This window comes from Streptomyces sp. HUAS MG56, from assembly GCF_058673395.1.
In genome coordinates this window covers 6,605,033-6,662,041 of sequence record NZ_CM178722.1, presented here as the reverse complement: position 1 = coordinate 6,662,041, position 57,009 = coordinate 6,605,033, and the positions used below count along the sequence as shown (strand labels likewise).

Here is a 57,009-nt window from a genome sequence, read left to right as displayed (position 1 = left end):
CGCCGCCACGCCCACTCCCCCGGAACGGCCGCCCAGGACCCCGGACTCTCCCTCGTGATCCTCACCCCCCGGGACGACGTGGGCGTGCACGCACCCGACCCGGTCGCCGCCGAGCCGCTCATGGCCTGCGGAACCCCGCATCTGTACGCCGGTGTCGTGGAGGGCACGGGAATCGTCGGCCCGCTCGTCCTGCCCGGGGAGACCGGCTGCGCCCACTGCCTGCACTTCGAGCGCTCCGACCGGGATCCGGCCTGGCCCCGGCTGATCGCCCAGTGGCGCTCCGCACCGGCCCGCCGGATCGGGGCCTGCGATCTGACACTGGCCACGGCGGTCGCCGGACTGGCCGCGGCACACGCGCTGGCCTTCCTCGACGGACACCCGCCCGCCTCCGCCGGCGCCCGCTGGGAGGTGTCGCTGCCCGGCCTGCACTGGTCCGCGCGGCCCGTCCGCCCGCATCCGGCATGCGGCTGCGCCGCCGCGGAGAAGGGTACGGAGAAAACCAGGGGGGAGCACTCCTCAACCGAAGGGAAGCCGCGCGCGACAATGGCGGTGCAACGGCTGTCGACGGAGCGACGACGCGAAGCGGGCGCGGCGCGGCCGACTGGGACTTGGAGGGCGCATGTCTGATCTTCCCCGGAAGGCGGTCACCAGAACCGCCAAGCTCGCCGCGCTCCCGCTCGGCTTCGCCGGCCGGGCGACCTGGGGGCTGGGCAAACGGATCGTGGGCGAGTCCGCGGAGATCGTCGGCAGGGAGCTGCAACAGCGCACGGCGGAGCAGCTGTTCAAGGTGCTCGGCGAGCTGAAGGGCGGCGCGATGAAGTTCGGGCAGGCCCTGTCCGTCTTCGAGTCCGCGCTGCCGGAGGAGGTCGCCGGCCCCTACCGCGCGGCCCTGACCAAGCTCCAGGAGGCGGCCCCGCCGATGCCGACCCGCACGGTGCACGCCGTGCTGGAGGAGCGGCTGGGCCCGGACTGGCGGGAACTGTTCGAGGAGTTCGAGGACAAGCCGGCCGCCGCGGCCTCCATCGGTCAGGTGCACCGGGCGGTGTGGCACGACGGCCGCGAGGTGGCCGTCAAGGTCCAGTACCCCGGCGCCGGCGAGGCCCTGGTCTCCGACCTGGGCCAACTGAGCCGCTTCGCCCGCCTGTTGGGCCCTCTCATCCCCGGCATGGACATCAAACCGCTCATCGCGGAGCTGAAGGACCGTGTCTCCGAGGAACTGGACTACGCGTTGGAGGCCCAGGCCCAGGCCGTGCACGCGGAGGAGTTCGCCGACGACCCGGACGTGGTGGTCCCGGCGGTGGTGCACCAGTGCGAACAGGTCCTGGTCACGGAGTGGATCGACGGGATCCCCCTGTCGGAGATCATCACGGACGGCACCGAGCAGCAGCGCGACCGGGCCGGGCAGCTCCTGGCCCGCTTCCTGTTCTCGGGCCCGGCCCGCACCGGCCTGCTGCACGCGGACCCGCATCCGGGCAACTTCCGTCTGCTGCCCGGCGGCCCCAGCGGCGAGGACGACTGGCGCCTCGGCGTCCTCGACTTCGGCACGGTCGACCGGCTGCCCGGCGGCCTGCCCACACCGATCGGCGTCTCGCTCCGGCTGACCCTGGACGGCGACGCCGAGACGGTCTACGAACTCCTCTGCGAGGAAGGCTTCGTGAAGGAGTCCATAGAGCTGGACCCCGACGCCGTGCTCGACTACCTGCTGCCGATCATCGAACCCGCCCGCGTCGATTCCTTCACGTTCACCCGCACCTGGATGCGCAGCCAGGCCGCCCGCATCGCCGACCCCCGCTCCCCGGCCTACCAACTGGGCAAGCGCCTCAACCTGCCGCCGTCCTACCTGCTGATCCACCGGGTGACCCTGAGCACCATCGGCGTCCTGTGCCAGCTGGGCGCGACAGTACGGCTGCGCGAGGAACTGGAGGAATGGCTGCCGGGGTTCGTCGAGGAGGACGTGCCGGACGAGGACCTGCCCGAGGAGGAACCGGCGGCGGAGGCCTGATCCGGCATGCGCTGAAGACGGGGGACGGGGGAGAGGGGAGGGTGGGGGGAGGGGAGGGGAGGGGAGGGCCCCAAGGGAGAGGCTCACCACCAGGAGGAATCCAGCCGCCCCTCGATCGCTCTGAGGTTCTCCCGGGAGCAGGCGTCGCAGAAGTACCGGCGGGTACCGCTCTCCACGGAGCAGGTCCAGGTGGCCGGCGGGGGGCCGTCGGCCGGGGCGCCGCAGCGGGCGCACACGAGCACGCGGTACTCCGGAGTGGAGCCGCCCTGATCACCGTCTCCGGGAGGACTCTTCACCTGGTGACGATAACTCCGCACCGGCCGATCGTCGTGCACAACGCACCGCGGGGGCCGGTCCGTTCGGCCGGACCGGCCCCCGCGTGGAAGTCTTCGCCTCCCCGGGCCGGGGAGGCCACCGCTTCTCAGGTGTGATCGTTACTGCATGACGGCCATGGCGAGCGCACGGCGGGCGCGGAGCGAGGCACGCTCGGCCCGGCGCTGCATCCGCTGGGCGACCACCAGGCGCAGAGCCCGGCGCTCTCTCCCGGCGTCGTCGAGGCGCTCGTGCATATGCGCACGAGCCAGGGCTTCTTGCATGAGTTGCATCTCACGGTTCCTGTTCTGGCGCGCTTCGGTCGCGCCGGTGGTGGTGAAGTCTGTGGTCGCGGAGCCTGCGGGCTCGCTGGTGGACGGCTTCATCGGGGCCTGCTTCTTGGGGTCGTGCGTGAGGGGGCGATCGATCGTTCCTGCGGTGTTCATGCCGTGACCGGGTTCTTCCGCGGGCGACCACGCGGCCGCTTCCGGGCGACGACGACACCCTGGACGAACAGCTCGCCGCCCCAGACGCCCCAGGGCTCACGCCGCTCCTTGGCGCCGGCGAGGCAGGCCTCGATCAGCGGGCAGGTGCGGCACAGGGACTTGGCGTACTCGACGTCCGCCGGCGACTCGGCGAAGAAGACCTCCGGGTCGTAGGAGCGGCAGGGAACGGGTACGCCGAGGTTCTCGATGGCGTCGTCGAGCGCGGTGAGCGCGGTGAGGGGGATCAAGGTGGAGTCCTCCGTGAGGCCGGGCGGGGGGATCGTTTGCGAAGGCGGTACGGACGGGGCGTGCGCTTCGAGTTGCACGGTTGGTCTTCCTCGTCTGGTCGTTCCGGCCGGTTGACCGGGTGTCGGCTGGTACCGGGTTCTTTTCTGCCCGAGGCCCCTTCGGCTCCGTTCTCCCGCTTGAGGGAAAACAGAAGGGCCGCGGATCCCGGATGGGGTTCCGCGGCCCTGAAGGCGCCGGCCTGATCGGCGATCAGGCTGGATCACTCCAGGGTTTAGGCCCGCGGGAGGCCCACATCTGGTGGTGCTGCGTCGTCTGCTTCCGGAATCCGGCACCGGCTGCCGCAAAGGCATAGGCATGTGCCTTTGCCGCTACCGCTTCCAGTGCCTTGGTCGGTCGCTCATTGCGCTCGCGGGTGGAAAGACCCTTGAGAGCAAGGGAGGACGCCGGACGGGCGGCACGGATGCCGGACAGACCGGTGCCCTGGTTCGAGGCGCCGAGCATGCACGTGGAGACGGTCGAGCGATCGGTCAGTTTGGCCGTGCTGGTGGTGCTGGTGTTGATGCTGATCACTGGACTCGCCTCCTCTCGGCGTCTTGGGGACTGGGGTGAGCCAGTCCGTTCGGATATGCAAGTACATCACGGAGGCGGGCCTTCGAGAAGGCCGCGGCTTCCGTGCCTAGAACCTATGGGGATTGCCGGGGCATGCGCAAACTATTTTTTCGACGAGTTCGTATCAGTCGTCCCTGTCGCCTTCGTTGATGTCCTGACCTGCGCAGATGGCCAGAACTTCGTCCCCGTAGCTGCGTAGCTTGCGGCTGAGGACGCCGGGGATGCGGGAGAGTTCGGCGGAGTTCTCCGGCCGTGCCTCGGCGATGGCCACGAGGGTGCGGTCGGTGAAGACGCAGAAGTCCGGCTGTCCGCTGCGCTCGGCCTGGACCGTCCGCCACTCGCGGAGGCGTTCGTAGAGGCCCTCGTCCATGTCCGAGGGGCACTCCTCGCAGCGCATCAGCTTCATCTCGCCCGCGTCGGTGAGCGTCCGCCCGCAGACCCGGCAGCGCGCGGGGCTGCGCTGGGCGCGCCGGGGTACGGCGGGGATGTCGCGGCCGGTGCCGCGTTCGACGCCGGCGCCGGTTGCGGTGCCGGCGCGGCCGGCCGTGGGGGTGGTGCCGGGGCGCAGGCCGTCGAGGAAGCGGCTGGCTCTGCGGTTGGGGCGCCCGCCCGGCGAGCGGGACAGGGCCCAGGAGACGTGGAGCCGTTCCCGCGCGCGGGTGACGCCGACGTAGAGGAGCCGACGTTCCTCCTCGATCTGTTCGTCGGTCTTGGCGTAGGTGATGGGCAGCATGCCTTCGGCGACGCCGACCAGGAAGACGACGTCCCATTCCAGCCCCTTGGCGGCGTGCAGGGACGCGAGGGTGACGCCCTGGACGGTGGGGGCGTGCTGGGCGTTCGCCCGCTCGTCCAGTTCGGCCACGAAGTCGGCGAGGGTGGCTTTCGGGTTGCCCGCCGCGAGGTCGTGGGCGAGGTTGACGAGGGCGGCCAGGGACTCCCAGCGCTCTCTGACGGCGCCGGAGCCGGCCGGGGGCTCGCTGGTCCAGCCTTCGCCGGAGAGCACGGCACGCACCTGGGAGGGCAGGTCGACGGCGTCGTCCAGGAGGGAGTCGTTGCCGCCGAAGCGGGCCGCGCCGCGCAGGGCGATGCCGGCCTTGCGGATCTCGGGGCGGTCGAAGAAGCGCTCGGCGCCGCGCAGTTGGTAGGGCACGCCGGCGTCGGCGAGGGCCTGCTCGTAGGTCTCGGACTGGGCGTTCGTACGGAACAGGACGGCGATCTCGGCGGCCGGGACGCCGACGTCGATCAGCTCGCGGATGCGGTGGGCGGCGCCCTCGGCCTCGGCGGGCTCGTCGGTGTATTCGGTGTGGACGGGTTCGGGGCCGGGGGCGCGCTGGGAGACCAGTTCCAGCCGGTGGTCGGCGGCGCGGCCGTGGGCCTGGGCGAGCAGGCCGTTGGCGAGGCGGACGACCTGGGGCGAGGAGCGGTAGTCACGGACCAGCTTCACGACGGTGGCGCCCGGGTGCTTGGTCCGGAAGTCCAGGAGGTGGTCCGGGGTTGCTCCCGTGAACGAGTAGATGGTCTGGCTGGCGTCGCCGACCACGCACAGGTTGTCCCGGTCGCCGAGCCACAGCTCCAGCAGCCGCTGCTGGAGCGGGCTGACGTCCTGGTATTCGTCGACGACGAAGTGCTGGTACTGCGCGCGGACCTGTTCGGCGATGTCGTGCCGGTCCTGGAGGATGGCGACGGTCAGCAGCAGGACGTCTTCGAAGTCGATCACCGCGCGGTCGCGTTTGAGGTTCTCGTAGGCCGCGTAGAGGTGTGCGATCTCGGCGGGCGCGCGGGGGGCCTCGCGGCCGGCCTTCGCGGCCGCGTACGGGTAGTCGGCGGGGACGGTCTGGGTGACCTTGGACCATTCGATCTCGGCGGTCACGTCGCGCAGTTCGCCGCGGTCGAGCCGGGTGCCGCAGGCGGCGGCCGCGTCGGCGACGAGTTGGATCTTGCGGTCGACCAGCCGGGGCATGCCGCCACCGATCGCTTTCGGCCAGAAGTACTGGAGCTGGCGCAGCGCTGCGGAGTGGAAGGTGCGGGCCTGGACGCCGTGGGCGCCGAGCTGGCGCAGCCGGCCGCGCATCTCACCGGCGGCGCGGTTGGTGAAGGTGACGGCGAGCACGGTGGAGGGTTGCAGGATGCCGGCGCGCACCCCGTAGGCGATGCGGTGGGTGATCGCCCGGGTTTTGCCCGTGCCCGCTCCGGCCAGGACGCACACCGGGCCGCGCAGGGCGGTGGCCACCGCGCGCTGCTCGGGGTCGAGCCCTTCGAGCACCGCGTCGGCAGAGTCCGGTACCTGCGGGAAGAGGGGGGAGTGCGTTGCTGCTGTCACACCGCAATGCTGCCAGGTCGCCCGGGGCTGCCGTGGCGGTTGTCCACAGGCGGGCACCCTTTGTCGTACTAATGCGGCAGGCGCCACAGCGGCCTGTGGACAACCGGGTGAGATGGGGCATACCCCGGGCGGGAATGGCGGGCCTTTCCCGTACGTTCTCCAGCGGACGACGTTTTCCGAGCTGCCTGAGGAGCGCGAGAGACATGCAGGGCACTGTGACGATGTACAGCACGACTTGGTGTGGCTACTGCCAGCGGCTGAAGAAGCAGCTGGAGCGGGAGGGCATCGCCTACACCGAGATCAACATCGAGCAGGACCCGGAGTCCGCGGCGTTCGTGGAGAAGGCGAACGGCGGCAACCAGACGGTCCCGACCGTGCTCTTCGGCGACGGCAGCACGCTGACGAACCCGTCGCTGGCCCAGGTGAAGCAGAAGATCGGCGCGTGAGGTTCCGCGGGTTCTCCGCGGTGACCACGGCAGGGCGGCCTCTGAGAGTCAGGGGCCGCCCTGCCGCGTCTTGTCCCAGACCGCGATGTAGCGCCACAGCAGCCGGCGCCGGTAGCGGCAGCCGGGCAGCAGGCGGCGGGCGGCCGCGCGGACCTCGCTCCAGTGCATGGGCGGGTCTTCCATGGGCATCGCCGCCGGGCTGCGCTTGCCGCCGTGCACGCGCGCGTGGGCGAGGCTGGCAGGCAGTCCGCAGGCGCTGATCGCCCGGTCGAGCGGGGTCTCGTTGCGGGCCAGCCCGACGACGACGAGTCGGCCGCCGGGCGCGACCAGCCGGGTCAGGGCACCGATGGCGTCGTCGAACCGGGTGTGGTGCACGACCGCGACCGCGCTGACGAACGCGTAGGCGCCCTGGGGCAGCGCGGCGCTGTCCAGGTAGTCGGCCTGTACGAAGGTGACGTTCCCGGGCTGTCGGGCGCGGGCCTGCCGGATCATCTCCGGCGAGCGGTCCACGCCTGTCACCGTCCGGGCGCGGGTGGCGAGCTTGCGCGCCAGGAGGCCGTCTCCGCAGCCCACGTCCAGGGCCGTGCGGCAGCCGTCGGGGACGGCTGCCAGCACGGCCCGGTGGTAGTGGACGTTGTGGTTCCAGTACGGATCGCCGGCCACCGGGAGGCGGCCTCAGACGAAGCTGCGGGTCGGCAGTGGCTTGCCGTACCACATCTCGATGAGGCGGGCCGCGATGGAGATGCCGTAGGGCGGCATGACCTCGCCGGACTCGAAGGCGTCGTGCAGCTCCTCGCGGGAGAACCAGCGGGCCTCGTGGATCTCGTCCCCGTCGACGTCGATGTCGATGGACGTGGCGTGGGCCATGAAGCCGAGCATCAGGCTGGAGGGGAAGGGCCAGGGCTGGCTGGCCACGTACTCCACGGAGCCGATGGTGACGCCGACTTCCTCGGACACCTCGCGGCGCACCGCCTGCTCGATGGACTCGCCGGGCTCGACGAAGCCGGCGAGTGTGGAGAATCGGCCCTCGGGCCAGTGGACCTGGCGGCCGAGCAGGATGCGGTCGTCCGCGTCGGTCACGGCCATGATCACGGCCGGGTCGGTGCGCGGGTAGTGCTCGGCGCCGCAGGCCTGGCAGCGGCGGATGTGGCCGGCGGCGGCGATCACCGTGCGCTCGCCGCAGCGGGAGCAGAAGCGGTGGGTGCGCTGCCAGTTCTCCAGGCCGACGGCGTGCACCATGAGTCCGGCGTCGCGCGGCGACAGGAGCAGGCCGGCCTCGCGCAGGCCGGCGGGGCGTGCCGACTGGTCGATGCGGCCGGGCAGGGCGTCCTTCTGGAGTGCGAAGTAGCTGACGCCGTCCTCGTCGATGCCGAGGAAGTAGCGGTGGGCCTCGGTGAGCGGGGCCTCGAAGGACGGTGTCATGACGAGTTCGGTCCGGCCGTCCGGGGTCTCGTCGATGAGCACCTGGCCGCCGGAGACCACGAAGCAACGGGTCGTGGGGTGGCTCCACGCCGCCGCGAGCCAGGCTTCGTCGAGCCGGTGGTGGGCGGCGCGGTCGATGCCGCTCGGGGCGGTCAGCGAGATGGGTCGGTCGGCTGTGTCGTCGGTCCAGGTGGTCACGGGTGCTTCCAACTCCCCCAGTACAGCGGTTCGTTCGGCGGGCGGTTCGGCGGGACGTACGGTGCGGTCAGGGCGTGGGTCGCCAGTTCTCGGCCAGGTCACCCCACAGGTAGGCGCTGGTCTCGACGCCCTTGAGGAGGAGGTCGAGCTCGACCTTCTCGTCGGGGGCGTGCCAGCCGTCGGAGGGGACGGAGATGCCCAGGAAGAGCACGGGGGCGCCGAGGACTTCCTGGAGGTCGGCGGCGGGCCCGGAGCCGCCCTCGCGCGTGAAGCGGACCGGTGTCTCGAAGGCGCGGCTCATGGCGCGCACCACGGATTGCAGGGCGGGGTGGTCGAGCGGGGTCAGGCACGGGCGCGTGGCCGAGCCGAAGTCGATCTCCCAGCGGATTCCGGCGGGCACCTGCTCGGCTGCCCAGGAGTGCACGGCCTTCTCGATGTGCTCGGGCTCCTGGCCCGCGACCATCCGGAACGACAGCTTCACCATGGCCGCGGACGGGATGATCGTCTTGCTGCCCGGGCCCTGGTAGCCACCGCCGATGCCGTTGACCTCGGCCGTCGGGCGGGCCCAGATCCGCTCCAGGGTGGTGTGCCCGGCCTCGCCGTGGGTGGCGCGGGACCTGGCGGTGTGCAGCCAGCGCTCCTCGTCGAAGGGCAGCAGGGCGAACAGCTCGCGCTCGCGGTCGGTCAGCTCGACGACGCCGTCGTAGAAGCCGGGGATCGCCACGCGTGCGTGCTCGTCGTGCAGCGCGGCGACCAGGCGCGCGAGCGCGGTCGCCGGGTTGGGTACGGCGCCGCCGAAGGAGCCGGAGTGGATGTCCTGGTCGGGGCCGTACAGGCGGATCTCGCACTCGGCGAGGCCGCGCATGCCCGTGCACACGGTCGGGGTGTCCTCGGACCACATGCCGGTGTCGGAGACGATCACGGCGTCGGCGGTGAGCCGCCCGGCGCGCTGTTCCACCAGGGCTCGGAAGTGCGGGGAGCCGGACTCCTCCTCGCCCTCGATGAGCAGCTTCAGGTTGACCGCGGGGGCGGTGCGGCCGGTGGCGGCGAGGTGGGCGCGGACGCCGAGTGTGTGGAAGAACACCTGGCCCTTGTCGTCGGCGGCACCGCGCGCGTAGAGCCGGTTTCCGCGGACGACCGGTTCGAAGGGGTCGCTGTCCCAGCCGTCCTCGCGGGCGGCGGGCTGCACGTCGTGGTGGCCGTAGACGAGCACGGTGGGGGCCTCGGGGTCGCCCGAGGGCCACTCGGCGAAGACGGCCGGGGCGCCGGGGGTCGGCCAGACCTCGACGGTCGGGAAGCCGGTCTCCCCGAGTTTCGCGGCGAGCCAGTCGGCGCTGCGCCGTACATCGGGCGCGTGGTGGGGCTGGGCCGACACGGAGGGGATGCGCAGCCATGCGGCGAGGTCGTCGAGGAAGGCGGCGCGGTGTTGCTCGATGTACGTGCGGACGGCGCTGTCCGGGGTCTGGCTCATGCTCACGAGCCTATCGGCCCGCACCGACATCCTCGGCGGGCGGTTCGTCACACTCGATCCGGCTCCCGGTCCGCCTCCCCCGCGGCCGTGCGGCCTGCTTCCTGGTCGCCCGTGAGCAGCCGCTCCAGCGCGGCCCGGTCCGGCAGGCCCGCGGGGCGTACGACCTCGCCGCTGCGCACGTACAGGAAGGCGGCCGTGACCGACTCGGGCGGCACGCCCTGCTGCTCGGCCCAGGCCAGCCGGTACACGGCGAGCTGGAGCGGGTCCGCCGCGCGGGTGCGGCTGGTCTTCCAGTCGACGATCTCGTACGTCGCCTCGTCGCCGTCGCCGTTCTTGTAGACGGCGTCGATCCGGCCGCGTACGACGCGGCCGGCCAGGGTGAACTGGAAGGGGGCCTCGACGCGGTACGGGGTGCGCCGGGCGTAGGCGCTGCGTTCGAAGGCCTCCTTCAGGGCCTGGAGGTCCTGTTCGTCGGCGATCTCGGCGTCGCTGCCGGGCAGCTCGTCCGGTTCGAGCAGGGGCAGTGTCAGCTCTTCGAAGCGGGCCTCCACCCAGGCGTGGAACCTGGTGCCCCGGCGCGCGGCCGGTTGCGGGGGGCGCGGCATGGGGCGCGCGAGCTCCTGCGCGAGCCCGTCGGGGTCCTCGGCCAGGAGCATCAGCTGGGACGCGGTCAGTGTGACGGGCAGGGGGACGTCCGTGACGGTCCTGCGGGCGCGCAGCAGCTCGCCGGTGAGCGCGTCCAGGTCACGGTCCCAGGAGGCGACGGCGCGGGCCTCCTCCGGGGTGAGGCGCGGGTGCGGCTCGGCGGGGCGGGGGTGGTGCGGCGGGGCGGGTGCCTGGTGGGGGACGGCGGGCCGGGCGGTGTCCCGGGTGCCCGGGCCGGCGGGGTCGTCCGTGCCCTCCAGGGGTGCGGAATCCGGTGGGACGTCCGTGTCGTACGGCGGCTCCTCGTCGCCGAAGGGGTCCGCGTCGTAGTCGCCGAAGGGGGTCTCGTCGTAGTCGTGGGGGAGGTCCGCCTCGTGCTCGTCGTACGGCTCGTCCGCGTAGGGGTCCCCGTCCGGGGGCGTGGGCCACTGCGGGTCGTCGAAGGCGGCGGGGTCGTGGGCGGCCGACGGGCGGCCGGTGTCCCGGACGGTGAGGGCGTCCAGGTGGGCGAGGACGGTCTCGGCGGCCGCGCGGCGGCGGGTCAGGGCGGCGTCGTCCAGCGGGAGCGGCCACGCCTGGTCGGCACTCGCCGCGTGCAGGGCCGGGTTCTGCTCGTCCTCGGCGGGCTCGTCCGCCCACTGCTCGATCTCGCCGTGTCCGGCGGCGCAGTGGTCGTACAGGGCCTGGAGGAAGCCGGACGGGCCGCGCGGCTTCTTCTGGCTGGGGCCCCACCAGTGGCCGGAGCCGAGCAGGAGGGAGCGGGGGCGGGTGAAGGTGACGTAGCCGAGGCGGAGCTCCTCGGTGTGCTGGTGGTCCTTCATGGCCTCGTGGAAGGCCTTCATGCCGCGCGAGTCCCAGCTGTCCGCGTCGGGCAGGGTGTCGGCGTCGCCGCGCAGGGCGTGCGGCACCACCTTGGCCTGCGCCGTCCACTTCTCGCGGCCCTGGGCGCTCGGGAACGTGCCCTCGACCAGTCCCGGGACGGCCACGACGTCCCACTCCAGGCCCTTGGACTTGTGGGCGGTGAGCACCTTGACGGTGTTCTCGCCGCCGGGCAGGGCGTTGTCGAGGCCTTTCTCGTACTGCGCGGCGGTGCGCAGGAAGCCGAGGAAGGCGAGCAGGGTCGCCTCGCCGTCGCTGGCCGCGAAGGAGGCGGCGATGTCGAGGAAGTTGGACAGGGTCTCGCGGCGGCGGGCGGCCAGGGCGTGCGGTGACGCCGACAGCTCCACCTCCAGGCCGGTGACGGCAAGGACGCGGTGCAGGACGTCCATCAGCGGGTCGGACAGGGAGCGGCGCAGGTCGCGCAGCTCGGCCGCGAGGCGGGCGAAGCGCACGCGCGCGTCCGCGGAGAACGGCAGCGCGTCGTCGGGGCCGTCGTCGAAGGCGCCCTCCGCCGGCGTCTCCAGGAAGGTGTCGAGGGCGTCGGCGAGCGATATCACCTCGGACGGGTCGACCCCCTCGACGGCCGCGGCGAGCCGGCGGTCCGGGTCGTCGGTGTCGCCGACGCGCGCGTGGGCGACCAGCAGCCGGGCGCGTCGGCCCAGCAGGGCGAGGTCGCGGGGGCCGATGCGCCAGCGCGGGCCGGTCAGCAGGCGCACCAGGGAGGCGTTGGCGCCGGGGTCCTGGAGCACCTCGCAGACGGCGACGAGGTCGGCGACCTCGGGCAGGTGCAGCAGTCCGGACAGGCCGACGACCTCGACGGGGATGCCGCGGGCCACGAGCGCGCCCTGGATCTCGGCGAAGTCGGTCGCCGTACGGCACAGGACGGCGATCTCGCCGGGAGCGGTGTCCGTGCGCACGAGGTGGGCGATCGAGTCGGCGAGCCAGTCGATCTCCTCGGCATGGGTGCGCAGCAGGGCGCAGCGGACCGTGCCGTCGCGCTCCGCGCCGGGGGCGGGGCGCAGGGCCTCCACACCCGCGTGCATGGCGCGCAGGGGCTCGGCGAGGCCGTTGGCGAGGTCGAGGAGGCGGCCGCCGCTGCGGCGGTTCTCGCTGAGCGCCTGCCGGGTCGCGGGGCGGCCGTCGGCCCGGGCGAAGTGCGCGGGGAAGTCGTCGAGGTTGGCGACGGAGGCGCCGCGCCAGCCGTAGATGGCCTGGCAGGGGTCGCCGACCGCGGTGACCGGGTGACCGGTGCCGCCGCCGAACAGGCCCGCCAGCAGGACGCGCTGGGCCACGGAGGTGTCCTGGTACTCGTCCAGGAGCACCACGCGGAACTCCTCGCGCAGGAGGCGGCCCACCTCGGGCACGCGCGCGAGGCGGGCCGACAGGGCGATCTGGTCGCCGAAGTCGAGCAGGTCGCGTGCGCGTTTGGCGGCCCGGTAGCGCTGCACGAGGTCGGCGAGTTCCCGGCGGGCGGCGGCGGTCTCGGGGACCTTGCGCAGGTCGGCGTTGGTGAGCTTGGCGCTGCGCAGGGTGTGGAGCAGGCCGGCGTCCCAGGCGCGCAGTTCCTCGGGGTCGACGAGGTGTTCGGCGAGTTCGGAGTCGAGGGCGAGCAGGTCGCTGACGAGGTCGGCGAAGGAGCGGGTCAGAGCGGGGTAGGGGCCGGGGGCCTCGCGCAGCACGCGCGCGGCGAGCTGGTAGCGGGTGGCGTCGGCGAGCAGCCGGGAGGCGGGCTCCAGGCCGATGCGCAGGCCGTGGTCGGTCAGCAGCCGGCCGGCGAAGGCGTGGTACGTCGAGATCACCGGCTCGCCCGGCGGGTTGTCCGGATCGATGACGTCGGGGTCGGTGACGCCGGCCCTGACCAGTGCCTTGCGGACGCGTTCGGCCAGCTCGCCGGCGGCCTTGTTGGTGAAGGTCAGGCCGAGGACCTGTTCGGGGGCGACCTGTCCGGTGCCGACCAGCCAGACCACGCGCGCGGCCATCACGGTGGTCTTGCCCGACCCGGCTCCGGCCACGATCACCTGCGGGGCGGGCGGCGCGGTGATGCAGGCCGTCTGCTCCGGGGTGAACGGGATGCCGAGGAGCTCCTTGAGCTGTTCGGGATCGGTGATAGGGGCGGGCATGTCGGAAAAGGCTAGCGGCGCGCACTGACAGTCGAGCGCGGATCAGCCCTGCGGGGCGAAAGAGACGCAGGTCAGCGCAGGTGGTGCCGTCCGTCACTCCCGCCCCGGCCAGGCTCACTCGACCACGTGACGCCCCTCGGGCCGGGCGCTGCACGAGGCGCGGAACGCGCAGTGCGTGCAGTGCTGGCCGGTGCTCGGCGCGAACCGCTCGTCGAGGACCTTTCCGGCGGCGGTGGCCAGCAGCTCGCCGACCCACTCCCCCGACAGCGGCTCCTGGCTCTGCGTCCTCGGCAGGCTGTCGCCGCCGTCGCGCTTGGCGGCGCCCTGCCTCAGGTGCACCAGTTCGGCGCCGCCCGGTTCGGGACGTACGCCGTCGAAGGCCTCGTCGGCGGCGCCTTCGCGCACGGCGAGCTGGTAGACGGCGAGCTGGGGGTGGCGGGCCACCTCGGCGGCGCTGGGCGCCTGTTTGCCGGTCTTGAAGTCCACCACGTACGCGCGTCCCTCGCCGTCCGCCTCCACGCGGTCCATCTGGCCGCGGATGCGGACCTCGTAGTCGCCCGCTCGGAGGGTGACGTCGAAGTCCTGCTCGCTCGCCACGGGGGTGCGGCCGGTGCGGTCCAGGACGTGCCAGTTCAGGAAGCGTTCGAGCGCCACGCGCGCGTTGTCCTTCTCCTGCCTCGACTTCCACGGCGCGTCGAAGGCGAGCGCGTTCCACACCGAGTCCAGGCGCTCCATGAGGACGTCGAGGTCGGCCGGGGTACGGCCGGAGGCGACCTCGTCGGCGAGGACGTGGACGACGTTCCCGAAGCCCTGGGCGGTGGTGGCGGGCGTGTCGGCCTTCACCTCGCGCCCCAGGAACCACTGGAGCGCGCAGGTGTTGGCGAGCTGGTCGAGGGCGCTGCCGGAGAGCACGACCGGCTGGTCGCGGTGGCGCAGCGGCACCTTGCTCTCCGTCGGGTCGTACATGCCCCACCAGCGGTAGGGGTGCGCGGAGGGCACCAGAGGGCGGCCGTCCTCGTCGGCGAGGGCGGCGAGGCGGGCCAGGCGGTGGGCGGCGGCCTCCCGCAGCGGGGCGGACGCGCGCGGGTCGACGGTGGTGGCGCGCAGTTCGGCGACGAGCGCGGCGACGGACAGCGGGCGACGCGGCCGGCCGGTGACGTCCCGGGGCTCGACGCCGAGTTCGGCCAGGAACCGGGACGGCTGGTCGCCGTCGTCGGCCGGTGTCTTCACGGCGGTCACGACCAGACGCTCACGCGCACGCGTGGCGGCGACGTAGAACAGCCGGCGCTCCTCGGCGAGCAGGGCGCCCGGCGTCAGCGGTTCGGCGAGTCCGTCGCGGCCGATGCGGTCGGCCTCCAGGAGGGAGCCGCGGCGGCGCAGGTCGGGCCACAGGCCCTCCTGGACACCGGCGACGACGACCAGGCGCCACTCCAGGCCCTTGGCGCGGTGAGCGGTCATCAGGCGGACGGCGTCGGGGCGCACGGCGCGGCGCGCGAGCGTGTCGGCGGCGATGTCCTCGGCCTCGATCTCCTCCAGGAAGTTCAGCGTGCCACGCCCCCCGGTGCGCTCCTCCGCGCGCGCGGCGGTGGCGAACAGCGCGCACACGGCGTCCAGGTCGCGGTCGGCGTTGCGGCCGGCCGCTCCGCCGCGCCGGGCGGCCCGTTCCAGGCGGGCGGGCCAGGGCGTGCCCGCCCACAGGTCCCACAGCGCCTCCTCGGCCGTACCGCCGCCCGCGAGGCGCTCGCGGGCCTTGCGCAGCAGCGCGCCGAGGCGCTGCGCCCCGCGCGCGTACGCCGGGTCGTGCACGGCCAGGCGCTCGGGCTCGGCGAGCGCCCGCGCGAGAAGCTCGTCGGAAGGCGGCGGGAGCGCGTTGCCGGCCGCGCGCTCCTCCTCGCGCAGCGCGCGCCCGAGCCGGCGCAGATCGGCCGCGTCCATGCCGGCGAGGGGGGAGGTGAGCAGGGTGAGAGCGGTTTCGGTGTCGAGCCAGGAGGTGTCCGCGGTCGGCGCACCCATGTCCTCGCCGCCTTCGACGCCTTCGGTGGCGGCGTCTGAGGCGGCTTCTTCGGTGACTTCCTCGGTGGCCTCGCGGTGGCCGGCCTCCGCCGCGGCCACAGCGCGCAGTGCCGTCAGCAGGGGTGCCACCGCCGGCTCGTGCCGCAGGGGCAGATCGTCGCCGTCGATGTCCAGCGGTACGCCGGCCGCGGTCAGGGCGCGGCGGAGCGTCGGGAGGCGGGATCCGGCCCGGACGAGGACGGCCATGTCGCTCCAGCGGACGCCGTCCTCCAGGTGCGCGCGGCGCAGGACGTCCGCGATGTTGTCCATTTCCGTACCGGCCGTGGGGTACGTGTAGACCTCGACGCGGCCCCCGTCCCGTACGGCGGCCGGTTCGCGGTGGGCGCGCACCTTGTCGGCGGCCAGCCGGGTCAGCGGCATGCGCTGGGTGATCAGACGGGTGGCGGCCAGCAGGGTGGCGCCGAAGCGGCGGGAGGTGCGCAGCACCTCGACGGGGGCGGGGCGGCCGTCCACGCGCGCGAAGGCCGCCGGGAAGTCGAGGATGCCGTTCACGTCGGCACCCCGGAAGGCGTAGATCGACTGGTCGGGGTCGCCGAAGGCGACCAGGGTGCGTCCGCCGCCGGCCAGGGCGTGCAGGAGCCGTACCTGGGCGGGGTCGGTGTCCTGGTACTCGTCCACGTACACGGCGTCGTACCGGGCGGCGAGCCGCGTGGCGTTCTCGGGGCGCCCGGCGAGCAGGACCGCGCGGTGGACCAGTTCCGCGTAGTCGATCACGCCCTGCATGTCGAGCACGTCCAGGTACTCGGCGAGGAACGCGGCCGCCGCGCGCCAGTCGGGGCGGCCGATACGGCGGGCGAAGGCGTCCAGGGCGTCGGGGCCGAGGCCCAGCTCACGGCTGCGGGCGAGGACGGCGCGGACCTCGTCGGCGAAGCCGCGCGTGGTCAGGCAGGCGCGCAGTTCGTCGGGCCAGCGCACGTGCGTGAGCCCGAGCCGCTCCAGATCGGGCTGTCCGGCGAGCAGCTCCCGCACGGCGACGTCCTGCTCGGGGCCGGAGAGCAGGCGCAGCGGCTCGGCGAACAGCTCGCCGTCCTGGTGGCCGCGCACCAGGGCGTAGCAGTACGAGTGGAACGTGGTGGCCCGGGGCGCGCGGGCGGCGCCCATGCGCAGGGCCATGCGGTCGCGCAGCTCGACGGCGGCCTTGCGGCTGAACGTCAGCACCAGGATGCGTTCCGGGTCCGCGCCGCGGGCGATCCGCGCGGCGACGGACTCGACCAGGGTGGTGGTCTTGCCGGTGCCCGGGCCGGCGAGGACGAGCAGCGGTCCGCAGCGGTGGTCAACCACGGCACGCTGGGCCGCGTCCAGACGAGGGGGATCCGCAGCGGCGGGAGGGGTACGGACCAACCGGTAAGCGCCACGGCTCCCCTGCCGCACCTGGGGGTGCGGCAGGCGTCCGGTGGAGGAAGAGGAGCTCACGTGGCTGGCCGGTCCTGGTGGTCGTGCTGATGGGCGGGCGGTCACGCGCGCGAGGCGGCGACCACGGTGTGCGGGGGACGGGTGCAGCCGACGCTACGCCGCCACGCCGGACGGAAGCAGGGCTTCCGCTTCATCCCTCGCGGCGCTCGCGCCACGCGCGTCCCACACCTCACGAACGTACGTCATGCCACGGACGTCCCCCCTGTCCCCCGTACGGGCCACAGGCTCTCCCCTGGGGCGTCCGATGGCGGAAGCTGTCAGGTGTGACCCTCAGCGTCCGCCCCGCCGTCCCACCGGGCCCGCCGCATGTCGAGCCGCGGCAGATGCCCCTCGGTGCTTCTGCCCGCCTCTCTCAGCGGCGTGCCCTCCGCGCGGTAGTGGCCGAGGGCACGCAGCTCGTGTCCCGGCAGCAGCACGCCGTCGGCACGGACGACGCGCCACCACGGCACCGCGCCTCCGTAGAGGGACATCACCCGGCCGACCTGGCGTGGTCCTCCCTCCTCGAGCCACTCGGCGACATCGCCGTACGTCATCACGCGGCCCGGCGGGATCCGCTCGGCGACCTCAAGGACCCGCTCGGCGTACTCCGGCAGTGCGTCCGCGTACCCCTCGCGGGTGTCCTCGGCAGGGCTCTGCTCGCTCATTCGCCCCATCCTGCCGCACTGCACCGACAGCGCGGCGCGGACGGCGGGAACGGCCCTCTCGCCCCTGGACGGCGCTTCGGGCAGACTGTGCGCCCGCGCATCCGCACCCTGATGCCCCCGCGGGTCGGTGGGGCATGCCACCATCGTGCGGGCGGTGACCGGTGATACGAGACCAAGAAGAGACCATGAAACAGCAGGGCGTGCACCCCGAAGGCGGGGCGGGCACCCCTGACGCCGCCGCGCGCCCAGGCGCCGCCGGCGCGGGCAAGAGCGACGGCACACACCAGGAAGACACCGGTCCACGCACGGACGACGCCACGCGTGCGCGTGGGAAGGACGCCGCGGCCCGAAAGGGCGACGGCACGCAGGCGCGCGGAGACGACCATCACGACAGCGAGGGGGCGCACGTCCTGGAGAACACGCCCCCCGACCACGGTCCGGGCGCCGACGGCGAACAGCACGCCGACGAGGTGGAGGGTGACGAACCGCTGCTTCCCGCGCGCGTGCACCGCCCGTCCGACCTCATGCGGCTGCTGGTCGGCGTGCTGGCCATCGCGGTGCTGCTCGCGATCGCCGCGTTCGCGCACGGCACCACCTCGGGCCTCGAACAGGACATCAACAAGGGCACCGGGCAGGCTCCCGACCTGCTGATCAGGTTCGCGGGGCTGGCGTCCAGCATCGCGATCCTGCTGGTCCCGGTCGCCTTCGCGATCGAGCGGCTGATCAAACGCGACGGACTGCGCATCGCCGACGGCGTCCTCGCCGCCGTCCTCGCCCACGGAGTGACCCTCGCGACCGACCTGTGGGTCGCGAGAGGCGCCCCGAACTCGATCCAGGAGGCGCTCACCCAGCCCTCGCCGGGCGATCTGCACGTCCTGACCGACCCCGTGCACGGCTATCTGGCACCCGTCATCGCCTACATGACGGCCGTCGGCATGTCCCGCAGACCCCGATGGCGCTCGGTGCTGTGGATCGTCCTGCTGCTCGACGCGTTCTCGATGCTGGTCACCGGCTACACGACACCGTTCTCGATCATCCTGACGGTGCTGATCGGCTGGACCGTCGCCTACGGCACGCTCTACGCGGTCGGCTCCCCCAACGTCCGCCCCACCGGCCAGACCCTGATGGCGGGCCTGAGGCACGTCGGCTTCCACCCCGTCGCCGCGGCCCGCGAGGAGGCCGTGGAGAGCGAGAACGGCGACCGCGGCCGGCGCTACTTCGTCACCCTGGAGGACGGCCCGCCGCTGGACGTCACGGTCGTCGACCGGGAACAGCAGGCCCAGGGCTTCTTCTACCGGGTGTGGCGCAATCTGACCCTGCGCGGTTTCGCCACCCGTTCCAGCCTCCAGTCACTGCGGCAGGCGCTGGAGCAGGAGGCCCTGCTGGCGTACGCGGCGATCGCGGCCGGCGCCAACGCGCCCAAGCTGATCGCCACCTCCGAACTCGGCCCCGACGCCGTCATGCTCGTCTACGAGCACACCGGCGGGCGCACACTCGACTCGCTGACCGACGCGGAGATCACCGACGACCTGCTGCGCCACACCTGGCACCAGGTGCAGGCGCTGCAGTCCCGGCGCATCGCGCACCGCAGGCTCGCAGGTGACGCGGTTCTGGTGGATCGTTCCGGCACGGTGATCCTCACCGAACTGCGCGGCGGCGAGATCGCGGCCGGCGAACTGCTCCTGCGCATGGACGTGGCCCAGCTGGTCACCACCCTCGCTCTGCGGGCGGGCGCCGAGCGGGCGGTGGCCTCGGCGGTCGGGGTGCTCGGCCCGGACGCGGTCGCCGACTGTCTGCCCCTGCTCCAGCCGATCGCCCTGACGCGCTCCACGCGCGCGACGCTGCGCAAACTGGCCCGGGAGCGCGCCCAGCGCGAGCGCGACGCCGTGCTGGAGGCATCCCGGCAGACCAGGCAGGCCCGGCCGGAGGAAGCCGGGGAAGACGGCACCAAGGCCCTCGAAAAGGCCGACAAGAAGGCCGCACGCGCGCAGGCGCGGGCCGAGAAGCGGGCCATCGACGAGGCGCTCGAAGAAGCGCGTGAAGAGGATCTGCTCACGCAGATCCGTCATGAGGTGCTGCGGATCAGGCCGCAGGCACCGGTGGAGCCGGCCCGGCTGGAGCGGGTGCGGCCGCGCACCCTGATCAGTTTCATCGCGGGCGCCATCGGCGCGTACTTCCTGCTGACGCAGCTCACACACATCGAGTTCGGGCCGCTCGTCGCGGGCGCCCAGTGGGGCTGGGTCGCGGCGGCCGTGCTGTTCGCGGCGCTCAGTTACGTCGCGGCGGCGATGCAGTTGCTCGGGTTCGTGCCGGAGCGTGTGCCCTTCCTGCGAGCCGTGGCGGCCCAGGTGGCCGGCTCCTTCGTGAAGATCGTGGCACCGGCGGCGGTCGGCGGTGTGGCCCTCAACACGCGGTATCTCCAGCGCGCGGGGATCCGGCCGGGGCTCGCGGTGGCGAGCGTGGGCGCGTCGCAGCTGGCCGGGCTCGGCGCCCACATCCTGATGCTGCTGTCCTTCGGCTATCTCACCGGCACCGAGAAGACGCCGTCCCTGTCGCCGTCCCGCACGGTCATCGCGGGGCTGCTGACGGTGGCGGTGCTGGTACTGGTGGTGACGTCGGTGCCGTTCCTGCGGAAATTCGTCGTCACGCGCGTGAGGTCGCTGTTCGCGGGCGTCGTGCCCCGCATGCTCGACGTGCTCCAGCGGCCGCAGAAGCTGATCACCGGCATCGGCGGCATCCTGCTGCTGACGTTCTGCTTCGTGATGTGCCTGGACGCCTCCATCCGGGCGTTCGGCGGCAGTACGGCCTCGCTCAGCATCGCCAGCGTCGCCGTGGTCTTCCTCGCCGGCAACGCGCTCGGTTCCGCCGCGCCCACCCCGGGCGGCGTGGGCGCCGTGGAGGCGACCCTCACGGTCGGTCTGATCGCCGTCGGACTGCCCAAGGAGGTCGCCGCCCCGGCGGTCCTGCTGTACCGCCTGCTGACGCTGTGGCTGCCGGTGCTGCCGGGCTGGCTGGCGTTCAACCACCTGAGCCGCAAGGGATCCTTGTAAGGGAGCGGGGTGCGGGTACCTCGTACGGCCCGCGTCCCGCGCGCATGGGCGTACCCGCCCCCAGGATGGGTACATGGCGAACCCCTCCCGGCTGCGCTGCGCCGCCCTGACCACCACCGCCGTGTTGCTGGCCGCATCGCTGGCAGGATGCGGCGACGGCGCCGAGGACGGGGATCTCACGGCGCAGAAGCTGCACTGGAAGGACTGCCCGGCTCCGTCCGAGGCCGAGGGCGGCGGCAGCGCCCCGTCCCCACTGCCGAGCGGCGCCACATGGCAGTGTGCCACCATGCGGGCGCCCCTGGACTGGGGCAAGCCGAAGGGCGACACGATCAGCATCGCCCTGATCCGCGCCAGGGCGAGCGGCCCGGAGAGCAAGCGGATCGGCTCGCTCGTGTTCAACTTCGGCGGCCCCGGCGGCAGCGGGGTCAGCACGCTGCCCGCGTTCGGCTCGGACTACGACGTCCTGCGCACCCGCTACGACCTGGTGAGCTTCGACCCGCGCGGGGTCGGCCGCAGCGCGCCGGTGAAGTGCGAGAGCAACGCCCAGCTGGACGTGTTCTTCCAGCAGGACTCGACGCCCGACAACAATGCCGAGCGCGCCCAGTTGGTGAACCGCACCAAGCAGTTCAACGCGGAATGCGAGAAGAACTCCAGGAAGGTCCTGCCGCACGTGGCGACCACCGACGCGGCCCGCGACATGGACCTGATGCGCCAGGTCCTCGGCGACGACAAGCTGCACTACTTCGGCATCTCCTACGGCACCGAACTCGGCGGCGTGTACGCCCACTTGTTCCCCAGGAACGTCGGCCGGGCCGTCTTCGACGGCGTCGTCGACCCCACGCAGAACCCCGAACAGAGCGCGCTAGGACAGGCCGAGGGCTTCCAGCTCGCGCTCGACAACTTCGCCGAGGACTGCACGTCGAAGTCCACGCAGTGCCCGATCGGCGACACCCCGGAGGACGTGAAGAACCGCATCGCGAAGCTCCTCAACGACCTGGAGAAGAACCCGATCTCCGGCGACCCGCCGCGCCGGCTCACCCAGACCGCCGCGACGAACGGCATCGCACAGTCCCTGTACTCCAAGGACTTCTGGGAGTACCTGACCGAGGGCCTGGAGGCGGCCTACGAGGGCGACGGCAGGATCCTCATGCTGCTGTCCGACTCGATGAACGGCCGCAGTGAGAACGGCGAGTACAGCAACATCACCGCGGCCAACACCGCGATCAACTGCGCCGACGAGAAGCCGCGGTACAGCGCGGACTTCGTCCAGCAGAGGCTGCCCGAATTCCGCGCCGCCTCCCCGCTGTTCGGGGACTTCCTGGCCTGGGGCATGATCAGCTGCACCGACTGGGCCGTGCCCGGCGCCGCCGACCATCCCGACGTCAGCGCGCACGGGTCGGCGCCCATCCTCGTCGTCGGCAACACCGGCGACCCGGCCACCCCGTACGAGGGCGCCAGGAAGATGGCCGAGGCGCTCGGCAGTGGCGTCGCCGTCGAGCTGACGTACAAGGGCCAGGGGCACGGTGCGTACGACAGCAAGGACAAGTGTGTGCAGAGCAAGGTGAACGACTACCTGCTGAACGGGGCGGTGCCGAAGGCCGGGGCGGTCTGCTCCTGACGTTTCCGGCTGCTCCGTCACTTCTCGGCCCGCTGGGTGATGGCCGCCTCGGTGCGGTCTCCCAGGAACTCGTACCAACGGCGTTCGAGGCAGACGTAGCGCACGTCCGCTTCGACGAGGCTGAGGAAACCCGACACCGTCTCGGTGAGGCGTTGTTGCAGCCCCGGGTCGGCCAGCGTTCCGTCTTCGGCGAAGGCCTGGTAGCTGTTGGCCAGGCTGAACATGTCCGGGTAGACGCGGGTGCCCAGGTGCTCCAGCGGAACCCTCAGGGCCCACAGCCCGCGGTTGCCGCCGACCAGCGACGGCGAGGCGGAGACGAGCAGCGCGTGCTTGGTCTTGAACGGCTGCGGCCGGACACGCGAGACCCAGTCGATCGCGTTCTTCAGCACTCCCGGCACGGACGCGTTGTACTCCGGCGAGGAGATGACGAAGGCGTCGCTCTGTTCGAGCCGGTCGCGCAGGGCGAGGGCGCCGTGCGGCAGCCCCTCACCGGCCTCCGTGTCGCCGTCGTACAGGGGCATGTCGAAGTCGTGCATGGCGGCGAGGTCGACGGCGGCACCGGTGTCGGAGAGGAGCCGGGCCACGAGGGAGGCGAGGCGGGCGTTGGTCGAATCGCCCCGCAGAGCCGCGCCGAAGACCAGGAAGCGCAGCGGGCCGGGAAGCGTGTCCGTGGGCATGGGTCCGTCCTTCCGTCGCGGGCAAGCGCCTCCAGGCGAGCGCCCCACCGACCAGTGTGGTTCCCCGGCCGACGTCACGCGACAGGGCCGGGAACCGACGGGCCCGAGCCGGCCGGGACGATGGCCGACGCCGACCGGCAACGACGGAAGCCCACGGCATCCGAGCTGGTCAGAGCCGTGGGCTTCGTCCGTCCCACCGGTCAGCGGGGCTGTCGGTCAGTAGACCGGCTTGTTCGGTTCGATCTGGTTGACCCAGCCGATGACGCCGCCGCCCACGTGGACGGCGTCGGCGAAGCCCGCGGACTTCAGCACGGCGAGGACTTCCGCACTGCGGACACCCGTCTTGCAGTGCAGGACGATCTTCTTGTCCTGCGGGAGATCCTGCAGGGCGGCGCCCATGAGGAACTCGTTCTTGGGGATCAGCTTGGCGCCCGGGATGGAGACGATCTCGTACTCGTTCGGCTCGCGGACGTCGATGATCTCGATGTTCTCGCCGTCGTCGATCCACTCCTTGAGCTGCTTCGGAGTGATCGTCGAGCCGGCGGCCGCCTCCTGGGCCTCCTCGGACACGACACCGCAGAAGGCCTCGTAGTCGATGAGCTCGGTGACGGTCGGGTTCTCGCCGCAGACCGCGCAGTTCGGGTCCTTGCGGACCTTGACCTGACGGTACGTCATCTCCAGGGCGTCGTAGATCATCAGGCGGCCGACCAGGGGCTCGCCGATGCCCGCGAGGAGCTTGATGGCCTCGTTGACCTGGATGGAGCCGATGGACGCGCACAGCACGCCCAGGACGCCGCCCTCGGCGCAGGAGGGGACCATGCCGGGGGGCGGGGGCTCCGGGTAGAGGCAGCGGTAGCAGGGGCCGTGCTCGGACCAGAAGACGGAGGCCTGACCGTCGAAGCGGTAGATCGAGCCCCACACGTACGGCTTGTTCAGCAGTACGCACGCGTCGTTGACGAGGTAGCGGGTCGCGAAGTTGTCCGTGCCGTCGACGATCAGGTCGTACTGGCTGAAGATGTCCATCACGTTCTCGGCTTCGAGCCGCTCTTCGTGAAGGATCACGTTCACGTACGGGTTGATGCCCTTGACGCTGTCACGGGCGGACTCGGCCTTGGAGCGGCCGATGTCGGACTGGCTGTGGATGATCTGGCGCTGCAGGTTCGACTCGTCGACCTCGTCGAACTCCACGATGCCCAAGGTGCCCACACCCGCGGCGGCCAGGTACATCAGCGCGGGCGAGCCCAGGCCGCCGGCGCCGACACACAGCACCTTGGCGTTCTTCAGCCGCTTCTGCCCGTCCATGCCCACGTCGGGGATGATCAGGTGGCGGGAGTACCGGCGGACCTCGTCTACGGTGAGCTCAGCGGCTGGCTCAACCAGGGGTGGCAACGACACGGGGACTCCGTTGGTCGGTCAAACAGTACGGTTGTTCTCCCCGTAACACTGCCACGGCCTTTTTCATTCCGAGACACCTGTTCCGATACGCGAGACGATGTCGTCCCAGTAGCCGGGCATCGCCTCCCACGGATCGGTGCGGCCGCCGCGGTCCGTGCGGTCGGTGAAGTAGATCGTCGCGGCCCCCTGCCAGCGGGCGATGCGCAGCGCCTCGTCCAGGTGGCCCAGGGGGACGCTGTGCACGAAGTGGCAGAAGCGGTCCGGCGGATAGTCGGCGGTCCACTCGGCGGCCTGCGACCAGCGGTAGTCGGACCAGGGGCCGGAGAAGGTCACCAACTGGTCGGCGTTCTCCGCGTAGCCGGGGTACGGGTGGCGGCGGTGACCGAGGACGATGTGGGCGGTGTCACTGATCGCCCGCAGCGTGGTGACCGCCCGTCGGACCTCGGGGAGCGCCGCGCGCTCGCTGGGGCAGCGGTCGAGCAGGAAGCCGTCGACGCGGTACCAGTCGAGGTGGCGGTGCGCGTCGCCGAGCAGGTCGGCGAACGAACGGGTGCCGTAGGTGAGGTCCAGATGGCCGAGGACGCGGACCCCGGCGCCCCGGAGCCGGCCCGCGGCTTCCAGGCAGTGCGGGTCGGGGCGGGTACCCGGCCCCGCGGAGACGTTGAGGACCACCCAGTCCAGCGGGATGCCCGGCCGGGCGAGCTCGGCCCACTGGGCGGGAGCGACCAGCGGATGGGCGTACCCCGGCACGCCGAGGGCGGTGCGCACGCCGGTGCTCGCGGCGCCCGCCGCGGTCGTGGTCAGATGCGGCATGCCGCCTCCATCCAGATGTCGGCCAGGGATTCTTCGAGATTGATGCGGGGGCGCCAGCCGAGCCGGTCCCGCGCGGTGCGCACGTCGGCCTGCTGCCAGCTGCCGCAGCCGTCCGGGTACGGGTAGGCGACCGGAGCCGCGTGGTCGGAGTCGGCACGGGGATGGCCGATGGGACCGCGCAACGGGCCGGGCGGGGCGTCGAGTTCGTGCAGCGCACCGCCGTACCCGGCGACCCGGGCGAGGACCCCGGCGGCGTCGCGGAGGCGGATGGCGCGCCCGGAGCCGATGTTGATGACGCCCTGCGCGGCGGAGAGCGAGGCGGCGTGCACGGCGCGCGCGACGTCGCGGACGTCGACGAAGTCGCGCTGGACGCCGAGCCCGCCGAGTTTGAGCTCGCCGTCTCCGGACTGCATGGCGCGGCGCATGGCCTCGGCGAGCCGGCCCAGCGGGGAGCCGGCCGGGGTGCCGGGGCCGGCCGGGGAGAAGACGCGCAGTACGACGGCGTCCAGGCCCGAGCCGAGGACCAGTTCGGTCGCGGCGAGCTTGCTGACGCCGTACGGGCCGCCGGGGCGGGGTACGGCGTCCTCGGCCGTGGAGGAGCCGGGCTGGCTGGGGCCGTACTCCGAGCCGCAGCCGATCTGCACCAGCCGGGCGCCGCACCCGCTGCGCCGCAGGGCCTCGCAGACGGTGGCGACGGCGACGGTGTTGTGCCGGGTGAGTTCGCGGGCGCCGCCGCGGGTGGCGCCGGCGCAGTTGACGACGACACCGGGGTGGACCGCGTCGAGGAAGCGGGTGAGCGCGCCCGGGCTGCCGGTGGCGAGGTCGAAGCGGACGTCGGCGTCGTCGCCGCGGCCGAGCGCGGTGAGCTGGACGGCCGGGTCGGCGAGCAGGCGGTCGGCGACGAAGCGGCCGATGTAGCCGTTGGCTCCGATCAGCAGGACCCTCATCGGGCGCCTCCCGGGGTGTGCGCGCCGGTGGTACCGGCCGTGGCGATGGCACCGGTCGCCGCGGGCGCTCCGGCGGTTCCGGGGGCCCCGGACGCTCCGGACGCTCCGGGTCGGGAGGTGGTCATCTGGTCTTCTCCTTCGAAGGGGTGGCGCGGGTGCCCGCGGCGGTGGGCCGTGGCGGAAGGTGCAGTCGGGGGCTCACTCGGGAGCCCCCGTGGGCGCGTGGGCCGAGGCCCGTGTGAGGGTGCGGCCGGCGTGGAACAGCAGGGCCAGGGCCGCGGCGCCGCAGGCGAGGGCCGGGACGGCGGCCGGGCCGCAGGCGTTCACGAGGGCCCGGACCGGGGCCGCCAGGACGGCGCAGCCGGGCAGCCGGCCGGCCAGCGGCAGGGCGAGGGCCGCTGCCTCGGCCGCGGCGGCGACGCCCAGCGCGAGGGCCGGGGCGCGTCGGTGACGGTGTACGGCGAGCAGGCGGGCGAGCAGCAGCAGGGCACCCAGGGTGAGGGCCTGCGCGTAGGCCGCGGGCTGGCGCAGGACCGTGCCGCACAGCAGGAGCAGCGCGGTGAGCACGCCGAGGAAGAGCGTGAACGTGCCGAACAGCAGGGGCCGGGCGGTGGCCGTGAAGTCCTCCAGGCCCCGGCTGCCGGCCAGCCTGCGGCGGGCGCCCGCGCCGAGCAGGTGGGCGCACCAGGCCGCCGGGGCGCACGCCAGCGTGAGGGCCAGGGCGGGTGCCACGGCCGTGGGCCAGGGGGCGTCCGGGGCGCCGGTCGGGAGGGTGTCGGGGCCGCCGGTCAGGACGGCGCCCAGCAGCCCGTCGCCGAAGAGGACGTACCCGAGCAGCCAGACGGTCCACGCGCGCGTGGCGCTCGTCGTGTGCCACGCGCGTGTGCCGGGCGGCCCCGCGAGCGGGCCGCGGCGCAGTACGGCGCGCGCGGCGAGGCAGAGGGCGAGGAGCCCGGCGACGGCGACGAGGAGACGCGGGTGCCCGTGGGTGAGGCGCAGTCCGGCCGTGGTGGCCGCGCCCAGGGCGCCCGGAAGCAGGGTGAGCAGCACCCAGTCGGCGCGGACGCGGGGTACGGGCAGGGGTGCGGCTCCGGGTGCCGCCTCGCCGCTGCTGCGCGGCACGCGTGCGTACAGTTCCTCGGCCAGCGAGAAGACGTCTCGGTGCCGGAAGCGGGCGGCGGTCCGGTCGGTGATGCCGTGTGCCTCCAGCCCGGCGGCGATCTCCAGCGGGTCCACGGCCCGCTCGCACAGCTCACGGTGCCGGTGCAGCAGGGCCTTCACCGGGTCGGCGGCGCCGCGCCGGGGCGCCGGGCGCACCGTCGAGGCGGCGGATGCGCTCGCGGAGGACGCGGGCACGGAGGGCACGGGCGCACGCGTGGGCTCCGACGTCGTGGGCACGCGCGTGGAGGCCGGCGGCTCCTCCGGTGACGTCCTCGCGCTCCCGGGCCACTCCCCCGCCCCCGAGTCCCATGGTTCCGCGCCGCTCGGCATGCCGGGCAGGTCCGTGCCGCTCGGCCCCTCGCCACTCGGCCCGCCCCCGCCGCCGTAGCCGTAGCCGTCGTCCTGTAGGTCGATCACGCCCATCCCGCCCCCTCCGCAGCCGCCAGTGGTGTCGCGCGTACCGGCGCGGTCGTGGCCCAGCCGGGGGTGGTCCGGGGCAGGACGCGGGCGGTGGGGCCGGTCCAGCGGCCGGGGACGTGGGACTCGGCGGGGGCGGCGAACGGCAGTGGCTCGCCGGACGCGTCGAGGACGACCCGGCGCACGGGGCAGTGCGAAACGATCTGCAGGTAAATGCCGTGAAATGCCGCGATGTTCTGCTCGACGGTGAACAGTTCGAGCGCGCGGGCGCGCGCGGCGGCGCCGAGGCGCACACGGCGTTCGGGGTCGTGCAGCAGTGCCACGCACGCTTCGGCGAGCGCCCGCGGATTGCGCGGGGGCACGACGAGCCCCGTGCCGCCGATGACCTCGACCACCGCGCCGACGTCCGTGGACACCGTGGCCCGGGCGCAGAGCATGGCCTCCACGAGGCTGATGGGGAAGCCCTCGACCACGCTGGACAGCACGACGACCGCGCCGGCGGCGTACGCGTCGGGCAGGGTCGGGGCCTCGGGACCGCCGATCTCCTCGAAGGAGACCGGGTTGTCGCCGACGGCGTGCGCGCCCTCGGCCTCGTCCGGGAAGAGCTGGGCGGCGAGCGCCCGGCAGTGCCCGAGGTAGGCCGCGCCCTCGGGCCCGCAGGGCGCCCCGACGATCCTGAGCCGCGCCTTGGGCTCCTCCTTGCGGACCTCGGCGAAGGCGTGCAGCAGCGAGATCAGGTCCTTGGCCGGTTCGACGCGCCCGACCCAGACCAGGGTGTCCGGATCGGCGCGGTCGGCGGCCTCGCCGACCTCCGCGAAGCGGGTGGCGTCCATGCCGGGGTGGACCGTGCGGATCCTGGCCCGGTCGGCGCCGCACCGTTCCTGCCAGCGGCGGGCGTGGGCGTTGCCGGGGGTGAGGATCTCGGCGCGCCGGTAGACCTCGGCGGCGAGCCGGCCGTGGAAGGCGCCGAGGAGCGCGCGTACGGCGGGGGCGGCGGCGTCGGGGCCGAGGCCGAGGTAGTGCGAGCGGAGCTGCACGCCGTACTCCGTGACGAGCAGCGGTACGCCGCAGAAGTGCCGGGCGAGCAGGCCGGGCAGGGCGGCGGGGCCGCCGGCGGTGGCGTGGCAGAGGTCGGCCGCGCCGAGACCGTCGTCGCCGTACCAGTCGAGGGTGAGGGGGCGCAGGGCGCGTTCGAGGTGCGCGGTGACGGTGAGCAGATCGGGAACGCGCGCCTCGCGCGCCGTGCGCAGGGCGCCGGGGGCGCGGCAGGCGCGTTCCAGGGCGCGTACGGCGGTGTCGGAGCGCAGGGCCCCGACCAGGCCGCCCTCCTCGCGGGCGAGTTCGGCGAGCCCGTACAGCGCGCTGCCGAAACGGTCCGCTAGATCGGCGGACGTGTCCGCGGATTCACCGGACCCGGCCCCGGACGGGCCGTCGGGTCCCGGGGCGGCTCCGGCGCACACGGCGCCGACCAGTTCCCCGTAGCACTCGGCGAAGCGCCGACGCGCGCGCCGCCCGTGGGTGGCCCCGTCGTCGGCCGTCCACAGCGGCGCCGTACGCACCCGGCTCACCTGCGGCGGGAGCGGGACCCAGCCCTCGTCCTCCTGCTGCCGGCTGCGGCTGAGCGCGTAGAGGTCGAACTCGTGCTGTTCGAGCCCGCGTACGAGCCGGTCGCACCAGAGTCCGGCGTCACCGCTCACATACGGATAGCCACCCTCCGTAACCAGTCCGATGCGCACGTGTGCACCCCCGATCTCCCGTCTCGGGAGCCGCCGTTGTCCCGGCGGCTCGCAGCGGGACGAACGTAAGCGGACAAGGCGGTGGCGCGACGGACGGTTGTCCATCGCGCCACCAAAAGGGGTGAACGGTCGTAACTTTCGCGTGCGGGTAGCGTTCTGTCGCGCTAAGGACTCAGTGCGTCATCACCCGTGCACAAAACGTTACGCCACGGCCGGTTCGCGGCGGGCCGCGCGCCGCTGGGCCGCCAGTTCCGGGTCGAGCGCGGGTACGGCCGCCAGGAGCTGCCGGGTGTACGGCTCGCGCGGGTTGTCGTACACCTCGTCGGCGGGCCCGTACTCGACGACCCTGCCGCGGCGCATGACCGCGACCCGGTCGCTGACCTGCCGTACGACGGCGAGGTCGTGCGCGATGAAGACCAGCGCGAGGCCGAGTTCCCGCTGCAACGCGCCGAGCAGCTCGACCACCTGGGCCTGCGTGGTCACGTCGAGCGCGGAGACGGGCTCGTCGCAGACGATGACGCGCGGGTCGGCGGCGAGCGCCCGGGCGATGCCGATGCGCTGACGCTGGCCGCCGCTGAACTCGTGCGGGTAGCGGTCGTAGTGCGCCCTTTCGAGCCCCACGCGCTCCAGCAGTTCCGCCACGCGCCCCCGGATGCGATCCTCATCCCTCCCCCGCTCTCGGCTTCGCTCGAACGGGGGGACCCCCACGCCACGCGCGCGGAGCGGGTCGGCGATGGACTCGCCCACGCTGCGGCGGGGGTTGAGCGAGGAGACCGGATCCTGGAAGACCATCTGGACGGCCGGGTTCACCGTGGTGTGCGGGCGGCCCTCGTAGCGGATCGCGCCGGCGGTCGGCTCCAGCAGCCCTACCAGCATCCGGCCGAGCGTCGTCTTGCCGCTGCCGCTCTCGCCGACCACGCCGAGGGTCTCGCCGCGGCGCACCGTCACCGAGACGTCGTCCACGGCCGCCTGTGCCCGCTTGCCGCGCCCGAACTCGCGCCGCAGCCCGGTGGCCTCCAGCACGACCTCGTCGGTGGCCTCGGAGCCGGTGCGGCGCGCGCCCACGCGCGGGACGGCGTCGAGCAGTTCGCGCGTGTACGCCTGGGCGGGCGCCGCGAGGACGGTGCCGACGGGACCGTCCTCGACGGCCCGGCCGCGGCGCATGACGAGGATGTCGTCCACGCTCTCGGCGGCGACGCCCACGTCGTGCGTGACGAGCAGCAGGCCCATGCCGGTCTCCTCGCGCAGCGTGTGCAGCAGGTCGAGGATCTGGGCCTGGACGGTGACGTCGAGGGCCGTGGTCGGCTCGTCGGCGATCAGCAGGTCCGGCTCGCAGGCGAGGGCCATGGCGATCAGGGCGCGCTGGCGCATGCCTCCGCTGAACTCGTGCGGACGGGACCGGGACCGGCGTGCCGCGTCCGGAATTCCCACCCGCTCCAGCACCTCGACGGCACGCGCGCGTGCGGCGCGTCGCGACACGCGCGTGTGCACGCGGTAAACCTCGGCGATCTGGTCGCCGATGGCGTAGTACGGGTCGAGCGAGGACAGCGGGTCCTGGAAGACCATGGCGGCCTTCGCCCCGCGCAGCCGCCGCAACTCCTCGTCCGTGGCCTCCTGTACGTCCGTGCCGGCCACGCGGACCGACCCCGCGACCCGCGCCCCGGTGCCCCGGTGCAGGCCCAGCAGGGCGCCCGCGACCGTGGACTTGCCGGAGCCGGACTCGCCGACGAGGGCCAGCGCGGCGCCCTTCGCCAGGCTGAAGGAGAGCCCGTCCACGGCCCGCAGCGAGCCGAACTCGACGGTCAGGTCCGTCACTTCCACCAGGCTCATGCGAGCACCACCCGTCGGTCGGCCACCGCGTACAGCACGTCCGCGACGGCATTGGCGAGCACCACGAAGAAACCGACGACCAGGACCATGCCGACGACCACCGGCAGGTCCACGACCTTCACCGCGTGCACCAGTTCCTGGCCGATGCCGGGCAGGCCGAACAGGGTCTCGGTGAGGACGGCGCCGCCGACGGCCGAGCCGAACGTCACCGCGTTGAGCGCGATGACGGACGCGGTCGCGCCGCGCAGCGCGTGCCGGGCGATCACCGACCGCTCGCCGACGCCGTACGCACGAAACGTGCGGATGTGGTCCTCGGCCAGCGTCTCCAGCATCGCCGCCCGGGTCAGCCGGGCGAATCCCGCCGCCTCGATGAGGGCGAGGGAGAGCCAGGGCAGCACCAGGTTCCACGCCCACTGCTCCGGGTCGTCGGTGAAGTTCACGTACTCCGGGAAGGGCAGCAGCTGGAGCTGGCCGCAGACGACGACCATCAGCACCAGGCCGATGACGAACACGGGCGTGGCCGTGCCCGCCAGCGTGAGCGCGGTCAGGACGCGCTCGCTGAGCCGGCCGCGCCGCCAGGCGGAGAGCACGCCGGTGCCGACGCCGAGCAGCAGCCAGATCACCATCGCGCCGAGCACCAGCGAGAAGCTGACCGGCAGCCTGGTCAGGATGATGTCGGTGACCTGCTGGTCGTTCTGGTACGACTCCCCGAGGCAGGGCGCCGCGCAGTGCTCCACGCCCGTGCCGGTCGAGAAGTCCTGGCCCGCGAGGATGCCCTGGAGGAAGTGCCAGTAGCGCACGTACAGCGGGTCGTCGAGGCGCAGTTGCTGGGCCACCTGGTGGACCTGCTCCGGGGAGCAGCGCGGGCCGCAGGTGATCTGGGCGACGTTGCCGGGGGTGACGTAGAAGACGACGTAGATGATCACCGAGAGCGCGAACAGGGTGACCACGGCGCCGATGACGCGGCGCAGGACGAATCCGGTGAGGCCGTTCATGCCCGGTCCTCCTTCTGCGCGGCGGCCGCGTTCGCCGTGTCCGGCGCCGGTACGGCCTTGTCCGCGCGGGCCTCCCGCTTGCGGCCGGTGCCGATGCTCAGGCGCGAGGCCGCACGCGGGTCGAGGGCGACGCGCACGCCGTCGCCGAGGGCGGTCAGCGCGACCACGGTCACGAACAGGGCGGCGGCGGGCAGCAGCAGGTACTGCGGCGCGGCCTGGTACCAGACGTCGGCGGAGGTGAGCATCTGTCCCCAGGACGGCGTCGGCGGCTTCACGCCGACACCGAGGAAGGACAGGGCCGCCTCGGCGCCGATGTTCAGCGGGATCAGCAGCGCGGCGTACGTGATGACGGGCGCGGCGAGCCCCGGGAGGAGTTCGCGCACGGCCGTGCGCCGGGTGCTCCAGCCGCTGAGCCGGGACGCGGCGACGTAGTCGAGGTTCTTCAGGGTGAGGGTCTGGGCACGCACCATCTTCGCCGTGGTGCTCCAGCCGGAGACCAGGGAGATGACCAGCGCGACGAGGACGGGCCGCGGGAAGCCGTTCGGGACGATGGCGAGCAGCGCGAGCGCCATGATCATCAGCGGCATCGATACGAAGATGTCGGTGATCCGGCTCAGGACCAGGTCGACCCAGCGGTTGCCGAGGCCGGAGGCCACCCCCATGGCGACGCCGAGGACGACCTGGAGCACCGTGGCGGCCAGCGCGACGCCGAGGGACACCTGCGCCCCGTAGACGAGCCGGGCGAACATGTCGCGTCCGGTCTGCGGTTCGACGCCCAGCCAGTGGTCGGCGCTGATGCCGCCGAAGGAGCCGATGGGCACGCCTCCGCGCGCGGAGTCGATCAGGGACGGGTGGTACGTGGTGGGGTCCTGGCCCTCCAGGGCGGTGAGCAGCGGCGCGGCGAGCGCGACCAGGACGAGCAGCGCGACGACGGCCGCCGCGACCAGGGCGGCGCGCTGCGCTCGCAGCCGCAGCCAGAACTGACGGGCCCCCGAGGCCGTCGGGACGGACGTGTCCGTCCCGACGGCCTCGGCGGCGACAAGTGCCTCGCTCACGGCGCTACTTCACCGCGACCTGGGAGATGTCGAGGACGCCGGTCCAGTCGCTGATGACGATGTTCTTGACGTCCTTGCCGTACAGGCGCTTGTAGACCGGGTGGAACAGCGGCACGACGAGGGCCTGCTCGCCGATCTTCTGGTCCAGTGCACCCCATCGCTTGGCGGCCGCGTCAAGGTCGGTCAACTTGTTGATCGCGTCAATCTCGTCATTGACCGACGTGTCATTGAGCAGGCCCGTGTTGAAGTTCGCGCCGTCCTTGACGATCTGCCGGCCGTCGAAGATCGGGGCGAGGAAGGGACCGCCGGAGGGCCAGTCGGCACCCCAGTGGGCGAGGAAGAAGCCGGGCTCGGTCTTCACGCTGTGGATCGTGTCCCGGTAGTCGTTGTCCTCCCGGCCCTGCAGCTTGACCGTGATGCCGGCCTTCTTGAGCGCGTCCTGGATCGCGGTCGCGATCTCCGGGCTGGTCTCGAAGTCCTTGGCGTTGGAGTGGGTCAGCGTGATGGTGAGGCCGTTCTTGTAACCGGCCTGCGCGAGCAGTTCCCTGGCCTTGGCCGGGTTGCCGGACGCGCCCGCCGGGAACGGGTCGTACGGCGTGTAGCCGAAGGACTTCTGGTCGGGCAGGAAGGTGGTCGCGGACTCGGCCAGGGCGCTGCCACCGGCCGCGTTGACGACCGAGGAGCGGTCGACGGCGTACGCGATCGCCTGGCGCACCTTGGGGTTGTCGAACGGCTTCACGGTCGGGTTGAACGCGATGTAGTTCGTGTAGCCGAAGTGGCCGGTGCCCACGCGCGCGGCGAGGTCCTTGTCGCCGCTGACCCGGGCCAGTTCGGCCGGGCCGAGGTTGGTGTCCGTGGTGACCGCGGCCGTGTCCGCCCCTTGGGACGCGGACAGCCGCTGGTTGATCACCGAGGAGTCGAGGCCGGAGCGGACGTCGATGGTGTCCGGGTAGGCCTTGCGCTGGTCGTCGACGGCCGTCGACCAGTACGTGTTGCGTTCGAGGAGGACGTGCTCGCCGTCGTTCTCGTTCTTGACGACCTTGTACGGGCCGGACGAGACCGGGTGCTCCTCGTACTTGGTGCCGGTGTCCTTGCCCTTCGGCACCGGCGCGAACTGCGTCTGCGTGGCGAGGAACGGGAACTCGCCCTCGGGCTTGGCCAGATGGAAGACGATGGTCCGCGCGTCAGGCGTCTCGATCGCGGAGAGCCCCTTCTTGTCCTTGTACGGCCCCTGGTAGTCGGCCGCGCCGACCAGCCAGTCCCGCAGGTAGGGGGCGCCGCCGGACAGCTCGGGGGCGAAGGAGCGCTCGATGCCGTACTTGATGTCGGCCGAGGTGATCGGCGTGCCGTCCTCGTACTTCAGGCCCGTCTTCAGCGTGTACGTCCACACCGTCGCGTCCTTGCTGGGGCGCCCGGTGTCGGTGGCGAGGTCGGGGACGACCTTGGCACCGGCCTGGCCGTTCGCGCGGTTGCGGGTGGTGAGCGTGCGGAAGACCAGGGAGGGGACGTTGCCGCCGCCGGAGGTGTAGAGGCGGGCGGGGTCGAAGTCGGTCTGCGGCTGGGAGTTCAGGACCGTGAGCGTGCCGCCCTTGTGGGGCGTGGAGTCGCCACCGGAGCCCTTGGCATCGCTGTCCTTCGGGCCGCAGGCGGCGGCGCCCGCTGCCACGACCAGGCTGACGGATGCCGCTGCCACGCGGCGCGCTATGACGGACGGTTGACGCATCGGAATGACGACCTCTCGGGGAACTGATCGGGCTCTGATCGAGGGTTTCTCGAAGAGTGAGACATGTGGACGAGGAGTGAGACGGCTGCGCGCAGACGTCGGCCCCGGCGTCGGGTCGTCGAAAAGCCCGCGACAGGGTCACGGACGGAAGAGGGAGAAGCAGTCGCGACGCGTACGCCGGGGAGGCGGCGTCAGCGACAGTGGATGTCGGCCACGCAGAGTGCGGTCACACCGAAGAGCGCCAGCTCGATGGCGGCGCTCTCATGAACGGTGTGACGGGACCACATGCGCAGAAATATGAACGAACTTGCGACTCATGTCAATGTGACATGAGAAGCGCCCGTCAACTCCCGGGATAGGGCCACGGATTGGGCAGACAGTGGATTCCGTCATGATCCAGGAACTTGGTCTGCTGCTGCATGACGGGAGCGAGTTCGCCGTTCTTCTGGCACGTCACATGGCCATAGCCGAGCCGGTGACCGACTTCGTGATTGATCAACATCTGTCGATAGGGGTGAATTTTATCCCCGTATGTCGTGCTGCCCTGCGCCCACCTGTATGCATTGATCATCACTCGTTCGGTGGATGCCGAGTCGCAGGAGACGTTGTCCTCCGTGGTGTCCAGCCCGGACTTGGCGCACCAGGCGGCGGTCGTGCCGGGGCTGGCCAGCGTGATCACGAAGTCGGGCTTGCCGGAGGAGATCCGCTCGAAGGTGCGGGCGCCGCCGTGGGCCCAACTGCGGCTGTCGTTCAGGGTCTTCTGCACGGCTTCGGCGAACAGGTTGCCGTCCAGCCCGAGCCCCTGCTCGATGTCGACGCGGTAGGTGTACTTGTGCCCGGTGCCCGGCGCCTTGTCGAACCCGGGTACGGCGTCGAACGTCCCCGAGGCCTTCAGCGTGGCACTGAGCGGGTACGTCCGGCCCATCGCCTCCTCGTACGTCAGCGCCACCGCGCTCGCCGAGGGGGAGGGCGCCGCCCCGCCCGGGGCGTGGGCGTCCTGATCCTGGTCGGCGGCCGACCGCGACTGCGTGGCGCCGTCGTCCGGCCGCCCCTCGGCCACCTGCCCGGCGACGATCACCGCGAGCACCGTGGTGACGGCGGCCGCCGCGACCCCGGTGAAGGCCCGCCCCTTGCCCCCGGAGCGCTGCGCGGGCAGCGCGACGGGGTGTGCGCCGCCGTCATGGGCCTCGGCCTCCACGGCGGTCGCCGCGTCCGCCGACGGCTCGTCGGTGGCGCGCGGCCCACGCGCGCGGGGCGCGAAGACGTCGACGTCCTCCAGGTCCGCACCGCCGGCTCCGGCGTCACGGAAGGCGTCCAGGTACTCCTGCCGGGGCCCGCCCTCCTGCCCCGCCCGCCGCTGCCGCGGAAGTACGACGCCGGGACCGCTGCCGGGACCGGGACCGACGCCGGCACCGGCCCGCCCCGCGAACTCGCCCCAGCCGCCGCCCCGTTCCCGCTGTTCGGGATGCCCCCCGCGCGCGGGAGCCCCCTCCCGGAAACCGGGCACGCCGTGGGCAGGGGTGCCCTCGGGCAGCCGGGGAACGCCCCGCGCGGGCGTCCCGTCGGGAAGACGCGGCCCACCGCGCGCCGGCGCACCCCCGCCGAATCCCGGCACGCCGCGGGCGGGCGTACCGTCGGGCAGCCGGGGCACCCCTTGAGCCGGCGTGCCGCCGGGAAACCGCGGCACTCCCTGCGCCGGCGTGCCGTCCGGCAGTCGCGGCGCCCCGCGCCCGGGCGTGAGCCGCTGCTCGGCCCGCTCCGCCGTCCCGGCGTTCTCCGAGTTCTCCGTGCGCCTCGCGGTCATGTCCGCGGCACCGGCCTTGGGGGCCGGTCCGCGGCGGCTGTGGCGTCCCACGCCGGCCTCAGCTCCCCGCGCCGTGGACGGTGACGTCGTCCCCGGCGGACGCGCGCGTGGCGGCCGTCCCCGAGGCGCCGCCGGCATCGCCGCCGTCGCCGTCGGTGTCGGCCAGGAGTTCCCGGAACGCCGTGGCCACCACCCCCGGGTACTCCATCATCGCCACGTGCCCGGCGTCCGGCAGGGACAGCAGGCGGGAGTCGCGGAAGGAGCGGGCGGCCTTGGCGGCCATGCGGAAGCCGACCAGCTGGTCACGGCCGCCGTAGACCAGCAGGGTCGGCGCGAGCACACGCTCGGCCTGGCGCCACAGCCCGTGCTGCCCGCCGAGGGTGTAGGCGTCGACGATCCCGCGCGCGGAACGGGCCATCGCGTCCCAGAAGTACGGCAGTTGCAGCCGCCGCTCCAGCTCCTCGACGGCGTCCCGGAACGCCTCGGGCGACACCTGCGAGGGATCGCCGTAACAGAGCGCCATGACCCCGCGCACCCGCTGTTCGGCCGACCACTCCTTGGTCATCCGGGTGAACATCGCGGCGATGCCGGGCACGCCGAGCAGCGCGGTCGGCACCGCCGTGCGCTGGACGCGCAGCTCGGGCAGGGCGGGCGAGACGAGCGTGAGCGTACGGACGAGGTCGGGGCGTACGGCGGCCACGCGCGTGGTGACGGCACCGCCCAGCGAGTTGCCGACGAGGTGGACCGGGCCGCGGCCGGCCGCGTCGAGATAGCGGATCACCGCGCGCGCGTGCCCCGTGACGGAGTAGTCGCCGTCGTCCGGGGGCGGGGAGTCGCCGAAGCCGGGCAGGTCGAGCGCCTCGCTGTCGACGGCACCGTCCAGCTCGGCCATCAGCTGCGACCAGTTCTGCGAGGAACCGCCGAGCCCGTGGACGTACAGCGCGGGCGGCAGGTCCGCGCGCGCGGGAGGACGGGAACGGATCGACAGGGTGACACCGGGCAGCCCCACGGACCGCAGCCGCTCGCCCTCACCGACCCGTACGGGAGCCACCTTCGGAAGCACGCTTGCGGCCGACACGGACGGCGACTCGGTCGAAGACATGCGGCAATGTTACGAGGTGATCACGCCGAGGCTCGTGTGTTCGCCGTCACAGCGTGCGCCGTACGCGCGCGATGCGGCGTATGGCGTCCGGTTCCGCTCTCTCCTAGGCTCGTACCCAGGGCACCCGTGTGTGCTGCTTCCAGGGACGTTCGTAGGAAGGGAGCCCACCATGGCCTATGACCCCACCGAGCCCGACACGACCGACGACCCGGAGAGCGAGACGGCGGAGCTCGACGTCGAGGCCCCCGAGGTGGACGCCGCCGAACAGCACGCCGACCTCACGCCGGACCGCGACGACCCCCTGACGGAAGTGGACCCGGACCGGGCCGCGAACGTGGCCGATCAACTCGAACAGGCGCACGTGGTCCGAACCGACGAGGACGACTACCGCTGACCTCTGGCGGGCTTCTGCCCCGTTCCAGAGGATGATCACGGCTTTCGCCACCGTCCGGTACATGAAATTCTGCGCTCGCACCGCGCACACCACGGTTACCGAAAAGTACGATGGCCGCGCGGCCGACACCGCATGTGGACGACTTTGGGAGGCGGCGTGACAGCCATCGAGCAAACTGAGGCGGCACGCCCGCGTGGCACCCGTCTGCCGCGCCGAGCCCGACGGAACCAGCTCCTGGGCGCCGCCCAGGAGGTTTTCGTCGCACAGGGCTACCACGCGGCCGCGATGGACGACATCGCCGAGCGGGCCGGAGTGAGCAAGCCGGTGCTCTACCAGCACTTCCCGGGCAAGCTCGACCTGTACCTCGCCCTGCTGGACCAGCACTGCGAAGCACTGATCCAGTCCGTGCGCACCGCGCTCGCGTCCACGACGGACAACAAGCAGCGCGTGCGCGCCACCATGGACGCCTATTTCGCGTACGTCGAGGACGACGGCGGCGCCTTCCGGCTGGTCTTCGAGTCGGACCTGACGAACGAGCCCGCCGTGCGCGAGCGCGTCGACAAGGTCACCAACGACTGCGCCGAGGCGATCTGCGAGGTCATCGCCGAGGACACGGGCCTGTCGCGCGCGGAGTCGATGCTGCTCGCCTCCGGCCTCGGCGGTCTGGCCCAGGTCGTGGCCCGCTCCTGGCTGCACAGCGACCGCAGCGTCCCGCGCGACCAGGCCGTACAGCTGCTGGCCTCGCTGGCCTGGCGGGGCATCGCCGGCTTCCCGCTGCACGGCACCGAACACCACTGACCGCCGATTGTTCCCGCCGGCTGTTCGCTGATGGCGTGCCGCCCCGCAGCGTGTACGTCCCCTCACCGGGCTAATGTGTGCTGCGTACGGCGCGGAAGATCGCGCACATCACTGACCGTCGGAGGGACATAGCCGTGGAGGTCAAGATCGGCGTGCAGTACGCGCCCCGCGAGATCGTTCTGGAGAGCGGTCAGAGCGTCGAGGAGGTCGAGCGCCTGGTGAACGACGCGCTGGCCGGAAAGACGCCCCTGCTGAGCCTTCAGGACGAGAAGGGCCGCAAGATCCTGGTGCCGGCGGACCGCCTGGCGTACGTGGAGATCGGCCAGCCCACCGTGCGCAAGGTGGGCTTCGGCGCCTAGTAGGCCGATGCAGTGAGAAGGGCCCGGCGGCAATTCGGCCGCCGGGCCCTTGCTTTGGGGGATTCGCACACAGGTCGGCCACAACTCCCGCACAGCGGAGGGTTGCAGTCCGCAGGTCACGGGTATGACGGGCTACGAACGTCAAGGCGGAGACCGGCCACGGGAGGGACCCCGACATGATCTTGGAAGCACTCGCGTCCGCAGTGCTCGGTCTCGCCCTGGCCTGGGCGGCGGCACACCGCCTCTCCCACCGGCTCCCGGCCCGTCCGCTGGTGTTCTCGACGGGCGTCGCCGGAGCCCTCTTCGGCGACTTCGTCACCCAGACCGCCCTCGGCCCCGGCACCGCGTGGCTGAGCCTGGTGGGCGCCGCCGTCATCTCGGCCGCCTCCCTGTCCCTGCTCCTGCGCCCGGCGGGCAGAATCCGCCGATCAGCGACGGCATAGGGGCGCGGGGAACTGCGCGACCGGCCCCGACGGACCCGCAGCCGCGCAACCCACCGCACCCACCCCCACAGGGCGTTACGCCGCCAGGCCCAGCGCAGCCATCCGCTTCGTGTGCGCCTCCGTGATCCGCGAGAACATCCTGCCGACCTCCGCGAGATCGAACCCGTCGGCGACCCCGCCCACGAGCATCGTCGACAGCGCGTCCCGGTCGGCGACCACCCGCTGGGACTGCGACAGCGCCTCGCCCATCAGCCGCCGCGCCCACAGCGCCAGCCGGCCGCCCACGCGCGGGTCGGCGTCGATGGCGGCCCGCACCTTCTCCACCGCGAACCCGGCGTGCCCGGTGTCGTCGAGGACGGCGAGGACCAGCTCGCGGGTGTCGGAGTCGAGCCTTGCTGCGACCTCCCGGTAGAAGTCGCTCGCGATCGAGTCGCCGACGTACGCCTTGACCAGGCCCTCCAGCCAGTCCGACGGCGCGGTCTGCCGGTGGAAGCCGTCCAGGGCCGCGACGAACGGGTCCATGGCGGCCGTCGGCTCCTCGCCGATCTCGGTCAGCCGGTCCCGCAGCCGCTCGAAGTGGTGGAACTCGGCCGAGGCCATCTTCGCCAGCTCCGCCTTGTCCGAGAGGGTCGGCGCCAGCTTGGCGTCCTCCGCGAGCCGCTCGAACGCCGCCAGCTCCCCGTACGCGAGCGCGCCGAGCAGATCCACGACGGCCGCGCGGTACTGCGGGTCGGCGGAGGCCTGCGCCCAGTCCTGGGCGGCGATGCCCGTGGGTGCGACGGAGTCCTTCTCAGGCTTGTCAGAGCTAGTCATGAGCCGCACAATAGCCCGCTCGCGCCACCCCGGAAGTGCCCGGCCGATCAGTGTGACCACGACTACGTGACCAAATCGGCCATCGCGTGTGCGCCAATCCGGGGTATGGTGGTAATGCGCCTGCTGAGTGCGTTGACAGTGTTCGACGTGCTCCGACAGGTCGCACGCATGAGGATGCCCGGTCGGTGGCCCGATCGGCTCCGACCCGACAGCCCTCCCTGGCCGTACGGCTCAGTACGTACGACGACCGGAGGGACACCCTCAGCGGTACGAGCGCTAGAGCGTCGGCAGAGGTCCCGTGTCTTACGGCTTGCCCGAGTGGTTCGCCCGTACGGCTAGCCGACGTCCCGGCACGGTCAGACATGACCCCCGCGCTCGCCTCGCACCGCACCACACAGAAGAGGCAGCACCCTGACTACGACGTTTCGTGAACTCGGAATCCTTCCCGAGACCGCCGAGGCCCTGGAAGCCGTCGGCATCATCAACCCCTTCCCCATCCAGGAGATGACGCTCCCCGTCGCCCTTTCCGGCACGGACGTCATCGGCCAGGCCAAGACCGGCACCGGCAAGACGCTGGGCTTCGGTCTCCCGCTCCTGGAGCGCGTCACCGTCCCCGCCGACGTCGAGGCCGGGCGCGCCGCCCCCGAGGCCCTCACCGAGGCCCCGCAGGCCCTCGTCGTCGTCCCCACGCGCGAGCTGTGCACCCAGGTCACCAACGACCTGCTGACGGCCGGCAAGGTCCGTAACGTGCGCGTGACGGCGATCTACGGCGGCCGGGCCTACGAGCCGCAGGTCGAGGCACTGAAGAAGGGCGTCGACGTGGTCGTCGGCACCCCGGGCCGGCTGCTCGACCTCGCGGGCCAGAAGAAGCTCGACCTTAAGCACATCAAGTCCCTGGTCCTCGACGAGGCCGACGAGATGCTCGACCTGGGCTTCCTGCCCGACGTCGAGAAGATCATCGACATGCTGCCGGCCAAGCGCCAGACCATGCTGTTCTCGGCCACCATGCCGGGTGCGGTCATCGGCCTCGCCCGCCGCTACATGTCCCGGCCCACGCACATCCGCGCCACCGCGCCGGACGACGAGGGCGCGACGGTCGCGAACATCAAGCAGTTCGTGTACCGCGGTCACTCCATGGACAAGCCGGAGATGGTCGCCCGCATCCTTCAGGCCGAGGGCCGCGGACTGGCGATGATCTTCTGCCGTACGAAGCGCACGGCCGCCGACATCGCCGAGCAGTTGCAGCGCCGCGGGTTCGCCTCCGGCGCGGTCCACGGCGACCTCGGCCAGGGCGCCCGTGAGCAGGCGCTGCGCGCCTTCCGCAACGGCAAGGTCGACGTCCTCGTCTGCACCGACGTCGCCGCGCGCGGTATCGACGTCGAGGGCGTGACCCACGTCGTCAACTACCAGTCCCCCGAGGACGAGAAGACGTACCTGCACCGCATCGGCCGTACGGGCCGCGCGGGCGCGAAGGGTACGGCGATCACGTTCGTCGACTGGGACGACATCCCGCGCTGGCAGCTGATCAACAAGGCGCTGGAGCTGGACTTCAACGACCCGGTGGAGACGTACTCGACGTCCCCGCACCTGTTCTCCGACCTCGACATCCCGGCGGGCACGAAGGGCATCCTTCCGCGCTCGGAGCGGACGCGTGCCGGTCTGGACGCGGAGGAGCTGGAGGACCTGGGCGAGACCGGTGGCCGCGGTGCGCGCGGTCGCGGCGGCCGGGGTGACCGGGGTGACCGGGGTGAGCGCAACGGCCGTGGCGGCCGCGGCGGTTCGGACGCCGCTGCCGCCCCGGCGGCCGAGCGCGAGCGTCCGTCCCGTACGCCGCGTCGTCGCCGCCGGACGCGCGGTGGCACCCCGCTGGACGCCACGGGCAGCACCCCCGCCGCCACGACGGCTCCGGCGCCGGCCGCCGAGTCCGGCCCGGCGGAGGAGGCCCAGACGGCGCCCCGCGCCCTGCGTCGCCGCCGCCGTACGCGCGGCGGAGCGGCGGGCCAGCCGGTGGCGGCCGCCGAGAGCGTGGCCGAGTCCGCCGTCGTGGCCGACGCGGTGACGGCTCCGGCCGCGCCGCAGGCCCCGGAAGCGGATGAGAAGCAGCGCCGCCGCCGGACCCGCAAGTCGGCGGAGCCGACGGTGCCGGCGCCTGCCGCCGAGCCCGTGGCCGAGACGCTCGTGGCGGTGACCGAGACCGTGTCCGCGTCCGAGCCGGTGACCGTGGAGACCCCGGAGGCCGAGGCCAAGCCGCGCCGCCGGACCCGCAAGACGGCAGCCGCCGAGCCCGCCGCGGAGCAGGCCGTCACCACGGCCGAGCCCGCCGAGACGGCAGCCGAGCCCGCCCCGGCGGCCAAGCCGCGCCGCACGCGCAAGACGGCCGCAGCCGCCGAGGCCGCGGTGGACACCGCCGAGGCCACGGAGACCAAGCCGCGCCGGACCCGCAAGACGGCAGCCGCGGCCACGGAGACGACCGACACCCCCGAGGCCGAGGCCAAGCCCCGCCGCACCCGCAAGGCCGCCGCCACAGCCGAGGCCCCGGAGGCCGAGGCCAAGCCCCGCCGCACACGGAAGACGGCAGTCGCCGCGCCGGACGCGACCGACACCCCCGAGGCCGAGGCCAAGCCCCGCCGCACGCGGAAGACGGCCGCCACAACCGCCGTCGAAGCCGCCGAGGCCACGGAGACCAAGCCGCGTCGCACCCGCAAGACGGCAGCCGCCGCCACGGAGACGACCGACACCCCCGAGGCCGAGGTCAAGCCCCGCCGCACCCGCAAGGCCGCCGCCACGGCCGAGGCCCCGGAGGCCGAGGCCAAGCCGCGCCGGACCCGCAAGACGGCGGCCGCCGCGCCCGAGGCCGCGGAGGCGGAGGCCAAGCCGCGTCGCACCCGCAAGGCCGCCGCCACGGTCGCCGACGCGGACGGTGCCGTCGAGGCAGCCGCGCCCAAGGCACGCCGGACCCGCAAGGCCGTCGCCGAGGTGGCCACCGCCGAGATCCCGGCGCAGGCCACCGAGGAGCCGGAGGCCAAGCCGCGGCGTCGGACCCGTAAGGCCACGGCGGTCGTCGAGGCAGCCGAAGGCTGATCCGGAACGCCCGTCACCGACGGCCCGGCCCACTCCCCGTGGGCCGGGCCGTCGCATGTCCGGCGTAGCCACTCCCGCTCCGTTCCGTGTGTCGCCCGACCGATAGCCTCTCCCCATGAGCAGGCCCGCCACCTTCGTCCCGCCCCCCGGTGCGCGTGCGTACGCGCTGCGTACCGCGCGTGGGGAGTTCGCCGTCGTCGACGCGCCCGTGGCCGACGGGGTGGAGCCCCGAGGGGTCGCGCTGTTGCTGCCGGGGTTCACCGGAAGCAAGGAGGACTTCAATCCGCTGCACGTGCCGCTCGCGCGACGCGGGTACCGGACGGTGGCCGTCGACGGGCGCGGGCAGTTCGAGTCCGCCGGACCCGAGACCGATGAACGCGCCTACGCCCAGGCCGAGTTGGCGCAGGACGTGCTCGCGCAGGCGGAGGCCGTCGGAGCCGGGAGCCCGGTGCATCTGCTGGGGCACTCGCTCGGCGGGCAGATCTCGCGCGCGGCCGTGCTCCTGGACCACGCGCCCTTCCGGTCGCTGACCCTGATGGCGTCGGGCCCGGCGCAGATCTCGCCGTCCCAGCAGCAGCGCGTGAAGCTGTTGCGGGACGCGCTCGCGGTGATGGACATGGCCGACGTCTGGGACGCGATCCAGGCGATGGAGACGCCCGAGGAGACCGAGACGGCCGCGCTCGACGGCGGACTCGACGACCGGGACGATCTGCGGCGCCGCTGGCTGGGCACCAGGCCCGCCCAACTCCTCGCCACCGGACGCCAGTTGTGCACGGAGCCGGACCGGGTCGCCGAGCTGGCCGCCGTACCGCTGCCGTTCCATGTGCTGTCGGGCGACAAGGACGACACCTGGCCGCTGCCGCTGCTCGACGCGATGGCGGTACGGCTGCGGGCCCGGCGCACGGTCGTCGCGGACGCGGAGCACTCGCCCAACACCGACCGGCCGCTCGCCACGGCCGAGGCAGTCGCCGACTTCTGGGACGCGGCGGACGGGGTGGACGCGACGGGTGCGGCGGACGTGCCGCCCGTGGCCACCGTGTGAGCCGCTGGCGCATGACGACTGCCCTGCCCCGACGGGGGATGCAGAGCAGGACAGCCGTCTTCAGTGTGCCACTTCTGACCGCCCTGTCCTAGTCGGTCCACGTGGCGTGCAGGGCGCAGACGCTGAAACCGGGGCCGTAGGCGACGATCAGGGCCTGCTCGCCGTCGGCCGGAGGGCGGCCGTGGGTGCGTTCGAGGACGCGGAGAACCGATACTCCTCCGAGGTTTCCCTCTTCCGACAGGGTGTCGAGCGAGTGGCGGGCGTCGTCCTCGGTGAGGCCGAGGGCCGTGGCGGTGTCCATGATGATCGGCCGGGAGCCGGGGTGGATGACCGGGACCGCTACCGGGCGGTCGCCCAGCCAGTCGACCAAGGCAGGGATGACGTGCCTGGCCCCGCCCAGCGCGGCCTTGGTGGAGTCGAAGTGCAGACCGCTGCTGTCGATACGACCCGCGTAGAAGTCGAGCGAACCCGGCAGGACGTACTCGAACAGCCCCTCCGGGCCGTCGAGGGTGAGTCCGGGCCCGAGGGATTCGTCGCTGACGACGGTGGCGGCCGCGCTGTCACCGAACAGCGCCTTGTAGATCATGTGTTCGATCTTGGTGTCCGTGTGGTTGTAGGCCGCGGACAGCACCTCGGCGGCGACGACGAGGACGCGGGAGCCGGGGTGCAGCAGCGCCTGCTCCACCGCGCGAACGAGGGCGGTGGCGCCGCCCGCGCAGGCCCCGGTCGTCAGGGCGGTGCGACGGACGGTGGGGCGCAGGCCGAGGCGGTCCACGAGGTGGATGTCGAGGTTGGGTACGGCCCAGCTCGTGGCGTGAGTGGTGATCAGGCCGGTGATGTCGCCCGGTTCGAGGCCGTGGCTCCGCAATGCGGAACGGGCCGCGCGCTCCGCCATGTCGAGAGAGTCGGCGAAGGCCCGGGGCGCGCGCTCCGCTATGGAGGCGGTACCGCTGACGGTGGACGAGTTCAGCGGTTGGGTGAAGTACCGGGTCTCGACACCGCAGTTGCCGAGGACACGGAGGATCGCGCCGAGGCGCGGATGGTCGGGGTGGTGGGTGCGGATGTCGTCGGCTATCTCGCCCGTGGTGACCTTGTGCGCGGCGAGGGCCGTGCTCGGGCGGGCGATGTTGACGGGCATGGGTCCCCCCTAGGACGCGTAACCTGGTGGAGGTCAAAGTACGGCAAAGTTGGCTGGTTCGTTTCCCTGCCGTCCAGGTCATGCTCTCGCGCCACCCGTCAAACGCGGGCAAAGGAAGGGGATTTCAGTGCGCTCAGCGAGCTTGAAGCATCGGAGGACGCTGACTTGATCGCCGCGGACCTGGCCGAAAAATGAGAATCATGAACCTCGCCCCGGGGGCCGACATCGGCTGCGCCACGCACATCGTCACCCAGCCCGGACCGTCGGCCGCGTGACAGATCGGCCGTTCATCGCCGTCGGGGTGGACCGAAGCGCCACCCACTTCGTACAGCGGGCGGGCGAGGGGATCGCTGAGGAGTTCCCGCTCGATCTCACGCAGCACCTTGTCGTCGGGGCGCTGCGCGAGCGCGGCCTGGAGCTGGGGCATGACGAGCGGCGCCCACGCGTTCGGCCAGTCGGTGAGCTGCTCGCGACCGTCGATCAGCATCCAGCGCATGGTGTTCTCGGGGGCCCGCCCGGACGCGAAGAGGCGGTGGAACTGCTCGTTGCAGGTGAGCAGGTTCCAGGAGGCGTCGGTGACGTAGGCCGGGTGCGTCACGGCGGCGACGGCGTCCTCCCAGACGGAGGGGACGGCGTTGCCGCTGGTGTCGTAGAGCGGGCTGGGCGGGTCCTCGCCGCGCGCGTACCGGCACAGCGAGATCCACTCCTGCTCGTTGAGCACGAACAGGCGGGCTATGTCGCGCAGCAGGTCGACCGGCGCGTGGGGATACGTGCCGGATTCCAGGCGGTGGTACGTGCCGAAGGCCCGGTTGACGAGCTGGTCGACCTGGTGCTGGGACAGGCCGGGGGCACGCCGGCCGGGTCCGGTGGGGCGTGTGAGGCCGTGGGCTTCGGGGGCGATGAGTGCGCGTCGGTCCTTGAGCAGGCGTTTCAGTGCTCGTTTGTTCACTGGTGCGGATCCCCCGGCGTTGTTGACAGTCAGTCAGTGTAATTAATGGTGTTGGCTTTACTCCGAAAGATCTCCCGTAGAAAGCGTGTAGGTAAGTCCTGCATGCTCGGTGGTGCGCGGCGCTGGCCTGCCAGTGTGCTCACCAGTGACCACGTGGATACACCCCCTCGCGGGCACTGGCTGGAAATATTCGAATTACCGGCCGGTTTTCGCGGATGGGCCACAGGAACAAAGCCGGGTGAGCTAGCGGTTCACGCCTCCGCTTCCCGAAAGGGGCCACAGGGCGGGCTCCGCGTCACCGCCGGTGCACCACTGGCGCAGCCCCGGCGGCCAGACTGCGGCCGGTGCCCTCCCGCCCCACACCAGGGGACTCGGCACCGGCCGCCGACGTGCCACCGCCCGCCACGCATCACCGCCCGTCGGCGCCGCCTCAGTACTGCGCCTGCACGTGCTCCCAGAATCCGTCGCGCAGGGCGCGGCGCAGATCGGCCTGGCCGCGCAGGGAGTACTGGAGCAGGCCCTCGGCCTCGACCAGCAGGTCCTGGTCGACGGAGCCGGGCAGATAGGGGTGGCCGGGCAGCAGCTCGACCAGCGCGTCGCGCCCCCGGGAGGCCAGCCACTTCGCCGCGATCTGGGCGCCGACGAAGCGGACGTCCTCGCGGCTGGGCCGGGCTCCGGCGGAGGCGTCGTACGCGGCGGCGGTACGGCGCGAGACGTACGGCTTGAAGAACTCCAGCTCGAAGGTGCGCTGGCTGTCGACCTCCCAGAGCAGGGGCTCGGCCTGGTTGCGGCCGTCGGGCGCCTCAATGCCCCACAGGTGGACCCGGGCGCCGTAGCCCTGGGCGGCCTCGACCGCCGAGACCAGGTCCTCGTCCCCGCCGAGGAGGGCGGCGTCGCTGATGGCGCGGTGGCGGGCGAGCGACTCCAGGTCCGTGCGGATCAGCGAGTCGACGCCCTTCTGCTGGTTGTTGGCGTTGAGGTTGCCGAGGCGGACCTTGACGTCGGGCAGTTCGGCGATGGTCTGCTGCTCGGCGGTGTGGATGCGGCGGCGGGCGCCGTCGTACCAGTAGACGCGCAGCAGCCGGCTGTCCGCGAAGATCGTGCGGGCCTTGTCGATCAGCGCGTCGATCAGCCCCTCGGCGTCGAGGTCGAAGGCCCGGCGGTCCTCGGTGCCGGCGACCAGCCGGCCCGCGGCCGCGTACAGATAGCCCGCGTCGACGAAGATCGCGTGTGTGGAGGGCGTCTTCGCCACCTCGGCGAGCATGCGCTCCAGCAGCTCGTTCGTGCGGTCGATGCGGGCGGCCAGGGCCGCCGGGTCGTCACTCATCGCCCCCATTGTCCCGGTGGTCACACTGCGAACACAACCGGTCCCGATCAGTCCCTTACCTGCCAGTAATTAGCCGTTCGAAAAATTTCATTAGCGTAGGGAATGTTTGTAACATGAAGCGCGTTGACTAGGACGTACGACAGCAACGTCACCAGTAGTTCTCCGCAGGAGGATGACCAGACGAAGGGAGAAGCCCGTGCGCTTCGAGATCAGGCGACTCGACGAGGTCGACGGCACCACCGTGGACTGCACCGTCGTGGACGCCGCCTCCGTCAACCGGATCGTTCAGCAGGCCGCCGCCATCGGACAGCGCCTGTGGATCCGCCCGGCCGAGACCCCGGCCTCGTAACGGGACGACCGCACTCACACTTTCCGGGGGAGCCGGGCCGAGGACGGCTCAGCTCCCCCGGATCACCTGAGTGATCCCGTTGATGATCTGCTGCACGGCGATCGCGGAGAGCATCATGCCCGCGAGTCGCGTCACGAGGACGACACCGCCGTCCTTGATGACCCGGATGATCAGCAGCGAGTAACGCATCACCAGCCACAGGACGACGTGGATCGCGAGGATCGCGGACCACACGGAGATCTGCGTGGCCACACTGCCGGCCTTCTGCACGGCCAGGATCACGGACACGATCGCCCCGGGCCCGGCGAGCAGCGGCATGCCGAGCGGTACGAGGGCGACGTTCACGTCCTTCGTCTGCTTCGGCTCGTCGGTCTTGCCGGTGAGCAGGTCCAGCGCGATCAGCAGGAGCAGCAGACCGCCCGCGATCATCAGCGCGGGCACGGACACGTGCAGGTAGTTCAGGATCTGGTGCCCGAGCACGCCGAAGACGGCGATGACGCCGAACGCCACGCAGACGGCCTGGAAGGCCATCCGCTTCTGCACCTTGCCCGGCCGTCCGGCGGTCAGGGCGAGGAAGATCGGGGTGATCCCCGGGGGATCCATGATGACGAAAAGGGTCAGGAACAGGGAGCCGAAGACGGCGATGTCGAACATGCGGAAGCAGGCCTTGCGGAAAGAAGTGATACGGGCGTGAGTCGGTGGGGCCGGTGCCGGCCTCGGCGTCAGGCTCCGCCGGTGCCCGGCACCGGGAACGCGCCGGTGGCGCGTCGCGTGATCTCCCCGTACACCTCGGGGTCGGTCGTGTACGCGCCGAGCGCGACGGTCTTGCGGCTGCCGTGGTAGTCCGAGGAGCCCGTGACCAGCAGGTCCAGGTCCTTCGCGAGCCCCCGCAGCCGGTCGCGCGCGTCGGCGTCGTGGTCCATGTGATCGACCTCGACGCCGTCCAGACCGGCCGCCGCCATCTCGGCGATGCGCGCCTCGGGAACGGTCCGGCCCCGCTTGGCGGCGGCCGGATGGGCGAAGACACAGACCCCGCCCGCGTTCTTGACCAGCCGGATCGCCTCGAACGGGTCGGTCTCGTGCTTCTGGACGAAGGCCCGCCCGCCGTCGGCCAGCCACTCCTCGGTGAACGCGTCGCTCACGGTCGGGACGACGCCCAGCTCGACGAGCGCGGTGGCGACGTGCGGCCGCCCCACGGAACCGCCGGCGGCGATCCGCTCGACCTGCTCCCAGGTGACCGGCACCCCGAGGTCGTTGAGCCTCGCGACCATCCCCCGGGCGCGCGGCACCCGGTCGTCGCGCACCAGCTCCCGCTCGGCGAGGAGCGCGGGCTCCTCGGGGTCGAAGAGGTAGGCCAGCAGGTGCATGGACACGCCGTCGACACGGCAGGACAGCTCGGCCCCGGTGACCAGGGTCAGCCCCGCGGGCAGCGCGGCGATCGCCTCGCCGTACCCGCGCGTGGTGTCGTGATCGGTCAGCGCGACGACGTCCAGCCCGGCGGCGGCAGCGTTCCGCACCAGCTCGGCCGGGGTGTCCGTACCGTCGGAAGCCGTGGAGTGACAGTGCAGGTCTATACGCACAAGAACTCCAGACACCGACGATTCAAAGGGGGGACAGTCGATGGTACCGGTACTTCGAGCCCCTAAGAGGCCTACGGCCGAAGCAAGCGCGGCGACAACGCTCCGCAGGGCACCAGATCCAGCTCCGCCCCCGCGTCCCGCAGATCCGTCAGCACCAGTTCGTCGTACATGAGCAGCCCGGTCTGCTCGGGCCACATCACCGCCCACAGCCACATGCCGAGCGCCTCGCCCGCGAAGACCGCGCGGTCCTCGGGGGTGCGGAAGACGTGCCAGAGCGGGGTCGGGCGGCCGACGGCCAGCACCTTGGCGTCGGGCGGCTTCTCGATGTTCATGTACGGCCCCGGGTCCGGGCCGTCGATGCCCGCGTAGCGCGCGCCGAGGCCGACGCCGAGCTCCTCGGCGACCAGGACGAGTTCGGCCGGGCCGCCGAGCGGGCCGGGGCCGGTGCAGGCCACGGCGGTGGCGCGGCCCCCGCTGCGGTCGTCGCCCGCGTAGGCCACCCCCGTGAAGAGCCAGCCGACCGGCAGCGGCCAGGGCATCCACACCGGGACGTGGGTGCGCGGCACAACGGCGGCGAGGGCTTCGACGCTGGGCGGGATCACGGGCTGCAGCGGATACACCGTGCCGTGCACGTCGCACTGCCACGAATCGGCGAAGAGACCGGGCGCCCTGACCCGGCCACCACACCTCGGGCAACTGGGTTCGCCCCTCATAGGGCCCCACGGTCCTACCCCTGCCCGCCCACGTCAAGGACGATCACCCGTCCGGACGGAACCCTTGACGCGAGCAACTGTATGCATATTACATTTATTAGGCGAACTAACTTAGTGGAGAGAGGCAAGGGGAGACACAGATGGACCTGCTGCGACAACCGAAGGCCGTATGGGCCACGGCCGGCGCCTCCGTCGTCGCCTTCATGGGCATCGGACTCGTCGACCCGATCCTGCCGTCCATCGCACGGGGCCTGCACGCCACGGCCGGCCAGGTGTCCCTGCTCTTCACCTCGTACTTCCTGATCACCGCGGTGGCGATGCTGCTGACCGGCTTCGTCTCCAGCCGGATCGGCGGCCGCAGGACCCTGCTGCTCGGCCTCGCCCTCGTCGTCGTCTTCGCGGGCCTGGCCGGCACGTCGGACACCGTCGGCCGGCTGGTCGGCTTCCGGGCGGGCTGGGGCCTCGGCAACGCCCTGTTCGTGTCGACCGCCCTCGCGGTCATCGTCGGTGCCGCGGCCGGCGGGAGCGCGGCGGCGATCCTGCTGTACGAGTCCGCGCTCGGCCTCGGCATGGCCTGCGGCCCGCTGCTCGGCGCGATCCTCGGCAACGTCAGCTGGCGCTACCCGTTCTTCGGGACGGCCACGCTGATGGCGATCGGCTTCCTGTGCATCACGATGTTCCTGAAGGAACAGCCGAAGCCGGCCCGGAAGACCTCGGTGCTCGACCCGATCAGGGCGCTCGGCCACGGCGGCCTCGCCTCGGCGGCGGTCTCCGCCTTCTTCTACAACTACACGTTCTTCACGGTGCTGGCCTTCACGCCGTTCGTGCTGAACATGACGCCGTACCGCTCGGGCGCGGTGTTCTTCGCCTGGGGCGTGCTACTCGCCGTCTTCTCGGTGATCGTGGCCCCGCGCATGCAGGCCCGCCTCGGCTCGCTGAAGGTGCTCGGCGGCTCGCTGGTGCTGCTCGCCGCGGACGTCCTCGTCCTCGGCTACGGCGACCACACCACGGCCGTCGTCTGCACGGTCCTGTCCGGCGCCCTCATCGGCGTGAACAACACCGTGTACACCGAGCTGGCCCTCGGCGTCTCGGACGCCCCGCGCCCGGTGGCGAGCGCGGGCTACAACTTCGTCCGCTGGTTCGCGGCCGCCGCGGCCCCCTACTTCGCGCCGAAGATCGAGGAGTGGACGGACATCCACGTCCCGTTCGTGGTCGCGGGGATCACCGCGCTGCTGGGCGCGGCCGTGGTCGTCGTACGGCGCCGCGCCCTCACCCACGAGGTGGCGGAGCGGGACGTGGCGCACGCCACGGAGGACGGTGTCAGCGCGTTCGCCAACTGACCGGAATCAGCCGTGCGTTGGTGAGTTCGGTCACGCCGGGTTCAGTCCAGCGGGACGGACGCGCGGGCCGGGTCCCTCAGGTCCGTCCCCTGGGCGAGCCAGCGTTCCTGGAGGGCCTGGGCGCCGTGCACCCGCTTCCAGGCGGCCTCGTTCGGGGTCATCGGCAGCAGCGGCAGGAACCGTACGGGATCCATCGGGTCGTCCAGCTCCAGATCCTCGACCAGCCCGCCGGGCTCGCCCACCAGCACCGAGGTGAAGGGGGCGCCGGGCCACAGCGGCTCGCCGGTGTCCAGGGAGGCGCCGGGCGTCACGATCAGACCCTCCACCTGCGGGGACGCGGCCAGCACGGCGAGCGGGCGCAGCACCTTGTCGGTGTCCGCCCGGCCCGCGCGGACCGAGAGGACCAGCTCGGCGCGGGGCCCCTTGACCGGGTCCCCGACCGCCGCCGTGGGGTCGGTCATGGGGTGCTGGGACATGCCGAGGGTGGCGTACCGCAGGAGGTCCCCCTCCCGGAACCGGAGCACCTCGACGCGGTCCGTGCCGAGGAAGGTGACGGCGGCGCGCGCGTCCGGTTCGCCCAGCGCGGTGCTCAACCGTGCCTCGACCAGAGGAAGAACATCGACCATGCGGCGAGCATAGAACTCGTCAGTGACGGGCAAAGCGGCGCCTTGACAGTTCGGGCGGCTGCTAATCTGAGCCCACGAAGAGACTCCCTCACGAGGGACCGGCCGGAGGAGGTGGGGCTGTCATGGATCGAAGTCGACCTGGTAGTACCACTCGCTCTTCCGCCCGCTGATCTGGTCTCTGGCTGGCCGCTGCCGCCTTCCCGCGCGCGTTGCCCTTCGGAAGAGCACTTCGTTTCGCCTCGCCTGATCCGTCTGATCAACGTCAGTTCCGCATCAGCAGCGAAGTCGCCACCGCGACGGTGCGGTGCTCCCCGCTTTGTGGACGTGCCAAACATCCCGTGGCCAGGACCGTCCTCATTCCGGGTAGTTCCACCCGTCGTCACGCGCTCTCGCTGCCTGCCCGCGAAGGAGCCCGCCCATGTCGATGATCCGCGACCTGCGCGCCGTGGTCCGCTCGTCGTCCCGTTCCTCGCTGCGGGGGGACACCGCCCCGTACGACACCACCCGCGACCCCGGCACCTCGTCGGCCGTCGTGGACTGCGCCGTCTACCGCGACGGCCGCCGGGTCGAGAGCGGCAAGCCGCTGAGCCCGCACGAGGCGATGCGCCAGGTGCGCCGCGACGGCGGCTTCGTCTGGATCGGGCTGCACGAGCCGACCGAGGCCGAATTCGCCGGCATCGCGGGCGAGTTCGGGCTGCACCCGCTGGCCGTCGAGGACGCGGTGCAGGCCCATCAGCGCCCGAAGCTGGAGCGCTACGACGACTCGCTCTTCACCGTCTTCAAGACCATCCACTACGTCGAGCACGACCGGCTCACCGACAGCAGCGAGGTCGTGGAGACCGGCGAGGTGATGTGCTTCACCGGCCGGAGCTTCTTCATCACCGTCCGGCACGGCGGCAAGGGCTCGCTGCGGGCGCTGCGCCACCGCCTCCAGGACGACCCGGAGCTGCTGGCCAAGGGCCCCTCGGCGGTGCTGCACGCCATCGCCGACCACGTCGTCGACGGCTACATCGCGGTCGCCGACGCCGTGCAGGACGACATCGACGAGGTGGAGACCGAGGTCTTCTCGCCGGGTCCGGGCGGCAAGGTCTCGCGCGGTGTGGACTCGGCGCGGATCTACCAACTCAAGCGCGAGGTACTGGAGTTCAAGCGGGCGGTCGCGCCGCTGCTGCGGCCCATGCAGCTGCTGAGCGAGCGGCCGATGCGGCTGGTCGACCCGGACATCCAGAAGTACTTCCGGGACGTCGCGGACCACCTCGCCCGGGTCCAGGAGCAGGTCATCGGCTTCGACGAGCTGCTCAACTCCATCCTCCAGGCCAACCTGGCGCAGGCCTCAGTCGCGCAGAACGAGGACATGCGCAAGATCACCGCCTGGGCCGCGATCATCGCCGTACCGACGATGGTGACAGGCGTGTACGGCATGAACTTCGACAACATGCCGGAGCTGCACTGGAAGTACGGCTACCCGCTGGTCCTGAGCCTCACCATCGGCATGTGCGTGGGCATCCACCGGGTGCTGAAGCGCAACGGCTGGCTGTGAGCGCCGCTCGATAGGCTGGGCGCATGACGAGCGATCTGCCCGGCCCGGCCCCCCTCGACCAGGCCCTTCTCGACCAGGCCCTCATCGAGGAGGCCGCGAAGAAGTCCGGCCTGATCTGGGTCAGGGGCGCCGGCGCCCCGGCCGCGCGTGCGCTGTGGCACGTGTGGCACCAGGGGGCGGTGTACCTGGTCGGCGACGGGCCGGGGGAGCAGCCGCTGCCGGCGCTGGTCGACGGCGGCTTCGCCGAGGTGACCGTGCGCGGCAAGGACAAGGGCGGCCGGCTCGTCACGTTCCCGGTGACCGTGACGGAAGCGGCGGCCGGCTCCGAGGAGTGGGAGGCGGCCGTCGCCGAGCTGAAGGGCAAGCGCCTGAACGCGCCGGACGGCGAGGCGATGCCGGGGCGCTGGGCCCGCGAGTGCCGGGTGCTGCGCCTGACTCCGGCCGGGTCCGTGGTGCCGTTGCCCGACGACAGCCAGGCGGAGCGTCCGGTGCCCACTCCGGCGACCACCAGGGAGCCGATTCCGGCAGGACTGCCGAAGCTGCTCGGCAGGCGACGGCGGAAGTAGGCCGGGGCCGGATCCGGCGCCGGGCAGCCGCTACGACGTCGGCAGCTGTCTGCCGTAGTCCACCGTGTCCCCCTGGTCCGGTTCCGTGACCGTGAAGTCCTTGCCCCAGTCCGAGAAGCTGAGCGTGCCCGCACCGCCGGCGCGGACCAGGCGGAGGGGGTAGGGGGTGCCCTGGAGGGAGACGTCGAGGGTGCCGCCGGAGCCCTGGTCGCCGGTGATGCGGATGGTGGGGGTGCCCGACTGGTCGTGGTGGCCGTCGGTCGCCAGGCTGCCGTGCAGCGTCAGCAGCCCGTCGAGCAGGACGGACTTGTCCGTGAACCCGCTGAACTTCTTGTACGCGGGGTCCCCCTGCGGCACCTTCACGTACTTGCCGTTCAGCTTGCCGGCCGTGCTGTCACCGCCGCCGTCGCCACCGCTGCCGCCGTTGCCGCTGCCGCCCGCGTGGCTCCAGAAGTCCGAGTCGGCCTTCAGATAGAGCTGCTGACCGACCCGCAGCAGCTGGAAGGTGGCCCCCTGCGCGGTCACCGACCCGGTGCCGCCGTCCTCTTTCAGGCGCATGTCCAGCTGGTACGTACGGCCGCTGGTGACCACCGTGCCGGTCAGCCGTACCGCAGCCGCCCCGTCCGCCGCCGCGCGGGTCCTCGTCTGGATCTGCCCGGCGGGCAGCTTGCCCACGCCGTTGGTGCCCGCGTCCGGATCGTCGCCGCCGCAGCCGCCCAGCACCGCCACCCCCGTCACCGCCAGTGCGCAGATCGCGGTCGCCCGCGCGGTCCGGCGGGTTCGGCCCTGGGGAATCGCAGTCACCGGTGGAGCTGCCTTTCTGTCGGGTCCTGAGCGGCGTACCGCAGCGTACCGGTGCCCCGGCCGCCCGGCGGAGTCAGTCCGTCCGGACCCCCCACCAGGGCGTGTCCGACCGCCACGGGCTAGCCTGAAGCGCACCCGAGCGGGCAAATTCGAGCAATTCACCGATCACTTCGTAAAGAAAGCGGAACACCCCCTTAAGGGAGATTCCCAGGCCACGTCAGCAGAGGAAGCACAGCCATGGCAGCCGGCGCCCCCCGGATCTTCGTCTCGCACCTCGCCGGGGTCCCCGCCTTCGACCCCAACGGCGATGTGGTGGGCCGCGTCCGCGACCTCGTCGTCATGATGCGCGTCGGCAGACGCCCCCCGCGCGTGCTGGGGCTGGTGGTCGAGCTGTCCACCCGGCGCCGGATCTTCCTGCCCATGACCCGGGTGACCGGCATCGAGTCCGGCCAGGTCATCACCACCGGCGTGATGAACGTCCGGCGCTTCGAGCAGCGGCCCACCGAACGGCTGGTCTTCGGTGAGCTGCTCGACCGGCGCGTGACGCTCACCGAGACCGGCGAGGAGGCCACGGTCCTCGACGTGTCCGTGCAGCAGCTGCCCGCCCGCCGCGACTGGGAGGTCGACCGGGTCTTCGTCCGCAAGGGCAGGAAGGGCGGCGCCTTCCGGCGGGCCAAGGGCGAGACGCTGACCGTCGAGTGGTCGGCCGTCACCGGATTCTCGCTGGAGGAGCACGGGCAGGGCGCCGAGAGCCTGCTCGCCACCTTCGAGCAGCTGCGCCCCGCCGACCTCGCCAACGTCCTGCACCACCTGTCCGCCAAGCGCCGCGCCGAGGTCGCCGCCGCGCTCGACGACGACCGGCTGGCCGACGTCCTCGAAGAGCTCCCGGAGGACGACCAGATCGAGATCCTCGGCAAGCTGAAGGAGGAGCGGGCGGCGGACGTGCTGGAGGCCATGGACCCCGACGACGCGGCCGACCTGCTCTCCGAACTGCCCGAGGCGGACAAGGAACGGCTGCTGAACCTGATGCAGCCCGCCGACGCGGCCGAGATGCGGCGCCTGATGTCGTACGAGGAGCACACGGCCGGCGGTCTGATGACCACCGAACCGATCGTGCTGCGCCCGGACGCCACCGTCGCCGACGCCCTCGCCCGGGTCCGCAACCCCGACCTCTCCCCCGCCCTCGCCGCCCAGGTCTACGTCTGCCGCCCGCCCGACGAGACCCCGACCGGCAAGTACCTGGGCACGGTCCACTTCCAGCGGCTGCTGCGCGACCCGCCGTACACGCTGGTCAGCTCGATCGTCGACACCGATCTGCAACCGCTCGACCCGGACGCGGCGCTGCCCGCCGTCGCCGGGTTCTTCGCCACCTACGACATGGTCGCCGCGCCCGTGGTGGACGAGGCCGGGCGGCTGCTCGGCGCGGTGACCGTGGACGACGTGCTGGACCACATGCTGCCCGAGGACTGGCGGGAGCACGAGTTCCACCTGGACGACGGATACGAGGGAGAGGGGGCGGCCACGCATGACTCCTGA

The 57,009-nt window shown here is 72.4% G+C and carries 50 protein-coding genes (2 of these 50 only partly in view); 17 read left to right on the top strand and 33 right to left on the bottom strand.

Features of this window, described 5'->3' with window-relative positions:
• Together AC4OXY_RS31515 and AC4OXY_RS31510 are read left to right on the top strand one after the other, a co-directional pair.
• Positions 1-627 carry the 3' portion of a TOMM precursor leader peptide-binding protein gene (locus tag AC4OXY_RS31515; RefSeq protein ID WP_491991463.1) on the top strand. It extends 600 nt beyond the left edge of the window, so 627 of the gene's 1,227 nt are visible here — the last part of the coding sequence; the start codon falls outside the window, past its left edge; it ends in the stop codon at positions 625-627.
• A complete protein-coding gene (locus AC4OXY_RS31510; RefSeq protein ID WP_362818554.1) occupies positions 620-2,002 on the top strand; it encodes an ABC1 kinase family protein in 1,383 nt (460 codons plus the stop codon). Before AC4OXY_RS31515 ends, AC4OXY_RS31510 begins: the two co-directional genes overlap by 8 nt.
• A gap of 83 nt (positions 2,003-2,085) precedes the next feature.
• Here AC4OXY_RS31510 and AC4OXY_RS31505 read toward each other — a convergent pair whose 3' ends face one another.
• From AC4OXY_RS31505 to AC4OXY_RS31485, 5 genes are all read right to left on the bottom strand, one after another.
• Entirely contained in the window at positions 2,086-2,298 is a 213-nt protein-coding gene (locus AC4OXY_RS31505) for a hypothetical protein (protein ID WP_376288846.1), read from the bottom strand.
• A gap of 138 nt (positions 2,299-2,436) precedes the next feature.
• Positions 2,437-2,760 carry a putative WhiB-interacting protein gene (locus AC4OXY_RS31500; protein WP_071376555.1) on the bottom strand — a complete coding sequence of 108 codons (324 nt, stop codon included), beginning with the start codon at positions 2,758-2,760 and terminating at the stop codon, positions 2,437-2,439.
• On the bottom strand, positions 2,757-3,125 hold the full coding sequence (locus AC4OXY_RS31495; protein WP_053664703.1) for a WhiB family transcriptional regulator: 369 nt from the start codon (positions 3,123-3,125) through the stop codon (positions 2,757-2,759). Before AC4OXY_RS31495 ends, AC4OXY_RS31500 begins: the two co-directional genes overlap by 4 nt.
• Before the next feature lie 172 nt (positions 3,126-3,297).
• On the bottom strand, positions 3,298-3,618 hold the full coding sequence (locus AC4OXY_RS31490) for a hypothetical protein (RefSeq protein WP_356029011.1): 321 nt from the start codon (positions 3,616-3,618) through the stop codon (positions 3,298-3,300).
• Positions 3,619-3,781: 163 nt separating this feature from the next.
• Positions 3,782-5,977 carry an ATP-dependent DNA helicase UvrD2 gene (locus tag AC4OXY_RS31485; protein WP_376288845.1) on the bottom strand — a complete coding sequence of 732 codons (2,196 nt, stop codon included), beginning with the start codon at positions 5,975-5,977 and terminating at the stop codon, positions 3,782-3,784.
• 203 nt (positions 5,978-6,180) lie between these two features.
• On the opposite strand from AC4OXY_RS31485, the gene AC4OXY_RS31480 reads away from it, so the two are divergent.
• Complete coding sequence (locus AC4OXY_RS31480; RefSeq protein WP_071376557.1) at positions 6,181-6,423, top strand: mycoredoxin; 243 nt, start codon at positions 6,181-6,183, stop codon at positions 6,421-6,423.
• 48 nt (positions 6,424-6,471) lie between these two features.
• On the opposite strand, the gene AC4OXY_RS31475 is transcribed toward AC4OXY_RS31480, so the two are convergent.
• From AC4OXY_RS31475 to AC4OXY_RS31450, 6 genes are all read right to left on the bottom strand, one after another.
• On the bottom strand, positions 6,472-7,086 hold the full coding sequence (locus AC4OXY_RS31475; RefSeq protein ID WP_356029015.1) for a class I SAM-dependent methyltransferase: 615 nt from the start codon (positions 7,084-7,086) through the stop codon (positions 6,472-6,474).
• Positions 7,087-7,098: 12 nt separating this feature from the next.
• Positions 7,099-8,043, bottom strand: a complete 945-nt coding sequence (gene nudC, locus AC4OXY_RS31470) for an NAD(+) diphosphatase (RefSeq protein ID WP_356029017.1) — start codon at positions 8,041-8,043, stop codon at positions 7,099-7,101.
• Positions 8,044-8,110: 67 nt separating this feature from the next.
• Positions 8,111-9,514, bottom strand: coding sequence for a dipeptidase (locus tag AC4OXY_RS31465; protein ID WP_376288844.1), 1,404 nt, complete (start codon positions 9,512-9,514; stop codon positions 8,111-8,113).
• 47 nt (positions 9,515-9,561) lie between these two features.
• Positions 9,562-13,158: an ATP-dependent helicase gene (locus tag AC4OXY_RS31460; RefSeq protein WP_491991462.1), complete on the bottom strand. Its 3,597-nt coding sequence runs from the start codon at positions 13,156-13,158 to the stop codon at positions 9,562-9,564.
• Positions 13,159-13,272: 114 nt separating this feature from the next.
• A complete protein-coding gene (locus AC4OXY_RS31455; protein ID WP_491991461.1) occupies positions 13,273-16,644 on the bottom strand; it encodes an ATP-dependent helicase in 3,372 nt (1,123 codons plus the stop codon).
• Between the two features lie 257 nt (positions 16,645-16,901).
• The gene (locus tag AC4OXY_RS31450; RefSeq protein WP_356029025.1) at positions 16,902-17,288 is read right to left on the bottom strand and encodes an MGMT family protein; all 387 of its coding nucleotides are present in this window, start codon (positions 17,286-17,288) and stop codon (positions 16,902-16,904) included.
• A gap of 185 nt (positions 17,289-17,473) precedes the next feature.
• Here AC4OXY_RS31450 and AC4OXY_RS31445 point away from each other — a divergent pair, with 185 nt between their 5' ends.
• Positions 17,474-20,338, top strand: coding sequence for a lysylphosphatidylglycerol synthase transmembrane domain-containing protein (locus AC4OXY_RS31445; protein WP_376288841.1), 2,865 nt, complete (start codon positions 17,474-17,476; stop codon positions 20,336-20,338).
• A 73-nt stretch (positions 20,339-20,411) separates the two neighbouring features.
• Positions 20,412-21,956 carry an alpha/beta hydrolase gene (locus AC4OXY_RS31440; RefSeq protein WP_491991460.1) on the top strand — a complete coding sequence of 515 codons (1,545 nt, stop codon included), beginning with the start codon at positions 20,412-20,414 and terminating at the stop codon, positions 21,954-21,956.
• Positions 21,957-21,973: 17 nt separating this feature from the next.
• Here the strand turns inward: AC4OXY_RS31440 and AC4OXY_RS31435 are convergent, their stop codons facing one another.
• From AC4OXY_RS31435 to AC4OXY_RS31375, 13 genes are all read right to left on the bottom strand, one after another.
• Positions 21,974-22,633, bottom strand: a complete 660-nt coding sequence (locus tag AC4OXY_RS31435) for an NADPH-dependent FMN reductase (protein WP_356029031.1) — start codon at positions 22,631-22,633, stop codon at positions 21,974-21,976.
• Between the two features lie 216 nt (positions 22,634-22,849).
• Positions 22,850-24,028, bottom strand: coding sequence for an adenylyltransferase/sulfurtransferase MoeZ (gene moeZ, locus AC4OXY_RS31430; RefSeq protein ID WP_071372914.1), 1,179 nt, complete (start codon positions 24,026-24,028; stop codon positions 22,850-22,852).
• Positions 24,029-24,091: 63 nt separating this feature from the next.
• Positions 24,092-24,841 carry a spherulation-specific family 4 protein gene (locus AC4OXY_RS31425; RefSeq protein WP_376288838.1) on the bottom strand — a complete coding sequence of 250 codons (750 nt, stop codon included), beginning with the start codon at positions 24,839-24,841 and terminating at the stop codon, positions 24,092-24,094.
• A complete protein-coding gene (locus tag AC4OXY_RS31420; RefSeq protein ID WP_356029036.1) occupies positions 24,829-25,788 on the bottom strand; it encodes an NAD-dependent epimerase/dehydratase family protein in 960 nt (319 codons plus the stop codon). The genes AC4OXY_RS31425 and AC4OXY_RS31420 overlap by 13 nt, the downstream gene beginning before the upstream one ends.
• Positions 25,789-25,986: 198 nt before the next feature.
• Positions 25,987-27,372 carry a hypothetical protein gene (locus tag AC4OXY_RS31415; RefSeq protein ID WP_491991459.1) on the bottom strand — a complete coding sequence of 462 codons (1,386 nt, stop codon included), beginning with the start codon at positions 27,370-27,372 and terminating at the stop codon, positions 25,987-25,989.
• Entirely contained in the window at positions 27,363-29,063 is a 1,701-nt protein-coding gene (locus AC4OXY_RS31410; RefSeq protein WP_402066025.1) for a glycosyltransferase, read from the bottom strand. Before AC4OXY_RS31410 ends, AC4OXY_RS31415 begins: the two co-directional genes overlap by 10 nt.
• A 240-nt stretch (positions 29,064-29,303) precedes the next feature.
• Positions 29,304-30,932, bottom strand: coding sequence for a dipeptide ABC transporter ATP-binding protein (locus AC4OXY_RS31405; RefSeq protein WP_491991458.1), 1,629 nt, complete (start codon positions 30,930-30,932; stop codon positions 29,304-29,306).
• Complete coding sequence (locus AC4OXY_RS31400) at positions 30,929-31,927, bottom strand: ABC transporter permease (protein WP_356029044.1); 999 nt, start codon at positions 31,925-31,927, stop codon at positions 30,929-30,931. The genes AC4OXY_RS31405 and AC4OXY_RS31400 overlap by 4 nt, the downstream gene beginning before the upstream one ends.
• Positions 31,924-32,982 (bottom strand): ABC transporter permease, encoded by a 1,059-nt coding sequence (locus tag AC4OXY_RS31395; RefSeq protein WP_491991457.1) that lies wholly within the window; start codon positions 32,980-32,982, stop codon positions 31,924-31,926. Before AC4OXY_RS31395 ends, AC4OXY_RS31400 begins: the two co-directional genes overlap by 4 nt.
• Before the next feature lie 4 nt (positions 32,983-32,986).
• On the bottom strand, positions 32,987-34,705 hold the full coding sequence (locus AC4OXY_RS31390) for an ABC transporter substrate-binding protein (protein WP_491991456.1): 1,719 nt from the start codon (positions 34,703-34,705) through the stop codon (positions 32,987-32,989).
• 191 nt (positions 34,706-34,896) lie between these two features.
• On the bottom strand, positions 34,897-34,992 hold the full coding sequence (locus tag AC4OXY_RS31385) for an Ms4533A family Cys-rich leader peptide (RefSeq protein ID WP_356029050.1): 96 nt from the start codon (positions 34,990-34,992) through the stop codon (positions 34,897-34,899).
• Between the two features lie 56 nt (positions 34,993-35,048).
• The gene (locus AC4OXY_RS31380) at positions 35,049-36,560 is read right to left on the bottom strand and encodes a DUF3152 domain-containing protein (RefSeq protein WP_491991455.1); all 1,512 of its coding nucleotides are present in this window, start codon (positions 36,558-36,560) and stop codon (positions 35,049-35,051) included.
• A 7-nt stretch (positions 36,561-36,567) separates the two neighbouring features.
• On the bottom strand, positions 36,568-37,611 hold the full coding sequence (locus AC4OXY_RS31375; RefSeq protein ID WP_362818519.1) for an alpha/beta fold hydrolase: 1,044 nt from the start codon (positions 37,609-37,611) through the stop codon (positions 36,568-36,570).
• Between the two features lie 169 nt (positions 37,612-37,780).
• Here AC4OXY_RS31375 and AC4OXY_RS31370 point away from each other — a divergent pair, with 169 nt between their 5' ends.
• The 4 genes from AC4OXY_RS31370 (at position 37,781) to AC4OXY_RS31355 (ending at position 39,605) form a co-directional block, all read left to right on the top strand.
• Complete coding sequence (locus tag AC4OXY_RS31370) at positions 37,781-38,005, top strand: hypothetical protein (RefSeq protein ID WP_356029056.1); 225 nt, start codon at positions 37,781-37,783, stop codon at positions 38,003-38,005.
• A gap of 156 nt (positions 38,006-38,161) precedes the next feature.
• On the top strand, positions 38,162-38,803 hold the full coding sequence (locus AC4OXY_RS31365; protein WP_071372924.1) for a TetR/AcrR family transcriptional regulator: 642 nt from the start codon (positions 38,162-38,164) through the stop codon (positions 38,801-38,803).
• A gap of 134 nt (positions 38,804-38,937) precedes the next feature.
• On the top strand, positions 38,938-39,162 hold the full coding sequence (locus AC4OXY_RS31360) for a DUF3107 domain-containing protein (RefSeq protein ID WP_071372925.1): 225 nt from the start codon (positions 38,938-38,940) through the stop codon (positions 39,160-39,162).
• Between the two features lie 176 nt (positions 39,163-39,338).
• The gene (locus tag AC4OXY_RS31355; protein ID WP_356029058.1) at positions 39,339-39,605 is read left to right on the top strand and encodes a hypothetical protein; all 267 of its coding nucleotides are present in this window, start codon (positions 39,339-39,341) and stop codon (positions 39,603-39,605) included.
• Between the two features lie 75 nt (positions 39,606-39,680).
• Here AC4OXY_RS31355 and AC4OXY_RS31350 read toward each other — a convergent pair whose 3' ends face one another.
• Entirely contained in the window at positions 39,681-40,418 is a 738-nt protein-coding gene (locus AC4OXY_RS31350) for a ferritin-like fold-containing protein (RefSeq protein WP_356029060.1), read from the bottom strand.
• Between the two features lie 504 nt (positions 40,419-40,922).
• On the opposite strand from AC4OXY_RS31350, the gene AC4OXY_RS31345 reads away from it, so the two are divergent.
• Entirely contained in the window at positions 40,923-43,499 is a 2,577-nt protein-coding gene (locus AC4OXY_RS31345) for a DEAD/DEAH box helicase (protein ID WP_491991454.1), read from the top strand.
• Between the two features lie 115 nt (positions 43,500-43,614).
• Positions 43,615-44,541, top strand: a complete 927-nt coding sequence (locus AC4OXY_RS31340) for an alpha/beta fold hydrolase (RefSeq protein WP_491991453.1) — start codon at positions 43,615-43,617, stop codon at positions 44,539-44,541.
• A gap of 88 nt (positions 44,542-44,629) precedes the next feature.
• Here the strand turns inward: AC4OXY_RS31340 and AC4OXY_RS31335 are convergent, their stop codons facing one another.
• The 3 genes from AC4OXY_RS31335 to AC4OXY_RS31325 form a co-directional block, all read right to left on the bottom strand.
• Positions 44,630-45,679, bottom strand: coding sequence for a PhlD (locus AC4OXY_RS31335; protein ID WP_491991452.1), 1,050 nt, complete (start codon positions 45,677-45,679; stop codon positions 44,630-44,632).
• A 133-nt stretch (positions 45,680-45,812) separates the two neighbouring features.
• Positions 45,813-46,628: an MmyB family transcriptional regulator gene (locus AC4OXY_RS31330; protein WP_356029067.1), complete on the bottom strand. Its 816-nt coding sequence runs from the start codon at positions 46,626-46,628 to the stop codon at positions 45,813-45,815.
• 430 nt (positions 46,629-47,058) lie between these two features.
• Positions 47,059-47,964, bottom strand: coding sequence for an NYN domain-containing protein (locus AC4OXY_RS31325; RefSeq protein WP_356029069.1), 906 nt, complete (start codon positions 47,962-47,964; stop codon positions 47,059-47,061).
• Positions 47,965-48,151: 187 nt separating this feature from the next.
• Between AC4OXY_RS31325 and AC4OXY_RS31320 the strand changes: the two genes are divergently transcribed.
• Complete coding sequence (locus tag AC4OXY_RS31320; protein WP_356029071.1) at positions 48,152-48,304, top strand: DUF8834 family protein; 153 nt, start codon at positions 48,152-48,154, stop codon at positions 48,302-48,304.
• A gap of 48 nt (positions 48,305-48,352) precedes the next feature.
• Here AC4OXY_RS31320 and AC4OXY_RS31315 read toward each other — a convergent pair whose 3' ends face one another.
• From AC4OXY_RS31315 to AC4OXY_RS31305, 3 genes are all read right to left on the bottom strand, one after another.
• Positions 48,353-48,958 carry a MarC family protein gene (locus AC4OXY_RS31315; protein WP_356029073.1) on the bottom strand — a complete coding sequence of 202 codons (606 nt, stop codon included), beginning with the start codon at positions 48,956-48,958 and terminating at the stop codon, positions 48,353-48,355.
• Between the two features lie 68 nt (positions 48,959-49,026).
• Positions 49,027-49,884 carry a PHP domain-containing protein gene (locus AC4OXY_RS31310; protein WP_362818508.1) on the bottom strand — a complete coding sequence of 286 codons (858 nt, stop codon included), beginning with the start codon at positions 49,882-49,884 and terminating at the stop codon, positions 49,027-49,029.
• A gap of 71 nt (positions 49,885-49,955) precedes the next feature.
• Positions 49,956-50,597: a DUF6758 family protein gene (locus AC4OXY_RS31305; protein WP_356029077.1), complete on the bottom strand. Its 642-nt coding sequence runs from the start codon at positions 50,595-50,597 to the stop codon at positions 49,956-49,958.
• A gap of 140 nt (positions 50,598-50,737) precedes the next feature.
• Here AC4OXY_RS31305 and AC4OXY_RS31300 point away from each other — a divergent pair, with 140 nt between their 5' ends.
• Positions 50,738-51,937 carry an MFS transporter gene (locus AC4OXY_RS31300; RefSeq protein WP_402065788.1) on the top strand — a complete coding sequence of 400 codons (1,200 nt, stop codon included), beginning with the start codon at positions 50,738-50,740 and terminating at the stop codon, positions 51,935-51,937.
• 41 nt (positions 51,938-51,978) lie between these two features.
• Here AC4OXY_RS31300 and AC4OXY_RS31295 read toward each other — a convergent pair whose 3' ends face one another.
• Positions 51,979-52,563 (bottom strand): suppressor of fused domain protein, encoded by a 585-nt coding sequence (locus AC4OXY_RS31295; protein ID WP_491991451.1) that lies wholly within the window; start codon positions 52,561-52,563, stop codon positions 51,979-51,981.
• A 418-nt stretch (positions 52,564-52,981) separates the two neighbouring features.
• Here AC4OXY_RS31295 and AC4OXY_RS31290 point away from each other — a divergent pair, with 418 nt between their 5' ends.
• Both AC4OXY_RS31290 and AC4OXY_RS31285 read left to right on the top strand, forming a co-directional pair.
• A complete protein-coding gene (locus tag AC4OXY_RS31290; RefSeq protein WP_356029081.1) occupies positions 52,982-54,103 on the top strand; it encodes a magnesium and cobalt transport protein CorA in 1,122 nt (373 codons plus the stop codon).
• A 23-nt stretch (positions 54,104-54,126) separates the two neighbouring features.
• Positions 54,127-54,669: a hypothetical protein gene (locus AC4OXY_RS31285; protein WP_376288825.1), complete on the top strand. Its 543-nt coding sequence runs from the start codon at positions 54,127-54,129 to the stop codon at positions 54,667-54,669.
• A gap of 30 nt (positions 54,670-54,699) precedes the next feature.
• On the opposite strand, the gene AC4OXY_RS31280 is transcribed toward AC4OXY_RS31285, so the two are convergent.
• Entirely contained in the window at positions 54,700-55,473 is a 774-nt protein-coding gene (locus AC4OXY_RS31280; RefSeq protein WP_356029085.1) for a hypothetical protein, read from the bottom strand.
• 237 nt (positions 55,474-55,710) lie between these two features.
• Between AC4OXY_RS31280 and AC4OXY_RS31275 the strand changes: the two genes are divergently transcribed.
• Entirely contained in the window at positions 55,711-57,009 is a 1,299-nt protein-coding gene (locus AC4OXY_RS31275; RefSeq protein ID WP_356029087.1) for a magnesium transporter MgtE N-terminal domain-containing protein, read from the top strand.
• Positions 56,999-57,009: the 5' end (the start) of a DUF1003 domain-containing protein gene (locus AC4OXY_RS31270; protein ID WP_356029089.1), read on the top strand. 595 nt of this gene lie beyond the right edge of the window; the window shows 11 of its 606 coding nt (coding positions 1-11); its start codon is at positions 56,999-57,001; its stop codon lies beyond the right edge, outside the window. The genes AC4OXY_RS31275 and AC4OXY_RS31270 overlap by 11 nt, the downstream gene beginning before the upstream one ends.

Bases quoted from the DNA above. Each gene is read 5' to 3' on its own strand.
- AC4OXY_RS31390 (WP_491991456.1), bottom strand. From the start codon at position 34,705: ATGCGTCAACCGTCCGTCATAGCGCGCCGCGTGGCAGCGGCATCCGTC.
- AC4OXY_RS31335 (WP_491991452.1), bottom strand. From the start codon at position 45,679: ATGCCCGTCAACATCGCCCGCCCGAGCACGGCCCTCGCCGCGCACAAG.
- AC4OXY_RS31285 (WP_376288825.1), top strand. From the start codon at position 54,127: ATGACGAGCGATCTGCCCGGCCCGGCCCCCCTCGACCAGGCCCTTCTC.
- AC4OXY_RS31355 (WP_356029058.1), top strand. From the start codon at position 39,339: ATGATCTTGGAAGCACTCGCGTCCGCAGTGCTCGGTCTCGCCCTGGCC.
- AC4OXY_RS31275 (WP_356029087.1), top strand. From the start codon at position 55,711: ATGGCAGCCGGCGCCCCCCGGATCTTCGTCTCGCACCTCGCCGGGGTC.
- AC4OXY_RS31465 (WP_376288844.1), bottom strand. From the start codon at position 9,514: ATGAGCCAGACCCCGGACAGCGCCGTCCGCACGTACATCGAGCAACAC.
- AC4OXY_RS31460 (WP_491991462.1), bottom strand. From the start codon at position 13,158: ATGCCCGCCCCTATCACCGATCCCGAACAGCTCAAGGAGCTCCTCGGC.
- AC4OXY_RS31295 (WP_491991451.1), bottom strand. From the start codon at position 52,563: ATGGTCGATGTTCTTCCTCTGGTCGAGGCACGGTTGAGCACCGCGCTG.
- AC4OXY_RS31340 (WP_491991453.1), top strand. From the start codon at position 43,615: ATGAGCAGGCCCGCCACCTTCGTCCCGCCCCCCGGTGCGCGTGCGTAC.
- AC4OXY_RS31415 (WP_491991459.1), bottom strand. From the start codon at position 27,372: ATGGGCGTGATCGACCTACAGGACGACGGCTACGGCTACGGCGGCGGG.
- AC4OXY_RS31500 (WP_071376555.1), bottom strand. From the start codon at position 2,760: ATGAACACCGCAGGAACGATCGATCGCCCCCTCACGCACGACCCCAAG.
- AC4OXY_RS31420 (WP_356029036.1), bottom strand. From the start codon at position 25,788: ATGAGGGTCCTGCTGATCGGAGCCAACGGCTACATCGGCCGCTTCGTC.
- AC4OXY_RS31450 (WP_356029025.1), bottom strand. From the start codon at position 17,288: ATGAGCGAGCAGAGCCCTGCCGAGGACACCCGCGAGGGGTACGCGGAC.
- AC4OXY_RS31480 (WP_071376557.1), top strand. From the start codon at position 6,181: ATGCAGGGCACTGTGACGATGTACAGCACGACTTGGTGTGGCTACTGC.
- AC4OXY_RS31405 (WP_491991458.1), bottom strand. From the start codon at position 30,932: ATGAGCCTGGTGGAAGTGACGGACCTGACCGTCGAGTTCGGCTCGCTG.
- AC4OXY_RS31290 (WP_356029081.1), top strand. From the start codon at position 52,982: ATGTCGATGATCCGCGACCTGCGCGCCGTGGTCCGCTCGTCGTCCCGT.
- AC4OXY_RS31375 (WP_362818519.1), bottom strand. From the start codon at position 37,611: ATGTCTTCGACCGAGTCGCCGTCCGTGTCGGCCGCAAGCGTGCTTCCG.
- AC4OXY_RS31440 (WP_491991460.1), top strand. From the start codon at position 20,412: ATGGCGAACCCCTCCCGGCTGCGCTGCGCCGCCCTGACCACCACCGCC.
- AC4OXY_RS31305 (WP_356029077.1), bottom strand. From the start codon at position 50,597: ATGAGGGGCGAACCCAGTTGCCCGAGGTGTGGTGGCCGGGTCAGGGCG.
- AC4OXY_RS31510 (WP_362818554.1), top strand. From the start codon at position 620: ATGTCTGATCTTCCCCGGAAGGCGGTCACCAGAACCGCCAAGCTCGCC.
- AC4OXY_RS31315 (WP_356029073.1), bottom strand. From the start codon at position 48,958: ATGTTCGACATCGCCGTCTTCGGCTCCCTGTTCCTGACCCTTTTCGTC.
- AC4OXY_RS31325 (WP_356029069.1), bottom strand. From the start codon at position 47,964: ATGGGGGCGATGAGTGACGACCCGGCGGCCCTGGCCGCCCGCATCGAC.
- AC4OXY_RS31425 (WP_376288838.1), bottom strand. From the start codon at position 24,841: ATGCCGCATCTGACCACGACCGCGGCGGGCGCCGCGAGCACCGGCGTG.
- AC4OXY_RS31385 (WP_356029050.1), bottom strand. From the start codon at position 34,992: ATGTGGTCCCGTCACACCGTTCATGAGAGCGCCGCCATCGAGCTGGCG.
- AC4OXY_RS31345 (WP_491991454.1), top strand. From the start codon at position 40,923: ATGACGCTCCCCGTCGCCCTTTCCGGCACGGACGTCATCGGCCAGGCC.
- AC4OXY_RS31400 (WP_356029044.1), bottom strand. From the start codon at position 31,927: ATGAACGGCCTCACCGGATTCGTCCTGCGCCGCGTCATCGGCGCCGTG.
- AC4OXY_RS31300 (WP_402065788.1), top strand. From the start codon at position 50,738: ATGGACCTGCTGCGACAACCGAAGGCCGTATGGGCCACGGCCGGCGCC.
- AC4OXY_RS31350 (WP_356029060.1), bottom strand. From the start codon at position 40,418: ATGACTAGCTCTGACAAGCCTGAGAAGGACTCCGTCGCACCCACGGGC.
- AC4OXY_RS31435 (WP_356029031.1), bottom strand. From the start codon at position 22,633: ATGCCCACGGACACGCTTCCCGGCCCGCTGCGCTTCCTGGTCTTCGGC.
- AC4OXY_RS31370 (WP_356029056.1), top strand. From the start codon at position 37,781: ATGGCCTATGACCCCACCGAGCCCGACACGACCGACGACCCGGAGAGC.
- AC4OXY_RS31445 (WP_376288841.1), top strand. From the start codon at position 17,474: ATGAAACAGCAGGGCGTGCACCCCGAAGGCGGGGCGGGCACCCCTGAC.